Here is a 54,949-nt window from a genome sequence, read left to right as displayed (position 1 = left end):
CGGTGTTGCAGTTGGATTTGCAGGCCTCGGGCGTGCAAATCCCCAGCCAGTTCCTGAGCATGCTGCCCTACGTCGTCACCATCGTGGTGCTGGTGCTGATCTCGCGCAACCCCACCTGGATTCGCACCAACATGCCCGCCTCGCTGGGCAAAAGCTTTTCGCCGCGTTGAGCAGGCCCTTTCTTTTTCGCTGTTTGTTTTTGTCTTGATCTTGGAGAACCCCATGAGCACCAACTCCGCCACCCGTCTGGCCCTGCATGGCGCCACCGCGCTGCTGGCCGCTGCCGCCCTCGCCGCATGCGGCAAGCAGGAAGCGCCCAGCGCGCCCGCCGCCACACCGCAGCCGCCCGCCTCCAACGCCGCGCCTGCATCCGCACCCGCCACTCCTGCCGCGCCCGCCAGCAACGCTGCGCCAGCGGACAAGCAGGCCGAAGCCAAGCCCGCCACGCAGCCCGTCAAAGTCGCCTTTGCATACATTGGCCCGGTCGGTGACGGCGGCTGGACGTTTGCCCACGACAACAGCCGCCAGGCCATGGTCGCCAAACTGGGCGACAAGGTGCAGACCAAATTCGTCGAAAGCGTGCCCGAGTCCGCCGATGCCGAGCGCATCCTGCGCGGCTTTGCCGCCGAGGGCAACACCATCATCTTCGGCACCACCTTCGGCTACATGGATTACATGGCCCGCCTGGCGCAAGACTTCCCCAACATCAAATTCGAGCACGCCACCGGCTACAAAACCGCCGCCAACCTCAGCGCCTACGACAGCCGCACTTACGAGGGCGCTTACATGGCCGGCATCGTGGCAGGCGCCATGACGCAATCGAATGTGCTGGGCGTGGTCGGCTCCGTGCCCATCCCCGAAGTCATCCGCAACATCAACAGCTTCACGCTGGGCGCGCAGTCGGTCAATCCCAAGATCACCACCAAAGTCGTCTGGGTCAACGAATGGTTTAACCCGCCCAAAGAGACCGAAGCGGCTACATCGCTCATCAACAATGGCGCGGACATCCTGTTCCAGAACACCGACTCCGCCGCCGTGCTCAAAACCGCGCAGGAAAAAGGCAAGCGTGCCTTCGGCTGGGATTCGGACATGACCGCCTACGGCCCACAGGCGCACCTGGCCTCGGCCATCATCAACTGGGAGCCGTACTACACCTATAGCGTGCAATCGGTCATCGATGGCACCTGGAAAAGCGGCAAATACTGGTGGGGCGTGAAGGAAGGCGCAATCGATTTGGTAAGCCTGGCCGACGATATTCCGCAAGAAGTGAAAGACAAGGTTGCCGCCGTCAAGCAAGGCCTCAAGGACGGCAGCTTCCATATCTGGAAAGGCCCCATCCTCGGCCAGGACGGTCAAGAAGTGCTGGCCGCCGATCGCGTAGCCGACGACGACTTCCTCACCAGCATCCGCTTCTACGTGCAAGGCGTGGAAGGCAAAGTGCCAGGTCAATAAGGCCAAGCGCCTGTTCAAAGGCTTTGGGACGGTGGCAGCTGACCCCGCCGCCCCGCTGCATAAAAAATCGCTTTCCGGCCGACACGTTTGCCAGAAAGCGATTTTTGTTTTGTGGCGGCCTTTCGGCCCCATGAATCCGATGCAATCGAGAGGCTGCACTGCAAAGTTGCAAAGCCAGCCCCTCAACGGCCGCAGCCACAGCCGCCCGCGCCCCCACAGCCTCCGCCTGCCGGACTGGGCGACTCTGCCTGGTAGGGCATTTGCGGCGCATCGCGGCTCGCGCCTGCGGCGGCCAGGCGGGCTTCGTAATCGGCCCACCACGCGGCCTGCTGCTGGCCCATTTCATACAGATAGGCCCAAGTGTAAATGCCGCTATCGTGCCCATCGCTGAAACGGGGCTGGATGGCGTAATGCCCCACAGGCTCAATGCCCACGATATCCACCAGGCGCTTGCCGGTTTGCAGCACGCTTTGCCCCGGGCCATGCCCTTGCACCTGCGCGGAAGGCGAATACACACGCAGCAACTCAAAAGGCAGGCGGAAAACTTCGCCCGTGGCAAAGCCGATTTCCAATGCACGGGACTGGCCGTGCAGCGTGATGTGGGTAGGCGCGGGGGGTTGCGCGTCAAGGCCAGCCATCGTGTTCGTCCTTTTCCATTCTTTTGCTACCAAACGGCTTATCCAACGGCTTGTTCGCCAGTTGGAAGCGCTCACTCCTTCGCCTCAGATGCCCCGCTTTGCGGCGCACGCGGCTCCACATCGGTCACATCGGCCTGGATGCGCTGCTGCTGTGCACGGGCGCGGGCGTAACGGTTCATCGATTGGTAACCGTATTGAAAGCCGTTGCGCGGATCAAAACGCCCCGCCGTCCACGCCCCCACGGGTTTGCCCGTCAGGCGCGCCCAAATCCGCCGCACTTGAAACACCAGCCAAAACCCGGCCACCGCAAACAGAAAAACAAAAAACAAGGCCGCCCCGGCCATCAAGCCCAAAGCCAACAGCAAGGCGCTGGCCACCATTGCGATCACATTGTTCAAACGACAACCCTTTCCATCATGGCGGCGGAAAAGCTCCCCCGCATGGCGCATGCATGTAGCGGCATTTGCTGCGACTTCAAGAGGTCACACGATTTACACATGTGAGATTGGCATACTGAGTGCACTGCAATGCAGCCGTCCCATGCATGGAATAGCCATAGTATGATGCCCACGATATGTTGCAAATCAGGAGATTTGCAGATTTTTGACACAGTTTTGTGACACTTTGGCCGTAGGCATCGTGTATGGCATTGGCTCCAGACACCGAGAGTATTTTTGGTCCGGATTCGGTTTTCGGTCGTGCGGTGGCGAAGATTTCCCGCCGCGGGCCGCGCACGCCCCAAAAGGACAAGGCCCCCCTTGCGGTGGAGACGGAACAGCAGTTTCGCAGCGAGCTTGATGCCATCGCCTCACAGACCGCATCGCAAACTGCCGATGCTTACAAAGGCCACCACATCGTCCATGGCGTTTCCGGCGCGGGCAAGACCGTGAGGCTGCTGCACCATGTGCAGCGTCTGGCGGCCAAACGCACGGAGCAGAACACCGCCCCCATCCTCGTGCTTTGCTACAACGAGCCGCTGGCCGTCTGGTTGCAAAGCCAGTTTGCGCGCCGCGGGCTGGCGCGCCACGTCATTGCCCGGCATTTTCACCGCTGGTGCCGCGAGCAGTTGATGGCCTTTCACCTGCCGCCGCCGCCCAAGGAAATGCCGCCTTCGGCCCAGATCAAGGATTTGGTGCAGCGCGTCATCCATGCGCTCTCCACCGGCGCGATTCCTGCCGGGCAATACGCAGCCGTTCTGGTGGATGAGGCGCACGATTTCGAAGCCCCCTGGCTGAGCATGCTGGCCCAATTGCCCGCCAGCCCGGACAACCATCTGGTGCTGTATTACGACGATGCCCAAAGCCTGCTCAAACGCAAACGCACCGAGCGCATCCGCTTCGACCAGCATGGCATTCGCACAGACAGCATCCAACGCTTGACGGTCAACCGGCGCAATACGGAGCCAGCTTTCAACGCCATCATGCGCATGGCGGGCGCCTTGGTTGAGCCGATTGAGGCGGATGCCAACGGCATCCCGCGCCTGCAACCGCAAAGCAGCGGGCGGGCAGGCCCGGCGGTGTTGTTCTTCCCCATGAGCAACTTGCGCGAGCAGGGCCGCAAGGCGGTGGAGCTGTTGCAGCAGGCGCACAGCCTGGAAGGCATCCCTTGGCGCAAGATGGCCGTGCTGTGCGACAACCGCTTTCAAATGGACGTGTGCGATGGCGCCCTGCGCTACCAGCGCGTGCCGCGCCAACTGCGCCGGGGCGCGGGCGATTACGACCCGTATTCGGACACCGTCAAAATCATGAGCCTGCAAGCCTGCGCGGGGCTGGAGTTCGAGGTCGTCGTCATCGTTGATTCGGGCGAGCCGCCCTCCTCGGAGCTGGAGATCGAAGAAAAACAGCGCCAGCTCTACATCGCCGCAACGCGCGCGCGCAACAAGCTCTACGTCATTGGCATCGGCAAGCCCTGCGTGGAGCCTGCCCCACAGCCAGATGAGGCCGATTAGAGCGTGTTATGCACTTTGCGCCCCCCCGCGCTGGCCCCAAAACCGTGTAATCGCAAGGCGGCGCGCGCCGCCAAGGCTGGCTGCCTTGGCAAGCGAGCGGGCGCGGCGAGTGCCGACCCTCACTCCAGCAATGCAGGCGCCTCGGCGCAAGCGCTGCGCATGCGTTCTTCAAGCTGGGGGCGTTGGTCTTTCAGCCATTGCAGGCCTTGCAGGCGCTCGGTGGGCGCATCCTCGGCCCGGGTGTGCGGCGCGGCCCATATGGGGGCGGGGTAATAGGCATCCCAGGTGTAGCGGGCGATTACGTGCCAGTGCAGGTGCGGCACCATGTTGCCCAAGCTGGCGAGGTTGATCTTGTCGGGCGCGATGGTGGCGCGCATGGCGCGCTCCAGCGCGGTGAGGATGCGCATGCAATGGATTTGCGCGCCCTCGTCCAGATCGCTCCATTCGCGCACGTGGCGTTGCCAAATCACACGGTAAAACGCGGGCAGGGCAGGATCTTCGTCCACATGCACCACGCGCACATGTGCATCTTGAAAAACCACGCGCCCGCCCGCGCCTGCACACAATGGGCACGGCTGGGCTTGTACGGGCGTTGGCTGGGGTGCGCTTTGGCTGGCAGGCTGGGGCATGGGCGGTTTTCCCTTGATTTTTCCTGGGGGGCAGGGGCTGCTTGAGGTCCGCTTGGGCGCTTATTTCGTGCCAAAGATGCGGTCGCCCGCGTCGCCCAGGCCGGGGAGGATGTAGCCGTGCGCGTTCAGCTCGCGATCGACGGCGGCGGTGTAGATGTGCACGTCGGGGTGCTCTTGTTGCAGCAGGCGCACGCCTTCGGGCGCGGCCAGCAGGCACATGAATTTGATGGAGCGCGGCTTCAACTCCTTGATGCGGCGCACGGCGGCCACGACGGAGTTGCCCGTCGCCAGCATGGGATCGACGACGATGACATCGCGCTCGGCCACTTCCGAGGGCATCTTGAAGTAGTACTCCACCGCTTGCAGCGTGTCCGGGTCGCGGTACAGGCCGATGTGGCCCACGCGCGCGCCGGGCACGACGTTGAGCACGCCATCGAGAATGCCCCCGCCTGCGCGCAGGATGGAGACGAGCACCAGCTTTTTGCCGTCGATCATGGGGGCCATCATGGTCTCCAGCGGCGTTTCGATCTCCACCTCTTGCACGGGCATGTCGCGCGTGACTTCATAGGCCATCAAGGTGCTCAACTCATTGAGCAAGCGGCGAAAGCCGTTGGTGCTGGTGGTTTTCACGCGCATCAGCGTGAGCTTGTGCTGCACCAGGGGGTGCTGGATGACGTGCAGGGTTTGGGGGTTCAAGTTCATGGCTGAAGGGGCTGAAACAGGTTATTTTTACAAATCAAAAAGAAATAAAATAACGACATTTCGGCAATATGGGCAATAATTCAAATTTCTCTTGAATTGTATAAAAGGAAACAGTGCCTGCGCGGCGATCACCGCCCCGCAGGCTTGCCGGGAGTTTGCTCAGGCGCTTACTGCGCTACCCAGCCGCCATCCATGTTCCAGGCCACGCCGCGGATGTTCTCGCCCGCGGGCGAGCAGAAAAATGCCGCCAGCTCGCCCAGCTCCTCGGGCGTGGTAAAGCGCTGCGAAGGCTCCTTGGCACCCAGCAACTGGCGTGTGGCTTCGTCGTTGCTGATGCCGTTTTTGGCCGCCAGCGCGTCAATCTGCTTTTGCACCAGCGGCGTGAGCACCCAGCCCGGGCAAATGGCGTTGACCGTCACGCCCGTGGTCGCTGTCTCCAGCGCCGCCACCTTGGTCAGGCCCACCACGCCGTGCTTGGCGGCCACGTAGGCGGATTTTTCTGCCGAAGCCACCAACCCGTGCACCGAGGCGATGTTGATGATGCGCCCCCAGTTAGCCTTGCGCATCGCCGGCAGCGCCAGGCGCGTGGTGTGGAACACGCTGCTGAGGTTGATGGCGATGATGGCGTCCCAGCGCTCGGGCGGGAAGTTCTCGATCGTGGCCGTGTGCTGAATGCCGGCGTTGTTCACCAGCACATCCACCTGGCCGAATTCGCGCTGGGCGAATGCCATCAGCTCCTCGATCTGTGCTGGCTGGCTCAAATCCGCGCCGTGATAAGCCGTGCGGATGCCGTGGGCCGCGCCTGCGCGCTCAATCTCCTGTTGTGGCTGCGTCGCATCGCCAAAACCATTGACGACGATGTTGGCGCCATGTGCAGCCAGCACTTTGGCAATGCCCAGCCCGATGCCGCTGGTAGAGCCTGTGACCAGCGCTGTTTTGCCTTTGAGATTCATGAAAGTGGCCTCCGTGAGTCAGAAAATGGGGATGCACAGCCAAGCGCCAGCGCGGCCAAAGTGCGCCGCGCCCGCCAGCGTATGCGGTAAATTGGCGGGCCGCATTTTCGCAGCTTTGCCCTGCCCCGAAAGCGCCGCGCCAGGCCGCCAAGGCCGCTCAAGCCCTCGGCAACAGCGCGCACCACGCCCACCCCTTGCCCGTGAGAAACGCCATGACAGCCACATCCCCCGCCCTGCCCCGCCTGCGCTACGTTCACTGCCCCGGCGCCAGCAAAAACAACCCCAACGGCATCGGCCATGCCCAAACCCACCGCATGGCCTATTGGGATTGGACGGATTGGGCCGCCGCCCAGGCCGCGGGCAGCGCCGACGCGCCCGATCTGGGCCACCTCATCGTCTGCGTGCACGGCCTCACCCGCAACGGCCGCGACTTCGACGCCCTGGCCGCGCGGCTGGCGCGGCGCGCGCGCGTGGTTTGCCCCGACGTTGCCGGGCGCGGCCAAAGCGACTGGCTGGCCGATCCCGCCCAATACCAGGTGCCGCAGTACGTCAACGACATGCTCGCCCTGCTGGGCCAATTGGTGCAAGAAGCCGCCAGCGCAGGCCAGCCCATCACCCGACTGGACTGGATCGGCACCAGCATGGGCGGGCTGATCGGCATGGGCTTTATCACCCTGCCCGGCTTGCCCCTGCCCATCAGCCGCCTGGTGCTCAACGACGTGGGCCCCGCCCTGGAGTGGAGCGCCATTGAGCGCATCGGCCAATATCTGGGCAAGCCGCTGGAATTTGCCAGCGAGCAAGAAGGCGCGGCCTATCTGCGCCAAATCGCCGCCGCCTTCGGCCCCCACACCGATGCACAGTGGCAGGCCCTCTCGCGCCCGCAATTTCGGGCGCTGGACAACGGCCGCCTGACCCTGCATTACGACCCGGCCATCGCCCACATCTTCCAAACCGCCACCGCCCCCAGCCCGGCCGCGCAAGAGCTGATGTGGAGCCTCTACGACGCCATCACCGCCCCTACACTGCTGCTGCGCGGGCAAGACTCCGACCTGCTCAGCCCCGCCACCGCCCAGGCCATGACCGCGCGCGGCCCAAAAGCCCAGCTGATCGAATTTCCCGGCGTCGGCCATGCCCCCACCTTGGTGCAGGACGAGCAAATCCGGGCGGTGGAGGAGTTTCTCTTTCGGCCCCAAAACTGATTTCACATCAAAGTAAAATCAAATTTACGCATATCAAGCCATAAACAGGATATTTTTTTGCCTTTTGATTTACAATAAAAACCCATCAAAAAGCAAAAGAATCGCCCCGTTATGGCTTGATACGCCACAACCTTGAATCACCATTGATCTGGAAAACAATCCAGCCCAGCCCATGCACCTCGACGTCAAAATCCTCGACGAACGCCTGCGCGCGCAAATGCCCACCTACGCCACCCCCGGCAGCGCCGGGCTGGATTTGCGCGCCTGTCTGCCAGCGCCCCTAACGCTGGAGCCTGGCCCCAACGCCACCCTCATCCCCACCGGCCTGGCCATCCACCTGCGCGATGCCGGCTACGCCGCCCTCATCCTGCCGCGCTCCGGCCTGGGCCACAAACATGGCCTGGTGCTAGGCAACCTCGTCGGCCTCATCGACAGCGACTACCAGGGCGAGCTGATGGTCAGCGCCTGGAACCGCGGCAGCCAGCCCATCACCATCGCCCCGCTGGACCGCATCGCCCAGCTCATCATCGTCCCCGTCGTGCAAGCGACGTGGAACATCGTCGAAAACTTCGACCAATCCAGCCGCGGCAGCGGCGGCTACGGCTCCACCGGCACCGATTAAAACGTGGTTAAAGCGCGCTCAAAGCCGCACCGCCCCGCAACCGTCCCACACATTCGCGCCCCCTTTATTTACGAGCTTTTACACAAGCCCTATCCCGCCTCAAGCCCCCAGGCGCTAGGATGGCGCCCGTTATGTGATTCCTGTTCTTGATGAAGGAGAAGCCCATGTCCACCATCCGCACCACCTTGCTCACCAGCGCCTGCGCAGCCGCCTTGACCTTGGCCGGTTGCCAAAGCACCCCGCTCTACCCCCAGCAAGGCGGCTACCAGCAGCCCGCTTACCAACAACCCGGCTATCAACAGCCCGGCTACGGCGCTCCCGCCCCCACCCGCGCGCCCGTGAACGTGCTGGAGTACGGCTACGTCACCAACATCGAGGCGCTGCAAAACGCCCACCGTGGCAGCACCGGCGCAGGCGTTGTGCTGGGTGCAGTGGTGGGCGGCCTGCTGGGCAACCAGGTCGGCGGCGGGCGCGGCCGCACCGCTGCCACCATCGCTGGCGCCGTTGGCGGCGCCATGGCCGGCAACACCATTGAGCAACGCATGGATGGGCAAAACGGCCAAATCTACGGCTACCGCATCACCATCCGCGTGGACAATGGCCAATACCGCGTCTATGACGTAACCGACACCGGCGGCCTGCGCATCAACGACCGCGTGCAAGTGCGCAACGGCGAAATCGCCCGCCTGAACTAAACCGCACCCAATTGCCGCGCAAGTGCTGAAATTGCAGGTACAATGCGCGGTTTCCGGAGAGATGGATGAGTGGTTTAAGTCGCACGCCTGGAAAGCGTGTGTAGGTTAATAGCCTACCGCGGGTTCGAATCCCGCTCTCTCCGCCAGGTTAGAAAGCCAAGTGATTGATTTCACTTGGCTTTTTCTTTACCTTCCGGCCTACTCGCTCGCCACCTGTCCCGCCAATGCGGCTCCGGACATGATGAGAAATAGATACGAAGTGGCTCAGCTTCATCGCAACAGGTTTTCCGCACCGCAAAGCGCGCCATGACGACCGCCATCCCCCAGCCCCAAGACACGCGCCAACTCCTCTCCGGCCTGGCTTTGGCGGCGCTGGGTTCCATCGCCTTCAGCGGCAAGGCCATCATCGTCAAGCTGGCTTACCGCCATGGGGTGGATGCCGTCACGCTCATCATGTACCGCATGCTGTTTGCGCTGCCGTTGTTTGTGCTCATGGCTTGGCTGGCCGGTCGCGGCAAGCCGCCGCTGTCGGCCAGGGATCAATGGGGCATCGTGGGGCTGGGCATTTCGGGTTATTACCTGGCCAGCATGCTCGATTTTGCGGGGCTGCAATACATCAGCGCCAGCCTGGAGCGGCTCATCCTCTACCTCTGCCCCACGCTGGTGATGCTGCTGGGCTGGCTGCTGCGCGGGCGGCGCGTCAGCCGGGCGCAAATGGTGGCCGTCGGCGTCAGTTATGCGGGGGCTTTGCTGGTGTTTGGGCTGGAATTGCGCGTGGCGCCCACTGCGGCCACGGCTTGGGGCGCTTCGCTGGTGTTTGCGTCCACATGCAGCTATGCCCTGTACCTGTTTTTCAGCGGCGAGTATGTGCAGCGCATCGGCTCGCTGCGCCTGGTGGGTTGGGCCACCTCGTTTGCCTGCCTGTGTTGCATCGGGCAATTCCTGCTGCTGCGGCCTTTGAGCGCGGCCATCGTGGCGCCCGAAGTGCTGTGGCTGTCGCTGCTCAATGCCACGCTTTGCACGGCGGCGCCCGTGCTGTTGGTGATGCTGGCCATTGAGCGCCTGGGCGCTGCGCTGGCCGCGCAGGTAGGGATGGTCGGCCCGCTCTCTACCATCGCCTTGGGCATTCTGATCTTGCAAGAGCCTTTCACACCCTGGCTGGCGGTGGGCACGGTGCTGGTGATTGCGGGGATTGGGCTGTTCAGCCGCGCTCGGGGCGCATAGCGCGCAAGAACACGCCCCAACTGGGGTTTTCGGGAGGCAAGACGCTCTAATATTCGCCGTTGCCCGGCACACGACGGCCAGGCTTGGTTTTTTCAACTCCATGAGGAACACTCGCCATGAAACTTCACAAAACCCTTCTTGCCCTCTGTGCAGCCGTTGGCCTGGGCCTGGCCGCTCAATCGCCTGCGCTGGCGCAAACGAAGAATTACAAGAGCGAATACAAAATGTCGCTGGTGCTGGGTACCGCCTTCCCCTGGGGCAAGGGCGGTGAAATCTGGGCCGATCTGGTGCGCGAGCGCACGCAGGGGCGCATCAATATCAAGCTCTACCCTGGCGCATCGCTGGTGGGCGGCGACCAGACGCGCGAATTCACCGCGCTGCGCCAAGGCGTGATCGATCTGGCGGTGGGCTCGACGATCAACTGGTCGCCCCAGGTCAAGGAGTTGAACCTGTTTTCCATGCCTTTTCTGATGCCCGATTACAAGGCCATCGATGCCCTCACCCAAGGCCAGGTGGGGCAGGATTTGTTTGGTGTGCTCTCCAAGCGCGGCGTGGTGCCGCTGGCCTGGGGCGAAAACGGCTTCCGGGAAGTCTCCAACTCCAAGCACCCCATTCGCACGCCTGAGGACATGAAGGGGCTGAAGCTGCGCGTGGTCGGCTCGCCGCTGTATCTGGACACCATGACGGCCCTGGGCGCCAACCCCGTGCAAATGAGCTGGGCCGATGCGCAGCCGGCGATGGCCTCGGGCGCGGTGGATGGGCAGGAAAACCCCATCTCCGTCTTCGCCGCCGCCAAGCTGGAGAGCGTGGGTCAAAAGCATTTGACGGCCTGGGGCTATGTGGCCGATCCGCTGATCTTCGTTGTGGCGGAAAACGTCTGGAAATCCTGGAGCGCCGAAGACCAGGCCATCGTGCGCCAGGCTGCCGTCGATGCCGCCAAGCAGCAGGTGGAGATCGCCCGCAAAGGGATGACGGGCAGCGACCAAAGCCAGTGGCAAGACCTGCAAGCCAAGGGCGTGCAAGTGCACCACCTCAGCGATGCCGAGCGCCAGCAGTTCGTCAACGCCACGCGCGAGGTGTACGCCAAGTGGAAAAAGCACATCGGCGAAGCGCTGGTGGAAAAAGCCGAGCAGGCCGTTGCTGGCCGTTAAACAGCCTTGCCCAGGCCGCGCCCCAAGCGCTGGCCATTGTGGCCATTGCATAGAGGGCCTTGCCACGCAAAGCGGAGCTTGCATGGCAAGCGCCTACCCGCCAGGGCCAAGGCTTGACCCTGAAAATACCCATCATCAAGCAAAAAAATCACCCCTCCATGGCAAATCCATCAAGCCATGGAGTTTTTTTTGATCTGGAAATTCAAGCAACCCATCAACCAGCGGACTGGGCGCGCCAGAGCGTGGCGAAATGGTGGATGGGGCCGTGGCCCTGGCCCACGTTCAGCGTATCGGCGTGGGCGATGCTATCGGTCAGCCAGAGCTTGGCGCGGGCCACCGCCTCGGCCCATGAGGGCAGTTGCGGGCGCAACGTGGCCAGCGCGGCGGAATAGGAGCAGCCCGTGCCATGTGTGTTGCGCGTGGGCACGCGTGCGGCGGGGTAGTCGCTTTGCTGGCCGTCGGGCGTCAGCAGCGCGTCGGGCGCGTGCGCGCCGCCCAGGTGGCCGCCCTTGGCCAGCACGTGCACCTGGTATTGCCGGGCGACTTGGCGGGCCTGGGCCAGCGCCTCGTCCCAGCTTTGGGCCAGGGGGGCATCGGCGAGCACGGCCAGCTCGGGCATGTTGGGGGTGATGAGGTCGGCCAGGGGCAGCAGTTGGCGCAGGGCCGCTTCGGCCTCGGCATCGAGCAGGCGATGGCCGCTGGTGGCCACCATCACCGGATCGAGCACCAGCACGGGCGGGCGGTGTGCGGCCAGCCAGTCGGAGACGGTGGCGATGATGTCGGTGTTGCCCAGCATGCCGAGTTTGATGGCGTCGATCTCCACATCGTCGCTCACGGCGTCGAGCTGCTCGCGCAGAAACGACATGGGCGGCACGTGGATGGAGCGCACGCCCTGGGTGTTCTGGGCCACCAGGGCGGTGACCACCGCCATGCCATAGCCGCCGTTGGCAGCAATGCTTTTGAGATCGGCATGGATGCCAGCGCCGCCGGTGGGGTCGGTGCCAGCGATGCTGAGAACGCGTGGAATCATGGCGCAATCGCTTTCACATGAGGGGTTCGGAGGGCAATGGCTGCGTCCCAGGCGGCACGCAGGGTTTGTGCCGCCGCGCAGGCATCGGGCGCGGCGCAAATGGCGCTGACCACGGCTGCGCCATCGAAACCGGCTGCGCGCAGGGCGGGGACATCGGCCGCCGTCACCCCGCCAATGGCCACGGCGGGCAGCGTGGCGCGCGCGCGCAAGGCGGTCAGCGCGGGCAAGCCTTTGCCTGCATCGGCATCGGGTTTGGTGGCGGTGGGGTGCAGTGGGCCGATGCCCACGTAATCGACCACGCCCGCCGCCCCCAGCGCCTGGGCTTCGTCCAGCGTGACGGGGGCGTTGGCGCTCAAGCCCACAATGGCCTCGGGGCCGATGATCTGGCGCGCCAGCGCGGCGGGGATTTCCGATTGGCCGATGTGCACGCCCGCCACCCGCGCCCCAGCGGCGCGCGCGGCCAGAAACACATCGATGCGGTCGTTGACCAGCAAGGCGACATGCGCGGGCAGCGCGCGGGCGACGGCTTCGACCAAGGCCAGAAAAGCGCGGCCCGAGGCGTGTTTTTCCCGGATTTGCACCACGCGCACCCCGCCTTCCACGGCTTGTTGCACGGTGTGCAAGACGCTGCGCCCGGCGCGCTCGCACAAGGCGGCGTCGGTCACGAGGTAGAGGGAAAGATCCAGCGGGTGCGGGGCGTCTGACGGAGTGTGCGGCAAAGGGCGCATGGGGCAAGACTGCAAGGGAAATGGGCGGTAGGCGGTGATGGGTGGACGGCGGTGGGGCGCGGTGCGGGGAGGCAGGGCGCGGCACGCAAAGCCACGGCCCGCCCCGCTTCGCGCAAACGCGTTGGGCTGGGCGATGGGCGGTTTACTTCAACTGCGCCAGCCAGGCGTCGATATCGGCGGCGACTTGGCGGGCGGCCTGGGCCATGGCTTGGGCACCGCCGCTGGCGTCGGCGCTGGCGGCGTTGGCGCTGCGTTCAAAAACGCGCTGGCCCAGCACCTGATCGCCCTGAGCGCTGCTGCGCACGACGGTGGCGCGCACGCGCACGATGGCCCCGCTGGCGCTGTCGCTGGGGAAGACTTGCTCGAAACGCTCCACATCGGCGCGCAGCACCGGCGGGGCGATGCCGTCCTCACGCAGGCGCGCCGGGCTGAAATCGGCATCGAGCACCACCCGCGTGCGTTCGAGCTGCTGGCGCAGTTGCTGCTCGAACAGGCGCTGCACGGGCTGGCTCCAGCGGGCGTTTTGGTAGCCGCGCAGTTGCAAATCGTCGGCATAAGCCAGGCGGTAGAGCATGACTTGGCTGTCGGTGGGCAAGCCGCTGGCGCTGACGCTGGCCAACAGCAGGCTGGGCGGCTGGTTGGGTGCCTGGCTGGATGTCTGGCTGGCCGGTTGCGCGGCAGGCTGCGCCGGGGCTGCGGCGCCAAAGTCGTACAACACGGTGGGCGATGGCGGCTCGGGCAGCGTGGCGCAGCCAGCCAGGGCAAGAGCGGCGCTGGCCGCAACCAGCAGGGAGGAGAGGCGATGCATCATGGTGTGGCTTTCGACAGCAAACAGGGTTTTAAATCAAAGGAAAATTCACTTCATACCCATCATGCCGAAACAGGCATATTTTTATTCCCTTGATTTACAATTGGAAACGTGTTCAGCATTCAGGGCTTGGCAAAACCTTTTTCGCCAGGGCCTGGGCGGCTGGTGTTGGGGCCGTAGAGCAGCGATTGCGGGTTGCTGTTGAGGCTGCGCACGAATTGGCCCACTTCTTTGACCGCTGCGCCCACCTCATCCAGCGTGCGTTGCAGCCTGGGCAGGGTGGCGGCGTTGATGGTTTCGGCCGCGCCTGCAAAGGCCTGGGCGGTGTGGCCGAGTTGGTCCACCGTGCCGCCTTGCTGGCCCAGCAGGTGGGCGACCTTGCCGATTTCACGGCTCATGGCGTCGATGCTTTTGGCCGTTTGCTCCAGCGTCTTCATGCTGCGGCCCATGTCGCCGCCCAGTTGGGCGATGGCAGGGGCGATATCCTGGCCCCAGCTTTGATCGACTTTTTGCGTCAGCGCGGCGACGCTTTGCGTCAGCGTCGTCATATTTTGCGCCACAGTGCCAAAGCGCTCCACCGTGCCGATCAGGGTTTGCTGGTTGTCGTCGCTGAGCAATTGGTTGATGCGCGCCATGGTTTCGCGCACGTCGGCGATGACTTCCGGCCCCATGGCAGCCAGTTGGCTGAGGCTGGATTGGCGCATGTGCAGACGTTTGTAGCCGCCTGGGGAGGTGCCCAGATCGGCCAGCGACACGCCCGCTTCGTCCAAATCGATATAGGCCAGGCCCGTCACGCCCTGGTAGCCCAGCGAGGCGTAGGTGGTGGGGCGAATGGGCGTGCTGTCGTCCACCGTGATGCGGATGAGCACGTTGCCCGCGGCCTGGCGGTCAAAGCCGATGTGGGTCACCTTGCCCACGTTCACGCCCTTGTAACGCACGGCCGCCTGGGGCTGCAAGCCGGTGACGGCTTGGGCCGTGGACATTTCATAGGTGTGGTAGCTGCCTTGGTCGCGCGTGAGCCAGATGGCCAGCCCAGCCAGGGCGGCCAGCAGCGCCAGCACGAAAATGCCAGCGGCCATCGCATGTGATTTGTTTTCCATGTGCAAGGTCTCGGTAAGGGTAAGTGGCTGCCGGAAATGGGGAAAACCGGCTTACAGCGGCGTGGGCGCCAGGGCGCGACGACCGCGCTCGCCCTGGAAGAATTGTTCGATGAACGGATGCGCAAAGCGCGCCACTTCGCGCGGCGGCGCGGCGATGATGACTTTCTTCTCTGCCAGCACGGCCACGCGCGTGCTCAGGGCGTAGAGCGTATCCAGATCGTGCGTGACCATGATGACCGTCAGCCCCAATTGGGCATGCAGCTCGCGCAACAGTTCACAAAATTCGTCCGAGCCATGCGGATCCAGCCCGGCCGTTGGCTCGTCCAGCAGCAACAAGGGCGGATCCATGATGAGCGCACGCGCCAGCGCCACGCGCTTGATCATGCCGCCTGAGAGGTCCGATGGCATGCGCTGCGCGTGCTCGGGCTTGAGGCCCACCATTTGCAGCTTGACCATTGCGGCTTGCTGCACCACGGCCTCGGGCAGGCTGTCTTGCTCGCGCAGGGGGAAGGCGATGTTCTCCAGCACCGAAAAGGCCGAAAACAAGGCCCCGTGCTGGAACAGCATGCCAATGCGCGCCGATGCGCCCGGCCCGGGCAGATCGGCCGCATCCACGCCATTGATCTTGACCGTGCCTTGGCTGGGGCGTGTCAGCCCCAGAATGTGGCGCAGCAGCACGGTTTTGCCCGTGCCCGAGCCGCCCACGATGGTGAGGATTTCGCCGCGGCGCACCTGCAAATCCAAATCCTGGTGCACGGAAAACGCGGCTTCACCCTGGCCGAACGTCGTCCAGAGCTTGTCGATGCGCACGATGGCCTCGCTCTCGCGAGCGCCCTGCTCGCGATCTGGCTGCATGGGCTGCGCTTGGGTTTGCTCTTGGGTTTGGCGTTCCATCAAAACCCCACGTTTCTGAAAATGATGGCAAACACCGCATCAATGACGATGACCGCCGTGATCGAAGTCACCACCGATGCCGTCGTGCCGCTGCCCAGGCTCTCGGTATTGGGCTTGACCCACAGACCCCAGTAGCAGCCGATCAAGGCAATGGCCAGACCGAAGGCCACCGATTTGCCCATGCCCAACCACAGATTGGCGATATCGACGGCCTGGGGCAAGGTTTGCAAAAAGTAGGCGGGCGAGACATCCAGCGCGAAATTCGACGCGCCAATGCCGCCGAGCAAGGCGGCCATCGTCGTCCACAAACTCACCAGCGGCATGGCCAGCGCCAGCGCCATTGCGCGCGGCAACACCAGCCGAAAGCCCTGGGAGATGCCCATCACGCGCATGGCATCCAGCTCCTCATTGACGCGCATCACGCCAATCTGCGCCGTAATGGCCGAGCCGGAGCGCCCCGCCACCAAAATCGCCGCCAGCAGCGGCCCCAACTCGCGCGTGAGGGAAATGCCCAGGATGTTGACGATGAAAGCATCCGCGCCGAACTGGCGCAATTGCAGCGCCAGCAAATACGCAATCACCACCCCGATCAAAAAGCCCACCAGGGCCGTGATGGGCAGCGCCTGCGCGCCCATGCGAAACACATGGGCGGAAAAATCGTGCCAGGGCGCACGCGCCGGGTTGCGCAAGGCGCGCAGCACATCCAGGAATAACTGGCCCACCAGCCGCAACACCGCCGCCGCGTGTTTGAAACCGTTGAGATAAGCCTGACCCAGCCATTCGATATTGCGCAACCAGCCGCCCTCGGGTTGGGGCAAGGGCGCGCCGCTGAGCTGCTGCACGCGCGCCAGAATCGCCCGTTGGCTGTCATTGGCCTGCACCTGGGCGGGCATGCGGCCGCCCCAGTAGTGCCACAGCGTCTGCGCCGCGACGTGATCGAAACCCTGCGCCTGGCGCAAATCCCAACTGGCCTGCGCGCCGCCTGACGCCCCGACGCGCACGCGCTCCAATTGTTTTTGCAGGCCGCGCCAGACGCGACGGTCGCTCAATGCCACCGCATCCCAGGCGCCCTGGAGCACGATCTGTGGGCCGCCCTCGCCTGCGCGGCTTTCCAATTGTGGTGTGTGGTTCAACACTGCCTCTCGCCTGCCAAAAAATCAGCGCGCCATTGTGCACGCGCGGCGCACACGTCAAGCCAAAGCGCCAAAAACCGGCCTGCCCTGCCTGCGTGCGTGTAGCGGCTGGGCGACAAGCAGGCATGTACCCAAACATCCTCCAGCTGCTGCATGGGCGCAGAGTTACGCACTGAAACCAAACCGTCATAAAATTGCAAACCATTTTCATTCTTCGAAACATCTTCTTCCCCTCATGCAACACACACACCAATCCGAACCTCGCCAGTGGCCCCACCCCATTGCCCTGGCCTGCCTGTGCGCTTTGAGCCTGGGCGCAGCCGCTGCACACGCCCAAAACGCCCCGGCAACGGGCGAGGCCTCGGCCGCCAACGAATTGCCCGCTGTGCTCGTCACCGGCAGCCGCAGCGAGCGCGCCCTGCGTGAAGTGCCCGCCAGCGCCCAGGTGGTGGAAGCGCAGCAGCTCGAAGAAGCGCAAATCGACGACATCCGCGAGCTGGCCGAAACCCTGCCCGGCGTGACGGTGGAGCGCCGCTCCAACCGCATGACCATCAACAGCCGCGATGGCCGTAGCGGCAACGCGGGCTTCAACATCCGCGGGCTGGACGGCAACCGCGTGCTGATGCTGGTCGATGGCGTGCGCATGCCGCGCAATTACAGCTTTGGCGCCTCCAGCCGCGACAACGTCGATTTCGGCCTGCTGGAGCGAGTGGAAATCATCAAAGGCCCCTCCTCCTCGCTGTACGGCTCCGACGGCATTGGCGGCGTGGTGCAGTTCTTCACGCGCCAACCCGGCAGCTACCTCAAGAACGGCAAGCCCCTGGGCGGCCAGGCGGGCCTGGCGTATGAAGGCCAAAGCCGCTCCGTACGCGCCGGCGCCACCGTGGCCGGGCAGGCCAGCGAATCCGTGCAATGGCTGCTCTCGGCCAGCGCTCTCAAGGGCCACGCCCTGGATACGCGCGGCGACAACGACAGCGCCAGCGAGCTGCGCACCAAACCCAACCCTGAGGACACCCGCGACGCCGCTTTGCTGGGCAAGCTCGTCTGGTCGCCCAGCGCGCGCCAAAGCCACAGCTTCAGCGCCGAATACGTCAGCAAGCGCGACGAGTTGGAACTGCTCTCGCAATACGGCTCCGTCTCGCGCGGCGTGACCACGCTCACCGCCAAAGGCGACACCGACAACCGCCGCAAGCGCCTGAGCTGGCAAGGCCGCTTTGAGCTCGATGCCCCAATCGCCGACACCCTGCGCACCACCGTGGCGCACCAGCGCCTGCGCTCGCTGGAGCACTTTGAAAACACCCGCAAAAACCGCCCCGGCCAGGTGCGCGACGTGCTCGACCATGAAAACCTCTGGCAAGTCAGCGCCCAGGCCGAGAAAACCCTGCGCAGCGGCGATCTGGCGCACAAACTTGCTTACGGCGTCGATTACGCCCGCACCAAGGCCGATAACCTGCAAACCGGCGTCACCCCCCCGGCGGGCGAAACCTTCCCGCTCAAGCGCTTTCCCAACACCACGGAAAGCGCCGTGGGCCTGTTCGTGCAAAACGAAATCATCGGCAATGGCTGGAGCCTGATTCCCGGCCTGCGCTGGGACAAATACCGCATCAGCGTCGATCCCACCGGCTTTGCCGGCCAAGCCAGCGGCAAAAGCGGCTCGGCCCTCTCGCCGCGCCTGGGCGCCACGCTGGACTTGAGCCAGGACTGGACGCTCTATGGCCAATGGGCCACCGGCTTTCGCACCCCCAGCGCCGACCAGCTCAACCGCTTCTTTGAAAACCCCATCGGCCACTACCGCACCGAGGCCAACCCCGACCTCAAGCCCGAAAAAGCCCAGCACGTGGAGCTGGGCCTCAAAGGCCAGGGGCAGAACTGGCGTCTGGAAGCGGCCGTCTTCCACGGTCGCTACCGCGACTTCATCCTCGACAACCAAACCGTTCGCGGCACCGGCCGCCCGGGCGATCCGCTGGTCTTTCGCGCCGTCAACATCGGCCGCGCCAACATCAGCGGCTTCGAGATCGCGGGCGAATACCGCCTGGGCGACATGGCCGGCGGCAGCCTGTCGATGCCCGCCGCGTTCAGCATGGCGCGCGGGCGCGACAAGAGCACCGGCAAGCCCATCAACAGCGTGCAGCCCCCGCGCCTGAACCTGGGCCTGCGCTATGCCACGGCGGATTGGTCGCTGCGGCTGGACATGGTGCATCGCCAAGGCAAGAAAGCCAAAGACGTGGCCAGCACCTCCGATCCCCGCGCCGGCGCGGTGGAGTACTTCCGCCCCGCCACCTCCACCGTCTTTGACCTGGGCGGCCAATGGCGCCTGCTGCGCCACGCCAGCGGCGACGTGCGCCTCAACGCCACCGTGCACAACCTCACCAACCGCAAATACTGGCGCTGGGGTGATGTGCAAGGCCTGAGCGCCAAGCTGCCCACGCTGGATGCCTACAGCCAGCCAGGGCGAAAATTCAGCCTGTCGCTGGTCGCCAGCTTCTGATTTTTTCAATCAAAAAGAAAAAATACATGCATTTTTAGGCATGATGAACATCAAATTGATTTTACTTTGATGTATAATTTTCTTGATGCACGACAAAACGGCCGCTGCCCCATCCCAAAAGGGCAGCGGCCGTTTTTTTGCTGTTGTTTTCCGCCAAGGCCAAGCGGGTTAGAGGCGGCCCCCACACCCAGCAAGCGCAGGGTACATCACACCTCCTAATCCAGCGCATCGGAAATCGGCCGCGTGGGCACATTGCTGACGTCGAACTGGATAAAGGCAATGAGCAATTGCACGCCGATCATCACGCTCATGCCCGCCAGCATCACCGTGCCGCTGGTTGCGGGCACATCGGTGGCTGCACTCAGCATCCATTTCCACGCGCCGTACACGCTGCCAAACAGCGCCAGCAACACGCCAAACAGGCTGTAGATCGAGCCCAGGTTGAAGTCGCGCACCCAATAGTTGTAGATGTAGCGCTTGAACGTGCGGTTGAGGCTGCTGGCCAGAAAGCTCGGCAGCAGGCGGCTGGCGTTGAAGGTGGAGACTTCATCGCCATAAACCGCGTCCATCGGCACGTCGTACACCACCGCGCGCAGCGTGCCCAGGCGAAACAGCATGTCGGTTTCAAAAAAGTAGCGGCGGGCGATTTTCTCCAGCGGCAGCGCCGCCAGCGCCTGCGCCGAAATGGCCGTGTAGCCATTGGCCGGATCCATGTTGGGCCAATAACCGCTGCTGATTTTGGTGAAGAACGACAGGCACAAATTGCCCAGCAAGCGCCCTTTGGGCATGACATGCAGGGTTTGGGGGCGGTAAAAGCGGTTGCCCTTGGTGTAATCGGCCCGCCCCGTCAGGATGGGTTTGACAAAGCGCGGAATCAGCGCCGGAGGCATTTGGCCGTCGCCATCGACCTTGACCACCACCTCCATGCCCTCCTCCAGCGCGCGGCGGTAGCCCGTCATCACCGCGCCGCCCACGCCCTGGTTTTGCTCGTGGAAGATCACCTGCACGCGCGGATCCTGGCATTGCTGCTGCACCAACTGGCCGCTGCCCTCGGGGCAAGCGTCGTCCACCACATACACGCGCCGCACGCAAGCCGGCATCTGGGCCAGCACGCCCATGATGTGGCGCGTGACTTTGTAGCTGGGGATGACGACCGCAATGGCGGCATCAGCGGCAAGGCGCTCGGCGCTGGGGACGTGGGAATGCATGACAAAACGTAAACAGTGAGCGAGGGCGCCGATTATGTGGGATGCGGGACAAGGGATGCGCAGCCCACATCCCTCAGCAACGCAGCAACGCTGCAACGCTGCAAACTGCCGCGCAGTGCTGCAACGTGCTACACCAGAGCGCCTCACGCCCGGCGCATGTGCGCCACCACCGCCTGCCACAGCAGGCTGAACACAAACGCGGCGCTCATCACCAGCACGATGGTGGCCGCGGGCGCGCTGTCGAGCATGAAGCTGACATACACCCCCAGCACGGCGCACGTCACCGCCAGCGCGCTGGCCAGCAGCAGCATGGGGCCAAAGCGGCGCACCCAGAGCAAAGCCGTGGCCCCTGGCGCAATCAGCAGCGCCACGGCCAACACCACGCCCACGGCCTTCAGCGCCGCCACCACCGCCAGCGACACCGCCGCCAGCAGGCCGTAGTGCAGCAGCCGCACACGCAGCCCCACGGCGCGCGCCTGGGTGGCATCGAAAGCGTGCAGCATGAGGTCGCGCCATTGCAGCGCCATCCACAGGGTAATCACCCCGGCCAGCAGGGCCACTTCGGCCACCTCGCCCCAGCCTGCGCCCAGCAAATCGCCAAACAGCAAATGGTCCAGATGCACGCTGGCGCGCACCCAACTGTGCAGTAGCAGGCCCAGGGCGAACATGCCGGAGAACACCACACCCATCAGCGTGTCCTGCCGGATGCGGCTGTTGGCCTGCAAATAGCCGCTGAGCAGCGCACACGCCATGCCAGCGGCAAAAGCGCCGGGCAACACCGGCCAGCCCAGCAAATACGCCAGCACCACGCCGGGGAACACCCCGTGCGCAATCGCATCGCCCAGCAAGGCCCAGCCCTTGAGCACCAATAGGCAAGAGAGCAAGGCCATCGGCAGGGCCACCAAGGCCGCCATCACCATGCCCTGCTGCACAAAATCGAATTGCAGCGGCACCCATAAAGACGAGAGCCAGGTCATCGCTTCCCCCCTCATGGCGCACGCTCAGGCGCGCTGCCGCTTGCCGGCCCGCCAGCCACCGCCACCGCTTCTTGCTCTTGCCGCGCCCGCGCCGCCCGCAACAAGCCGTGCTTGGGGGCAAACAAGAAGGCCAGCGCGAACACCAGCGTTTGCAGCAGCGCAATCACCGCGCCGGTGTTGCCATCGATGAAGTAGCTCACATACACGCCCAGCAGCCCGCAACTGCCGCCAATGGCAGCAGCCCACAGCAGCACGTGCCCGAAGCGATCGCTGAGCAAACTGGCCGCCGCGCCCGGCGTGACGATCAGGCACACCACCAAAAACGCCCCCACGGCCTGCATGGCCGCCACCGTGCAAGCGGCCAGCAAAGCAAAGAAAACCAGTTTCAGGCTGGCAACGGCCAGGCCTGCGCTGCGAGCGTGGATTTCGTCGAAAAAAATCAGCATCCAATCCTTCCACTTCAGCAGCAGGGCCAGCAGCGTGACGGCGGCAACGCCAAGCAACTGCCGCGCATCCTCGGGCGAGACGGCCAGCACATTGCCCATGATGATGGTTTGCACGCTGATCGAGCGCGGCCAGAGCGAGACGAGAAACAAGCCCAGCGCGAAAAACGCCGTGAACACCAGGCCAATGGCCGCATCCTGCTTGAGCCTGCCGCGCTGCCCCAGCCACAGCATGGCGCCAGCCGCCATGCCGCCCGAGAGAAAGGCCCCGGCCGCCAGGGGCAAGCCCAGAATGGCCGCGCCCGCCACACCTGGCACGATGGCATGCGAGAGCGCATCGCCCACCAGCGACCAACCGCGCAGCATCAAAAAGCACGAGAGCAGCGCACACACCGCCCCCACCAGCATGCACACCCACATGGCCGTGCGCATGTAGCTGTAATGCAGCGGCTGCGCCAATGTGGCAAGCCATCCTGCATCCATGAAGACCTCGTTCATCGCCCTCCCCAAGATCACCTTTTCTACAAATCAAAGGAATGAAAATATACCTATTACGGCTTGATATAAAACAAGAAAGTTTTCCTTTGATTGAATAAAAAAGACTCAAACATCATTCCCCGGCGTTTTCTGGCCATGCCCTTCCGTTTGGGGCGCGGCCACCGCGCCAGCGCCGCGCAGCGGATCGGCAGGCACGCCCCGCACCGAGGAACGGCCATCGAGCAACACCAGCGGGCGCTCGTCATCGCTCATGATGCCCACCACCGCACCCTGGGCCATCGGCTCGGCGGGCAGATCGAAGTGGCGCAACACGCCGCCAAAGGCCTGGGCCAGGTTGTCGTGCGTGAACACCTCCGCCGTCGGCCCGTAGGCCAACACGGTGTTGCGCACCAGCACCGTGCGATCGCAAAACTCGGGCACGCTGCCCAGGTTGTGGGTGGAAACCAGCATCACCCGCCCCTCGCGCCTCAGGGCGCACAGCAAGTCGATGATGCCGTCCTCCGTTTTCACGTCCACGCCGGTGAAAGGCTCATCGAGCAAGATCACGCGCGCTTCCTGCGCCAGGGCGCGGGCGAGAAAAACGCGCTTTTTCTGCCCGCCAGAGAGTTCGCCAATCTGGCGCTTGCGCAGCTCGGCCATGTCCACGCGCGCCAGCGCCTGCGCCACCGCCTCGCGGTCGACCGGGCGCGGGCGGCGCAGCAAACCCATGTGGCCGTAGCGACCCATCATCACCACGTCTTCGACGAGAACGGGGAAATTCCAATCCACCTCCTCGCTCTGCGGCACATAGGCGATAAGGCGGCGGCGCAGGGCTTCGCGTACGGACAAATCCATCACCCGCACTTCGCCTTCGTCGAGCTGCACCAGCCCCATGATGGCTTTGAACAGGGTGGATTTGCCGCTGCCATTGACGCCCACCAGCGCCGTGATGCTGCCCAGGGGCGTGGAAAAGCTCGCCTGCCGCAAGGCGGTATGGCCGTTGCGATAGACCACGCTGACGTTTTGCACGCTCAGCCCCAACACCTGCGTGCCAGCGGCTGCGGCGCGCAAATCCGCCTCGGGCAAGCGCTCCATCATGGCTTGGCCTGCTCGCCGCCAGCGGCGGCGCCACTCAAGCCCTGGGCAATGGTTTGCGTCGTCACGCGCAGCAAATCCAGGTATGTCGGCACAGGGCCATCGGATGCAGAGAGCGAATCCACATACAACACCCCGCCATAGCGCGCACCACTTTCGCGCGCCACTTGCTGCGCTGGCTCGGGCGAAATCGTGCTCTCGCTGAACACCACGGGAATCTGGTGCTTGCGCACTTCATCGATCACCCGGCGCACCTGCTGGGGCGTGCCTTGCTGATCGGCATTGATGGGCCAGAGGTACAGCTCGCGCAGGCCGAAATCGCGCGCCAGATAGCTGAACGCCCCCTCGCTGGATACCAGCCAGCGCTTGGCCTCGGGCACATCGGCCAGCGTTTGGCGGATCGGCTCCACCAGCGCCTGGATTTGCGCCTTGTAGCGCTCGGCGTTGTCGCGGTAGGTCTGCGCGTGGGCGGGGTTGTGCTTGACCAGCGCATCGCGGATGTTGTCCACATACTGCATCGCCGCCGTAGGCGACATCCACGCATGCGGATTGGGCTTGCCCTCATACGGCCCTTCCCCGATGGCAATGGGCTGCACCCCTTGCGTGACCAGCACCGCTGGCACGCCCTTGAGGCGGCGGAAAAACGGCTCGAACCATGTCTCCAGATTCATGCCGTTGAACAACACCAAATCCGCCCCTTGCACGCGCACCAAATCGCCCGGCGTAGGCTGGTAGCCATGCACCTCCGCGCCCGGTTTGAGGATGGACTCCACCACCGCCGCATCGCCCGCCACATTGCGCGCCATATCCGCAATGATGGTGAACGTCGTGGCCACTTTGAACGGCTTTTGCCCCGCATCGCCCGGCGCTTGCGCCCACAGCGGCTGCCCCACACCCAGCGCAGCCACACCAGCCAGCGCCACCAACCATTTGCGCGCCCAATGGCGCCGATTCATGCGTTGATTCACAAAATTCCCCTTGCGGTAGTTGCAATGGCCCCCGGAGAACTCTTGCTTCACCCCGGGAGCGGCTGCGCGATTATAGATAAGGCTATGTTCAAAATATAGCCACTGCTTCAATAAATTGAATTTCAAAACAAAAGAAAATTTATTTCAATACAGATATGCCTAAATAGCATTTAATTTTTTCTTTTGATATGCAAAAATGACTAAGCCGGAGAAAATCGCGCGCGGCAACACCGCGAAAGCGCCAAACCGCCATCGCAATCAGTGAAACGGAAATATCAAATAGGGCTGCTGCGCAAGAGGCGCACAGCAACCCGCACCCCTGCGCCACGGCAAGGGCAAAGACGGACCACGCAGGGACGCTTCAGGCCAGCAAATCGCGCATGCGCGCAATGGCCTGTTGCAGGTTGTCCATTGAATTGGCGACGGAAAAGCGCACGTAGTTTTCCATGCCCTGATCGCCAAAATCGCGCCCTGGCGCCACGGCAATGCGCGCGCGCTCAAGCAAGGCGAACGCAAAATCCCAACTGCCCTGCACGCCCAGGCGGCGCGCCGCCTCGCGGCAATCGGCCCAGACGTAAAAAGCTCCATCGGGCTGCACCGGCACGTGCAGGCCCAGCTCGCCCAGCGGCGCGGCAAAGCGCGTCAGACGCTCGCCAAACGCCTGGCGGCGGCGCTCGTACTCGGCAATGCTTTCGGGGTGAAAGCACTCCAGCGCCGCATGCTGGGCAATCGTGCTGGGGCAGATAAAGAGGTTTTGGCCCAGGCGCTCCACCGGCGCCACCAAAGCTGGCGGCAGCACCAACCAGCCCAGGCGCCAGCCCGTCATATTGAAATATTTGCTGAAGCTGTTGATACTGACCACGTCCTCGCCCAGCGCCAGGGCGCTTTGGCCATAGGCCGCGTCATAAGACAAGCCCAGGTAAATCTCATCAACCAGCAACACCCCGCCGCGCGCGCGCACCACCTCGGCAATCGCGGCCAGCTCCTCCTTGGGCAACGAAGTGCCCGTCGGGTTGGAAGGCGAAGCCAACAGCACGGCGCGCGTGCGCGGCCCCCAATGCTCGGCCACCTGCTGCGCCGTCAACTGAAAGCGGCTTGACGCCCCTACGGCAATGGACACCGCCCGCGCGCCTGCCACCTGCACAAACTGCTTGTTGCAGGGATAGCTCGGATCGGGCATCAGCACCTCGTCGCCCTCTTGCAGCAAGGCCAGGCAGGCCAGATGCAAAGCCGCCGATGCTCCGGCCGTCACCACAATGCGCTGCGGCGCCACATCCAGCCCAAAGCGCCCGCCATACCAATCGCTGATGGCTTGGCGCAAAGCATCCAGCCCCAGCGCCGGGGTGTATTGCGTCTGCCCCTTCTGGATGGCTGCCACTGCCGCCTGCTGCACCCGCTCTGGCGCGGTGAAATCGGGCTCGCCGATGTTCAGATAAATCATCGGCGGCTGATCCCCCTGCTCCGCAATCCAGCGCTGCGCGGCCTTGGCGACTTCCATCACATAAAAAGGCCGGGTTTGCTCGGCGCGGGAAGAAAGGCGAAACGTCATGGTATTGGTGCTCAGTTGGAGGGAAAGGGGGGAAATTTTAAGAGGCTGTGCATGGCAAAACGGCCCGGCTCCATTTATGGAGCCGGGCCGTTCTCGGTGGTAGGGGCCTTGTCTGCCAAGGCTGCATAGGCCCCTGGCATTTTTTATGCAGGAGCCATTACAAGAGCATCAAAACTCGTAACTGGCTTTGAAAGTCACCGCGCGGGGAGAACCGGGCATGGCGCTGGAGCGCCAATATTGTTTGTCGAACACGTTTTGCACGGCCAGGGTAAAAGTCCAGGGGGCGGCGTTGTAGCCGACCATGGCATCCACGCGGGTAAAGGCAGGCAAGCCATGCTCAACATTGCTGACGTAGTAATAACGCTTGCCCAAATGGGTGACGCCGACTTCGGCATACCAAGGGTTGGGGGCATAGCGCACGAAAGCGTTGCTGCTGATGCGGCTGGTGTTGGTCAGGTAGCGGCCTTCTTCGGCGCGGTTCTGGCGGTTTTCCACCACTTTGGCCGACATCAGGCCCAACGAACCGCGCACGTACCAGTCGGTGCTGACACGGCCCAGGACGTTCAGCTCAATCCCGCGTGAGCGCTCCTTGCCGCGCACGGCCCAGACGGTGGGTTCGTTCACCGCATCGGGGCGATAGCGGATATTGGTGTGCTCCAGGTTGTAGATCGCCAGCGTGGTGCTGAGGTTGCGATCCAGCCAATCGCTCTTGAGGCCCAGCTCGAACTGGGTCGATTGCTCGGGATCGGCGTTAAAAGTCACGGGATCGGCAGCGGCATCAACCCCCAGATAGCCATTGCCGCCGTAAGGGGCGAAGCTGCGGCTCCAGGAGGCGTAAGCCGTGTGCTCGGGGGTGACATCCCAAACCAAACCCGCGTTGGGGTTGAAGCTGCTGCCGCTGTAGCGACTGCTTTTGCTGGCGATGTTGGTGGACTGGAATGTGTAGCGGTCGTAGCGCCCGCCCAGCAACACCTTCACATCCGGGCGCAAAGCGATAAGGTCTTGCACAAACAGCGCCGTGGAGCGGGCTTCGTGCTGGTTATTGGCCGTCAAAGCCGGGCGCTGGCCAACGCGACCCCAGCTTGATGGCGAGGCATAGGGATCGATGTCCCGCACGCAGGCAGTGATGGCGCTGGGGCCGGTGCAGGTGGCCAGCTTGGGCAAGCGCTCCTCCTTGGCCCAATCCAGGCCCACGGTGAGCTTGTGTGCCAGCGGCCCGGTGCTGAAACGTCCATTGGCCGTCAGGCCGCTGCTGAGGGTTTTGTTGGCGGTTTCCTGCCAGTAATAGTTTTGGCGCAGCAGGCGGGTTTTGGCGTTGTAGCTGCCTGCGTAGTAGTGGTCGAAGTTTTGCTCGGCTTTGCGGCCGGCCAGTTGCCAGCGCAGATTCCACTGATCGTTGAGGTCGTAACGCAGGTCGGAGCGCAGCACGGAAAGATCGTCGCGCACAAAGTCGCCATCACGGGCGAAGCCGGTGCGGTAGTCGATGCCCATGGCGTTGTAAACGTCGCGGCTGGGAGTGCGATCAGGCACGCGGCGGGCGCTGTCGTGAGTGTATTGCCCCGTCCAAACCAGGTTGCCTGCGCGCACGGTGACGCTGGGCGAAATCATATGCCCCTTGCTGTGCACGGTGGAGCGCCAGGAGTTGGCCTTGCTGACCTCTCCCGTCAAGCGCACGGCGACGTTTTCACTCACGAGCTGGTTCAAATCCACAGTGGCGCTGCGGGCCGCCCAGGAGCCGTAGCTCAAACCCAAGCTACGGCGCGGGGTGAAGTTGGCGTATTTACTGACCATGTTGATCACGCCGCCACCGCTGCTGCGGCCGTAAAGCACGGAGGATGGGCCTTTGAGGATTTCCACACGCTCGATATTGGCGGTGGAGCGGCGCACTTGACCGCTTTCGCGCACGCCGTCGCGGTAAATGTCGCTGGCGTCGGCCGAAAAGCCGCGAATCTTGATGCTCTCGCCGCGCATGTCGTAAGTGGCGTCAATACCGGCGTTGCCCTCCAGGATGGAGCTGAGGTCGTTGGTGCCGTAGTTTTTGTTCTTCTGGATGTCCAGCACATCCACGGCTTGCGGCGTTTCCTTGACCGTCAAATCCGTGCGGGTGACATCGGCCTGGTCGTAGCCGATATAGCCCTTGGTGGTGCTGTTTTCGGAAGTGCCCGTCACAAACACCGTGGGCATGACGGCAGCGTAATCGTCTTCAGCGATCTCGCTGCCAGGCGCAGCAGTCGCCGACACCTGCTGCGCCTGAGCAGACAGGCTTAACAGCGTTAAAACAGCCAGAGAAATATGGGAAAACAGCTTGGGAGAGGGTTGCATTTCAAAACCAATAAGAACAATTCGTTTTATTAGATCACGAAAAATTACCCTGTATTTATCCGGGGGCATGCCTGGAATACAACGCCAATTACCAATCAAAGGAAAAAGAAAAAAGCTTTTCGGCATGACCACCATGCCGAAAGGCTTTTTCTTTCAACACATTGATTTGGAATACCTCAGAAAGGCCGATCCCCGTTCTGGGCGCGGTGGCGCAGGGCGTGATCCATCAGCACCAAGGCCAGCAGGGCCTCGGCAATCGGGGCGGCGCGGATGCCTACGCAGGGGTCGTGGCGGCCTTTGGTGACGACTTGCACGGGGTTGCCGTCCACATCAATGGAGGGCCGGGGGGTGAGGATGGAGCTGGTGGGTTTGATGGCGATCTTCACGTCAATATCCTGCCCCGTGCTGATGCCGCCCAGGATGCCGCCAGCGTGGTTGGTGAGAAAGCCATCGGGCGTGATGGCGTCGCCGTGCTCGCTGCCCAACTGGCGCACGCTGGCAAAGCCCGCGCCGATTTCCACGCCCTTGACGGCATTCAGCCCCATCATGGCGTAGGCGATATCGGCGTCGAGCCGGTCGTAAATGGGCTCGCCCAGGCCCACGGGCACATTGCGCGCCACCACGCGCACCAGCGCGCCGCAGGAGTCGTGGCTTTTGCGCAGCGCGTCCATGTATTGCTCCAGCGCCTCGGTATTGGCCGCGGGGGCGAAAAAGGGGTTTTGCCCCACGTAGTCCAGCGATTCAAAGGGGATGTCGATGCTGCCCAGTTGCGCCATGAAGGCGTGCAGCTCAGTGCCGTAGCGCTCGTTCAGCCATTTGCGCGCCACGGCCCCGGCGGCCACGGTGGGCGCGGTCAGCCGCGCCGAGGAGCGCCCGCCGCCGCGCGGATCGCGGATGCCGTATTTGTGCCAGTAGGTGTAATCGGCATGGCCGGGGCGGAACTGGCGGGCGATTTCGCCGTAATCCTTGCTGCGCTGGTCCACATTGCGAATCAGCAGCGCAATCGGCGTGCCCGTGGTGCGCCCCTCGTACACGCCCGAGAGGATTTCCACCTGGTCGGGTTCGTTGCGCTGGGTGACGAAGCGGCTGGTGCCAGGGCGGCGCCGATCCAGCTCGCGCTGAATGTCCTGCTCGCACAAGGCCATGCCCGGCGGGCAGCCGTCGATTACGCAGCCAATGGCCGGGCCGTGGGATTCACCAAAGTTGGTGACGCGAAATAGGGTTCCAAAGGTATTGCCGCTCATGGGGGCACGATTATCCCCGCATCATTGCCGCCCGGCAGCCGCAGCCGCCTGTCGGCCGCCCAGTGCAAAGCCCAACGCGCGAAATGCCCAAAAACGCTGCACCCTCTTTTTATTACAAATCAATAGACAAAAATATTTTCTTGTTTAGGCAATAGGGTATTCAAATCAATTTTACATTTGAATTGTAACAAAACACATTGAACCCATTTCCCGCCTGCCGCATGAGGGACGACTGCGCCCAACCAGCCCCTCCACCCAAGGGATAGCCCTCTATAGGGTTTACCCAAAAATGTCGTCGACTGGACACTAAAGCGTCAAAGTTGCCGATACCATGCGCGCCATCTCATCAAGCGCGGTCTGTCATGCAAATGCAAACAGGCCGACAAGGCAGGAATGGCGGCAATGCTCGGCAGCCATTCCGTGGAGCACAAGGGCACGGAGATCAAGCATGGAGACGACATTCCCCAGGCTGTTGCAGCAACATGCGCAGCAACGCCCGCAGGATGCGGCAATCCGCGAAAAGGAGTACGGCATCTGGCAGACCTGGAGCTGGGCCGATGTGGCGCGCGATGTGCGCCACCTGGCCTGCGGCTTCGCCTCGCTAGGGCTAAGCCAGGGCGAGAACCTGGCGCTGGTGTCGGGCAACCGCCCGTATGCCTACATGAGCTTTCTGGCCGCGCAATCGCTGCGCGCCGTGCCAGTGCCCATGTACCAGGACGCCGTGGCAGCCGAAATGGCCTATGTGGTGGCCGATGCAAACGCGCGCATCGTGTTCGCCGAAGACCAGGAGCAGGTGGACAAGCTGCTGGAAATCCGCGAGGGTTATCCGATCAACTGGATTGTTTACGACGACCCGCGCGGCATGCGCTCCTACACCCATGAGGGGCTGATCAGCGTGGAGAAACTGATGGAGCTGGGCCGCCAGTGGGATGCCAAGAATCCTGGCGCCTACGAGGCCATGGTCAAGGCCGGCCAGCCCGATGACGTCTCGGTCATCCTCTACACCTCGGGCACGACGGGCAAACCCAAGGGCGTGTGCCAGACGCACCGCTCTTTCGCCAGCTCCGCCGCTGGCGGCGTGAAGGTCGATGGCCTGAACAAGGACGACAACGTGATCTCCTACCTGCCTCCGGCCTGGGTGGGGGATCACCTCTTCTCCGTCGCGCAATGGCTGGTGGCGGGCTTTACCATCAACTGCCCTGAGTCCTCGGCCACGGTGCAAATCGACTTGCAGGAAATCGGGCCAACGTACTACTTCGCCCCTCCGCGCGTGTTCGAAGGCTTGCTGACTTCCGTCTCCATCCGCATGGAGGACGCCTCGCCCTTCAAGCGCAAGATGTACGCTCGCGCCATGGAGCTGGCCCAGCGCGTGGGTTCGGACATCCTGGACGGCAAACCCGTCAGCACGGCAGACCGCTTCAAATACGCCCTGGGCAACTTCTTCGTCTATGGGCCGTTGCGTAACGTGATGGGCTTTTCGCGCATCCGCGTGGCCTATACCGCTGGCGCGGCCATCGGGCCGGAGCTGTTCAAGTTCTACCGCTCCATCGGCATCAACCTCAAACAGCTCTACGGCCAGACGGAAACCTGCGCCTACGTCTGCTTGCAGCAAAACGGCCGCGTCAAGATCAACACCGTGGGCGAAGCCGCCCCCGGCATTGAGCTGAAGATCGCCGACAACGGCGAAGTGCTGGTCAAAGGCGTTTCCGTGCTCAAGGAGTACTACAAGCGCCCCGACGCCACCGCCGAAGTCATCAATGCCGATGGCTACTTCCTCACCGGCGACGCGGGCGTGATCGACCACGACGGCCAACTGCGCATCATCGACCGCGCCAAGGACGTGGGCCGCCTCAACGGTGGCGCCATGTTCGCGCCCAACTACATCGAGAACAAGCTCAAGTTCTTCCCCCAAATCAAGGAAGCCGTGTGCTTTGGGCACAACCGCGACGAGGTCTGCGCCTTCATCAACATCGACTTCGAAGCCGTGGGCAACTGGGCCGAAAAGCGTAACCTGCCTTATGCGGGCTACGTCGATCTGGCGGGCAAGCAACCCGTGCTGGAGATGATTGCCGAGTGCATTGCCAAAGTGAACCAGGAGCTGGCCAGCGAGCAAGGCATGGAAGCGACCCAGGTCAAGCGCTTTTTGGTGCTGCACAAGGAGTTGGATCCGGACGACGACGAACTCACGCGCACACGCAAGATTCGCCGCAACTTCGTAGCCGAAAAGTACGCCGTGCTGATCGACGCGCTGTATGGCGGCAAGAAGGAACAGTTCATTGAAACCCAGGTGAAGTTCGAGGACGGGCGCACCGGCAGCGTCAGCGCCACCTTGCAAATCCTCGACGCGAAAACCTATCCCGCGGCAAGAAAGGCAGCCTGAGCATGAGCAGCAGAAAAATCGGCGATGTCATCCTGGACATCAAGAACATCAGCCTGCGCTTTGGCGGCGTCAAGGCGCTCACCGACATTTCCTTCAACGTCAAGGAGCACGAAATCCGCTCCATCATCGGCCCCAACGGCGCGGGCAAGTCGTCGATGCTCAACTGCATCAACGGCGTGTACACGCCCAGCGAAGGCTCCATCACCTTCCGTGGCAAGACCTTCAGCCACATGAATAGCCGTCAGGTGGCGGAAATGGGCGTGGCGCGCACCTTCCAGAACCTGGCGTTGTTCAAGGGCATGAGCGTGATCGACAACATCATGACCGGGCGCAACCTCAAGATCAAAAGCAACATCCTCATGCAGGCGTTGCGCGTTGGCCCGGCAGAGAAGGAGGAGATCGCGCACCGCGAATTCGTCGAGCACATCATCGATTTCCTGGAAATCCAGGCCTACCGCAAAACCCCGGTGGGCACCCTGCCCTACGGCTTGCAAAAGCGCGTGGACCTGGGCCGCGCCCTGGCCATGGAGCCGCAAGTGCTGCTGCTCGACGAGCCGATGGCCGGCATGAACGTGGAAGAAAAGCAGGACATGTGCCGCTTCATCCTCGACGTGAATGACGAATTCGGCACCACCATCGTGCTGATCGAGCACGACATGGGCGTGGTGATGGATATTTCCGACCGCGTTGTGGTGCTGGACTACGGCAAGAAGATTGGCGATGGCTCGCCCGACGAAGTCATCCACAACGAAGACGTGATCCGCGCCTACCTGGGATCCGGGCACTGAGAACAACAGGAGACAACAATGGCCTTCTTTCTTGAAGCGATTCTCGGCGGCTTGATGACCGGGATGCTGTATTCGCTGGTGGCGTTGGGCTTTGTGCTCATCTTCAAGGCCAGCGGCGTGTTCAACTTTGCCCAAGGCGCCATGGTGCTGTTCGCCGCGCTGACCATGGCCCGCTTTGCCGAGTGGCTGCCTGGCTGGTTTGGCCTGGAACAGCAAACCTGGTGGACGCTGGTGCTGGCCATGGTCATCAGCATGGCGGCCATGGTGATCGTTGCCATGCTGATTGAAAAGCTGGCGCTGCGCCATCTCGTTGGGCAAGAGCCGATTGCGCTGCTCATGGCCACGCTGGGCATTGCCTATTTCCTGGATGGCTTGGGCCCGCTCTTTTACGGCAGTGGCGTCTATGGCATTGATGTCGGCATGCCCAAGGATCCCGTCTTTGTGCTCGAAAACCTGTTTGACGGCGGTGTAATGGTGAACAAGGAGGACTTCTATGCCGCCCTCATCGCTACCGTGCTGGTGGCTGGTCTGTCGCTGTTCTTCCAGAAAACCCGCACAGGCCGCGCCCTGCGCGCCGTGGCCGACGACCACCAGGCAGCCCAGTCCATCGGCATTGCGCTCTCGCGCATCTGGGTCATCGTCTGGGCCGTCGCAGGCGGCGTGGCGCTGGTCACCGGCATCATCTGGGGCTCCAAAGCCGGGGTGCAGTTCTCGCTCTCGCTGGTGGCGCTCAAGGCTTTGCCAGTGGTGATTCTGGGCGGACTGACTTCCGTGCCCGGCGCCATCATCGGCGGCCTCATCATCGGTCTGGGCGAAAAGCTCTCCGAAATTTACCTGGGCCCCTATCTGGGCGGCGGTATTGAAAACTGGTTTGCCTACGTGCTGGCACTGGGCTTCTTGCTGGTGCGCCCGCAAGGCTTGTTCGGCGACAAGATCATCGACCGCGTTTGAGCGTCGAAGGCAGCTTTAAGACGCACAGACAACAGGAGATACATAGATGTTCTACAGAGAAAACGGCCAGTTCAAGAGCAGCTACCGGGCCGATCAGCAAATCTTCCCCGTGACGCAGGATCGCTGGGCCATTCTGCTCATCGTGGCAGCGGCCTTCATCCTGGTGCCCATGGTGGCCAGCGACTATTTCTACAAAGCCGTGCTCATCCCCTTCGTCATCATGGCGCTGGCCGCCGTGGGGCTGAATATCCTGGTGGGCTATTGCGGGCAGATCTCGCTGGGCACAGGCGCTTTCATGGCCGCTGGCGCCTACGCTGCTTTCAACCTGCAAGCGCGCATCGATGGCATGCCTCTGATCCTGGCCCTGCTGGGCGGCGGGGTGGTTTCCATGCTGTTTGGCATGTTGGTGGGCATTCCCAGCCTGCGCATCCGCGGCCTGTATCTGGCGGTGGCAACCCTGGCCGCACAGTTCTTCATGGACTGGCTCTCCAGCCGCGCCGCCTGGATCACCAACCATTCCTCTTCCGGCTCGGTCAGCGCAGGCGATCTGCACATCCTGGGCTGGGCCATCGACACCCCGATGGAGAAATATCTGCTGTGCCTGGGTTTTCTGTGCGTGCTCGGTCTGCTGGCGAAAAACCTGGTGCGCAGCGCCGTAGGCCGCGAGTGGATGGCCATCCGCGACATGGACGTGGCCGCTTCCGTGATCGGTATTCGCCCCACCTACGCCAAGCTCAGCGCCTTTGCCGTCAGCTCCTTCATCGTCGGTGTGGCGGGCGCACTTTGGGGCTTTGTCCACCTGGGAGCCTGGGAGCCTTCGGCCTTCAACCTGGATATGTCCTTCCGCCTGCTGTTCATGATCATCATCGGCGGTCTGGGCTCCATCGTCGGTGGCCTGTTCGGCGCGGCCTTCTTCGTGATGCTGCCGCTGCTGCTCAACTACCTGCCGCATTGGCTGGGCATCCCCCTGTCCACCGCTGCCGCGACTTATCTGGAGCACATGATTTTCGGCGCGCTGATCGTGTTCTTCCTCATTGTCGAGCCGCATGGGCTGGCCCGTCTGTGGTCCACCGCCCGCCAGAAATTGCGCGTATGGCCCTTCCCCCACTGATGGCCGCCACGCATACACCCCCTTTCTTCACCACCACGCAAAGGAGACAACCATGAAGAAAACCCTCGTCACCCTTTCCGCCTTGGCTCTGCTGGGCGCGGGCGCCGCCGTTCAGGCGCAAGAGCAGTACGTGCCTGCTCTGGTGTACCGCACCGGCCAGTTCGCTCCGCTGGGCGTGCCATGGGCTGATGGCAAGCTCGATTACTACAAGCTGGTCAACGCCCGCGGCGGTATCAACGGCGTCAAACTCAAATACGAAGAATGCGAGACGGGCTACGACACGGCCAAGGGCGTGGAGTGCTATGAGCGCATGAAAGGGCAAAACGGCGGCGCGCCCGGCTTTGACACCATGTCCACAGGCATCACCTTTGCAGTCAGCGACCGAGCGCCCAACGACAAGATGCCCGTCATCACCCCCGGCTACGGCCTGTCGCAATCGGCAGATGGCGGCGTGTTCGAGTGGAACTTCCCCCTGCTGGGCACCTACTGGACGGCTGCTGACGCCATGCTGCAAGACATCGCCAAGCGCGAAAAAGGCAGCCTCAAGGGCAAGAAAATCGCCCTTGTCTACCACGACTCGCCCTATGGCAAAGAGCCTATCGTGCTGCTGCAAAAACGCGCCGAAATGGACGGCTTTGAGCTGATGCTGTTGCCCGTGACCGCCCCCGGCGTGGAGCAAAAAGCCACTTGGCTGCAAATCCGTCAAAAACGCCCCGATTACGTGCTGCTGTGGAGCGCAGGCGTGATGACCCCCACCGCCGTGCGCGAGGCCCAGGCCACAGGTTACGCCCGCGACAAGATCTACGCCATCTGGTGGGCTGGCTCTGACCACGACGTCAAGGAACTGGGCGCTGGCGCCAAGGGCTACAACGCCGTGACCATCCACAACACCGCCGAGAAAGGCCCCATCCACGACGCCCTCAAGGCCGAGCTGTACGACAAGGGCCAAGGCAGCTCCTCCTCTGCCGATGTGCTGGGTCAAGCTGCGCACACCCGCGGCATGGTCATCGCCATGTTGCAAGTGGAAGCCATCCGCACAGCTCAGGAAAAGTTCGGCAAAGGCAAACCCGTCACCCCCGAGCAAGTGCGCTGGGGCCTGGAGAACCTGGACCTGACCGAAGAGCGCCTGAAAGAGCTGGGCTTTAACGGCGTCGTACGTCCCTTCAAGACCAGCTGCTCCAACCACGTTGGCGCCGACTGGGCGCGTATTGCACAGTGGGACGGCAGCAAGTTCAAGGTCGTCTCCGACTGGTACCAGGCTGACCAGAAAGTCGTAGGCCCCTTGGTCAAGGAATACGCCGACAAATACGCTGCGGACAAGAAAGTGACCCGCCGCAGCGACTGCAACTAAAGGGCTTGGCGGGGGCGGCCAGGCATCGTGCCTGAGCTGTCCACGCGCCCGGTTTGACGGGCGGGCGGCACATCTGCAAGCCCGCCCCTCACCCTCAGCATTTCAGACCTCCATCCCCCAGGAGCTCGCACCATGAGCCAAGAATCCAACACCATCCTCAGCGTCAACGGCATTGAAGTCATCTACAACCACGTCATTCTGGTGCTCAAAGGTGTGTCGCTGACCCTGCCCGAAGGCAGCATCGTCGCGCTCATGGGCGGCAACGGCGCGGGAAAAACCACCACCCTGCGCGCCATCTCCAACCTGCTCAAGGCCGAGCGTGGCGAAGTCACCAAAGGCAGTATTGAGCTGCGCGGCGAACGCATCGAAAACCTCTCGCCCGCCGACCTGGTCAATCGCGGCGTGGTGCAAGTCATGGAAGGGCGTCACTGCTTTGCCCACTTGACGATTGAGGAAAACCTGCTTACCGGCGCTTACACCCGCACCGACAAGGCCGAAATCGCCCGCAATCTGGAGAAGGTTTACAACTACTTCCCCCGCCTGAAAACGCGCCGCACCAGCCAGGCCGCCTACACCTCCGGCGGCGAGCAGCAAATGTGCGCGATCGGCCGTGCGCTGATGACCAACCCCTCCATCGTCTTGCTCGATGAGCCTTCCATGGGCCTGGCGCCGCAAATCGTGGAAGAAGTCTTTCACATCGTCAAAGACCTCAACACCAAGGAAAAAGTCACCTTCCTGCTGGCCGAGCAAAACACCAACATGGCCCTGAAATACGCCGACTACGGCTACATCATGGAATCGGGCCGTATCGTGATGGACGGCCCCGCACGCGAATTGGCCGACAACTCCGACGTGAAAGAGTTCTACCTTGGCGTTGGCGGCGAAGGCCGCAAGAGCTTTCGCGAAATCAAGAGCTACAAACGCCGCAAGCGCTGGCTGGCCTAATGCCGGCCAGATGTCCGGTTCCCGCCAGTCAAACCAGCGGCCCCGTGGCCATTGCGTGCGCTCTGGCCGCCAGGGTTTGCGTGCGCACAGCCTTGGGCCGTTTTGCACCACAGAGAAAAATCACAAGAGTGTCCCCAAAACCGCCGCTGCACTTGCTGCGACCGAGTTTGGACACCCCTACAGGAGACAACCATGAGCACCACCCTTGACGCGCTGGAAACGCGCAGTCCCGATGCGCGCGAAGCCGCCTTGCTGGCCGCCCTGCCCGCGCAAATCGCCCACGCCCAGACCAACGCCAGCGCCTTTGCCGAAATTCTCCAGGGCGTGGATGCCGCATCCATTACCAGCCGCGCCGCGCTTGCCAGCCTGCCCGTCACGCGCAAATACGAGCTGCTGGAGCGCCAGAAAGCCCGCCGCGCCGCCGCGCCGCAAGATTCCAGCCAAGTCTTTGGCGGTTTTGCCGCCATCGGCTTTGGCGCGGCCATGCCCCGCATCTTCTCCAGCCCCGGCCCCATTTACGAACCCGAAGGCGCGCGCGCCGACTACTGGCGCATGGCCCGCGCCTTGCGTGCGGCGGGCTTTACCGCGGGCGAACTCATCCACAACGGCTTCAGCTACCACTTCACCCCCGCTGGCTCCATGATGGAAACCGGCGCCCACGCCCTGGGCTGCACCGTATTTCCTGGCGGCACCGGCCAGACTGAGCAGCAAGCCCAAGCCATCGCCGAGCTGCGCCCCGCAGGCTATGCAGGCACGCCCAGTTTCCTCAAGCTCATCATTGAAAAAGCGCAAGAGCTCAAGCTCGATGTCTCCAGCCTGCGCAAAGCCCTGGTCTCGGGCGAAGCCTTCCCGCCTTCGCTACGCGACTGGTTCGCCCAGCGCGGCATCGCCGCCTACCAGTGCTACGCCACCGCCGATCTGGGCTTGATCGCCTACGAAACCAGCGCCCGCGAAGGCCTGGTGCTGGACGAAAACGTGCTGGTGGAAATCGTGCGCCCGGGCACGGGCGAGCCGGTGGCTGAGGGCGAAGTGGGCGAACTCGTCGTCACCACCTTCAATACGGACTACCCCCTTATCCGCTTTGGCACGGGCGATCTCTCCGCCGTGCTGCCCGGCCAGTGCCCCACGGGCCGCACCAACACCCGCATCAAAGGCTGGATGGGCCGCGCCGATCAAACCACCAAAGTGCGCGGCATGTTCGTCCACCCCGCCCAAGTGGCGGAAATCATCAAACGTTTCCCGCAAGTGGGCAAGGCGCGCCTGGTTGTCAGCGGCGAAATGGCCAACGACCACATGGTGCTCCAGGTCGAAAGCACGGAAGTGGCTGCGGGCCTGGCCAATCAAATCGCCGATGCCATCCGCGAAGTCACCAAACTGCGCGGCGAGGTGGAATTGCTCCCCCCCGGTAGCCTGCCCAACGACGGCAAAGTCATTGAAGACGCGCGCAGCTATCAATAAACAAACCAAAAAAACACGCAGCAAAGGCCTGGAAAGAAGGCTTCAGCGTCTATTCCAGCCGCATTCAGCGCCTTTGCCAAACAGCGTGCCGCCCTGCTCGTTTAGACTGGGCGGCACGCTTTTTTTCTTGAAAATTACCATTCAATAGGAAAATAAATCACCCTATTTCGGCAATATACGCATAAAGCAAAAAATCTTTTGATTTGGAAACAACCAAAATCCAGAACAGCCGCACCAAAACTTTGGAGCCAGGCTCGGAATCAGGCATTTCAGGGTGCGCCTCAACGCCTGCGCAGCACGAAATGGTGCGTCCCTTCGGCATCCGTGTGCTGCTCCACCAAGGCATTGCCCGTTTGCTTGGCAAAGGCAGCAAAGTCTTGCAAAGAGCCGGCATCGGTCGCCAACACGCGCAGCAACTGGCCGCTTTGCAGCCCAGCCAGAGCCTTCTTGGCGCGCAAGATCGGTTGCGGACAGCGCAGGCCCTTGGCATCCACTTCTTGCGCCACGGCGGCCACGTCATCGCCCATATCACGCCTATCACTCATACCGCCCTCCCCGCTTGGCAGCGCCGCCGTGCCTTGCACTCCGGACGGGCCAGACGGGGGCGCGGGCGGCTGCACGGTGATTGCACCATGCTCGCCCGCTGCCTCTGCCTCGGCCACCAGGCGCGCGTAGCGATCGAACACCACCGGCTCATAGCCTTGCGCGCGCAGCCATTTCTGAAACGCTTTACCCGTGCCCGTATTCCACGCCTGCGCCTGCGCAGGCTCCACCAGTTGGTATTCCGACAGCTCGGGCGAGAGCCGCACCTGACCGCGCGCCAGCACGTGGTAAGCAATGAGCACTTGGTTTTTGCGCTGGAAATCGGACACATCCACCAGCGTGGCGCTCAACACCTCCAGGCCCGTTTCCTCCAGCACCTCGCGGGCAATGCCTTCTTCGGGCGTTTCGCCCGCCTCCATGAAGCCGGTAATCAAGCCGAAAAAGCGATCCTTCCAGAGTGCGTTGCGCGCCAGCAGGATTTTTCCGTCCAGCTCCACAATCGCTGCCAGCACCGGCGTGGGGTTGTTCCAGTGCGTCCAGCCGCAGGTGGGGCAGCGCAGGCGTTGCTTCGCGCCACCATCCTCTTGCAGTTCAATCCAGGCCAGGGCGCTGGCGCAATGGGTGCAATAGCGAACTTCGTAATGTTGCATGGTTGAGTGAGAAATCAGGCGGGGAACACCCCGGTGGAGAGATAACGATCACCGCGATCGCACACGACAAACGCGATGACGGCATTGCGCACCTGGGCATTGACCTGCAAGGCCACCCACAACGCGCCGCCAGAGGAGATACCGCCAAAAATGCCCTCCTCGCACGCCAGGCGTCGGCATGCCTGCTCGGCGTCCTCTTGATCGACGGGCACCAGCTCATCCACACGCTCAGGCTCGTAAATGGCTGGCTGATAGGCTTCGGGCCACTTGCGAATACCCGGAATGCGCGAGTTTGGCCCCGGCTGCGCGCCGATGACACGCACTGCCGCATTTTTTTCCTTCAAAAAACGCGACACGCCCATGATGGTGCCCGTGGTGCCCATCGCGCTGACGAAATGCGTGATGCGCCCGTGGGTTTGCTCCCAAAGCTCCGGCCCGGTTGTTTCGTAATGGATGCGCGGGTTATCCGCGTTGGCGAACTGGTTGAGCATCACCCCTTTGCCTTGCGCCACCATCGCCTGCGCCACATCGCGCGCAGCCTCAATGCCGCCGCTCTTGGGCGTGAGAATCAACTGGGCACCATAGGCCTTCATCGTCTGCGCACGCTCAATCGACAAATCCTCCGGCATCACCAGCACCATGCGATAGCCTTTGATGGCCGCCGCCATCGCCAAGGCAATCCCCGTGTTGCCGGAAGTCGGCTCAATCAAGGTATCCCCCGGGCGAATCAAACCGCGCTCCTGCGCGCGGGCAATCATCGATAACGCGGGCCGATCCTTGACCGAGCCTGCCGGGTTATGCCCTTCCAGCTTCGCCAGCAATACATTGCCACGCTGCTGGCACACATCGGCGTCGATACGCTGCAAAGCTACCAAGGGCGTTCGACCCACAATATTTTCAATAGTTTGGAATTTCATGCGCTGTAATGTGCCATAATCACGGCTTCGCATTCCTGCCGGAGTGGTGAAATTGGTAGACGCAGCGGACTCAAAATCCGCCGCCGCGAGGCGTGCCGGTTCGATTCCGGCCTCCGGCACCATCCATTGAATTTCTACGCAAAATGGAAATTCCTCTTAGAAAGCCGCCTTCGGGCGGCTTCTTTTTTGCGCGCTTTTTATGCGCTTCTTGAGCGCAGCAGGCCAAGGCAAAGCCCCACACATGGCTGGCTTGCCCTCACTCCCGGGATGGGGCTGATGGCGGCGGTTGCGGCTGTTGCAATTGGCTTTTGTACGCGTCCAGGATGGCATCCAATGCCGCATCGTTTTGGGTGAAGTCGCGGCATGGGCGGCACACCAGGCGGTGCAAGGCCGCTTCCATGCGTTCGCTGGCGCTGGCCTGCTCCAGCTGGCCGGAGGTGAGCTTGAAAATGTATTGGGCGCACTTCATGGTTGGCGGCCTTTCTGCTGCGGTGGGGGTTGTTCAAACCAATGCTGGCTCAGGCAAAGTTGCAGCTGCTTGCGCGCGCGGCTCATGCACTGCCAGTAATCGGCGCGACTCAGGCCCAGGGTTTCGCAAACTTCGGCAGCGTCGCATTCGAGCAGTTCTTTCATGCTGAAAACACGCGCGATTTTGGCTGGCAGGCGGTGCACGCAGGCATCGACCACGGCCAGAAACTGCTGGCTTTGCAATTGGCCTTCGGGGTTGTTCCACAAGGCTGGCGCCACGCCTTCATGCCAATGGGCGCGGTCATCGAACAGCACATTGTCCAGCTCGTCTTCAAAGGCTTCCTGGTAGAGCACCTCTGGGCGGTATTTGCTGCGCAGGCGGTCGGTGATTTTGTGTTTGAGGATGCCAAACAGGTAGCGGCGCGGATCGCCCTGCGTGAGCGCTGTGGGCTGGGCGCCCAACAGAGCGAGCAAGGCGTCTTGCACGGCGTCTTCGGCTTCTTCCGGCGGTTGCAGGTGCAACAAGGCAAAGCGCAACATGGGCTGGCGCCAGGCATCGGCCAGGGCTTGCACATCCAGCGCCGCAGGCTGGGAAGGGGGATGGGCTGTCATAGGGCGGCGATGATAGTGCGCGCGATCCGGGCGGCGGGTCGCTGTGGCGGCACTGGTCATACCAACCCGGCCTTTGTCTGCAGGGCTTGCCCCTGATGCGCACATGCTTGGTGGAGATCGGGAGTGGAGGCCATCGTTTATTTACACATCAAAGAAAAAATCATTTCATAACCATCATGCCAAAACAAGGCATAATTTTTTCCATTTGAATTAAAAAACAAAAACCCCTTCACCCGAAATCCATCTTCACGCCCGTTTAGCGCCGCAGCGGTCGCGCCGCAGCAGCCGATCCAGCGCCCAGCGCCCGCCGCCCTGGGTGAGCACGGCAAACAGCATCAGGCCCAGCATCAGCGGCACCTTGAAGCCTTGGCCCGCGTCGGTGTCGATCTGGTTCCAGCCGGCCCAGCCCAGGTCGAAGTGAACGGTGTAGACGGCCACCCAGGTGATGTAGAGCAGGCCCAGCGCGGCCAGGCGGCTGCCCAGGCCCAGCGCCAGGGCCGCGCCCAGCAGCAGCTCGCCCCAGCCGGCGGCCAGCCAGTTGAAGTCGGCGCTCAGCAGGCTGTTGGGAAAGGGAAAGTCCAGCCCGGCAAACCATTCGGGCGCGCCGCCGCTGCCTTGCAGCTTGGTCAGCCCGGCTCGGATGAATTCCTGCCCGGCCCACAGGCGCAGGCCCAGCAGGCCGGCGTCTTGCAGCAGGAGGCGCAGGCCGCCGAGCACGGCGCAGCCTTGGCAGGCCAAGGTATTACTGGCTGGCGCGGGCGAGAAAGTCGGTGAATGCATCGTTGAGGTCTTCATAGAAATTCGATTGCCATTGCGAGTCGCGCACGAAGGCTTCGATCAGGGTGCGCCAGTCGTCCTCGCCCAATTGCGCGCGCAGCGCAGGGTGGTGGGCTTCGATCATCTGGCTGGCGCCTAGGTACACGAGGTAGCGGTACACGCGCAGGCCCGCTTCGGTGTAGCCGGGCGGCACGGTGTCCGTGCGGCCGCGCACGTAGTCGTAGAAGGCAGCGGTGCTGGCTTCGGTCTGGTTTTGTTGGGCCTGGGGCGGCAGCGGCAAGGTGGCGGCGGCGTTCATGCCAGCTCCTTGGCGCGGCGGCGGGCGGGGGCGTTGCGGGCCGTGCTGGGCGCAACGGCGGGGGCAGAAGCCACAGGATCTGCAGGGGCCACAGGGGTCGCAGGCAGCGGCTGACGCAGGCTGGCCAGCTCGCGGTTGAGCGTGGCGGCGTCGGGGATGTCGTTGTCCCACTCCAGCAGGATGGGCAGGCCGTGGGCGGCGTGCAGCGCGCGCGCCTTGCGCGCGGTGTGCGGCTCCACGGGCTGGCTGTGGGTGTCCACATGCATGCCAAAGCGTTCGTCGAACTCGTGTCCGGCCACGTGCATGTAGCTCACGCGCGAGAGGTCCACCTGCGCCACGTAGGCGTCCAGGTCGGGGCCGCCGTGGTTCTTGCGGTTGACGTCGATGTTGTTCAGATCGAGCAGGATGCGGCAGTCGGCGCGGCGCACCACTTCCATCAGAAATTCCGGCTCGCTCATCTCGCCCACGTTGGTGTACCAACTGCTGTTTTCGATGGCCATGCGCTGGCCCAGCAGGTCTTGCACGCGGCTGATGCGCTCGGCCACGCGGCGCGCCTCGCCCAGCGTGAAGGGGATGGGAAACAGGTCGTAGAGCTGGTGCGCGTCGCCGCTGGCGGCCAGGTGGTCGGAATAGCGGTCGGTGCCCAGCTCGGCCAGCAAGTCGCGCACGCCACGCACGAAGTCGGCAGAAATCTCCGAAGTGCCACCCAGGTTGAGCGACACGCCATGCAGGAACACGGGCCGGCCCAGCGCCAGCAATTGGTGCAGCGGCTCGCGCGAGCGGCGCAGCCAGTTCTCCGGCGCCACTTCAAAGAAGTCGGCGTCCAGGGCGGCGATGTCCCAATCGCGCATTTCGCGCCGGTAGCCCAGTCCAATCATGGTGATTCCTGCCTTGTGACAAAGTAAGAGAGAAAAAATGCGCCGCATCTGCGCGGTGGGGGCGCTCACGCTCCCGGCACGCGCGATGCGGCCAGTGGCATCGCTGTGGCGCTTACTTTTTGGCGCAAGCGGCTTCTTTTTTGGAGCAAGCAGCCTCTTTCTTTGCGCAAGCGGCTTCCTTGGCCTCTTTCTTGCTGCAAGCGGCTTCCTTCTTGGAGCAAGCGGCCTCCTTGCCCTCGTCTTTCTTGGCGCAGGCGGCGTCTTTCTTGCTGCAAGCTGCGTCTTTACCCGCCGCAGGCGCGCTGCTCTCCTTCTTGCCGCAGGTGCCCGCACCGCACTTTTGCTCGCCCGCGTGGGCCGTGGCGAAGGCGGAAGCAGCAATCAGCGAAGCAGCCAGGGCTGCGATGTTTTTGATTTGGCTCATGGGATGTTCTCCAATCGTTAAAAAAAGCATGCGCCGCATTGCGCACAGCCCCTATGTCGCTGCGTTTTCCAAAACCTGACAGCGCGGATGAAAAAAATTTTTCTCCCATCACGGCCTCCCCCTTCGGCGCACGCACCATCTGGCCCCAGGGCCTGTCATGCGCCGCTACACTGCCGCGCTGGATTGTTCCCCCCTCGGTTGCCATGCCCGTCATCACCGATCACCGCATCGCCCTCTCCCTCCCTCACGCCCCCACGCCTGCCGAGCTGCACGCGCAAATGTGGTCGCCCGACACGCCCGCGCCCCAGCCCTTGGCCCCCATCGTCTTGCTGCACGAATCGTTGGGCTGCGCGGCCATGTGGCGCGGCTTTCCCGCCGCCTTGTGCGCGGCCACCGGGCGCGCCGTGGTGGCTTACGACCGTTGGGGCTTTGGGCAATCGAGTGAACGCACCGGGGCGATGGAGCTGGACTTCGTCGCGCGGGAGGCCGCGCACGCCTTTGCCGCCGTGCGCGCCCATCTGGGCATCGGGCCGTTTGTGGCGCTGGGCCACAGCGTTGGCGGCGGCATGGCGGTGCACTGCGCGGCGCAATACCCCGAGGCCTGCGTGGCGCTGATTACCGAGGCGGCGCAAACCTTCGTCGAGCCGCGCACCTTGACCGGCATTCGCGCCGCCCAGGCCGTTTTCAGCCGCCCCGAATCCTTTGCCCGCCTGGCCAAATACCACGGCGAGAAAACCCGCTGGGTGTTTGACACCTGGGTCAACACCTGGCTGTCGCCCGCATTCGCCGATTGGCGGCTGGACCCCGCCCTGCCCCAGGTGCGCTGCCCCACGCTGGCGCTGCACGGCGAGCTGGACGAATACGGCAGCCTGGAGCACCCCCAGCGCATCGCCCGCCTGGTGCAAGGCCCGGCGCGCTACATGCTGCTGCCCGGCCTGCGCCACATCCCGCACCTGGAGGCGATGCAGCCCGTCACCGCCGCCATCGCCGAATTTTTGCAGCCCCTGCCTTGAAAAACCCCATTCAATTACATATCAAAAAGAAATAAAAACACCATATTACGGCAACTTACGTATAAAAACAATTTTCTTTTGATTGAAATACTAAAACCCGCCCCCCGCGATCCCCATGTCTGACGCCCCAACAACCCCAACTGCGGCTCCCACTGCAATCGAAACCGCCGCCCAACTGCGCCAACAGCTCCAACAGTGGGAGCACGCCTATTACGTACTCGATGCGCCGCTGGTGCCCGATGCCGAATTCGACCGCGTGTTTCGGCAATTGCAGGCGCTGGAGGCGGCGTACCCCGAGCTGCGCACGCCCGATTCGCCCACCCAGCGCGTGGGCGGCCAGGCGCTGGAAGGCTTCACGCCCGTGCGCCACCGCATTCCCATGCTCAGCATCCGCACCGAAACCGACATCAGCGCCGAGGGCGCGCGCGCCTTCGACGCCCGCGTGCGCAAAGAGCTGGGCCTGGGGCCGGAGGATCCGCCCATCGAATACCAGGCCGAGCTGAAATTCGACGGCCTGGCCATCAACCTGCGCTACGAAAACGGCCTGCTGGTGCAGGCGGCCACGCGCGGCGATGGCGAAACGGGCGAGGAGGTGACGCACAACGTGCGCACCATCGGCCAAATCCCCATGCGCCTGGCCACCGATGCGCCGCCCGCCGTAGTCGAGGTGCGCGGCGAGGTCTATATGCGCCGCGACGATTTCGAGGCCCTCAACAATCGCCAGCGCCAGAAGATGGCCGAAGGCGACAAAGGGGCCAAAACCTTCGTCAACCCGCGCAATGCGGCGGCAGGCGCCATCCGCCAGCTTGACCCGGCCATCGCCCGCCAGCGGCCGCTATCGTTTTACGCCTACGGCTGGGGCGAGATCACCGGCTGGGCCGATCAGCCCGCCACGCAGGCGGCCACGCTGGACGCCTTTGCCGCCTGGGGCCTGCCCGTCAGCGCCGAGCGCCGCACCGTGCAGGGGGCCGAAGCGCTCATCGCCTTTCACCAGGACATCGGCGCGCGCCGCGACGCCCTGCCCTTCGACATCGACGGCGTGGTCTACAAAGTCAACCGCCTGCTGCTCCAGCGCGATCTGGGCTTTGTCTCGCGCGAGCCGCGCTGGGCCGTGGCGCACAAATACCCCGCGCAAGAAGAACTGACCACGGTGCAGGAGATCGACGTGCAAGTGGGCCGCACCGGCAAGCTCACCCCGGTGGCCAAGCTCGCGCCCGTGTTCGTCGGCGGCGTGACGGTGACCAACGCCACGCTGCACAACGAGCTGGAGGCGCAGCGCAAAGACGTGCGCGTGGGCGACACCGTCATCGTGCGCCGCGCCGGCGATGTCATCCCCGAAGTCGTCGCCAGCCTGCCGGAAAAACGCACCGGCGACGCGCCCGTGTTCACCATGCCCGCCACCTGCCCCGTGTGCGACAGCGCCGTGGTGCGCGAGGAAGGCGAGGCCGACCACCGCTGCACCGGCGGCCTGTTCTGCCCCGCCCAGCGCAAGCAAGCCGTGCTGCACTTTGCCAGCCGCCGCGCCATGGATGTGGAGGGGCTGGGCGAGAAAATCGTCGATCAACTCATCGCCGGCAACCGCATCCGCACCCTGGCCGATCTGTACCGCCTGAGCGTGGACGACTGGGCCGCGCTGGAGCGCATGGGCCAGCGCTCGGCGCACAACCTCGTCGCGGCGCTGGCGCAATCCAAAACCACCACGCTGGCGCGCTTTCTGTTCGCCCTGGGCATTCGCCACGTGGGAGAGCGCACCGCCAAGGATGTGGCCGCGCACTTCGGCAACCTGGCCGCGCTGATGGGCCAAACGCCCGAGCAGGCCGCCAGCGAAGAACAACTGCTCACCATCCGCGACGTCGGCCCCGTCGTCGCCCGCAGCATCCACACCTTTTTCCAGCAGCCGCACAACCGCGAAGTCATCGCCGAGCTGCAAGCGCTGGGCGTGCATTGGAGCGAGAGCGAAGGCAAAGCCGCCGCCAGCGCCAACGCTGAGGCAGGCAGCGCCGCCGCCCTGCCCCTGGCGGGCAAAACCATCGTGCTCACCGGCACCCTCACCGCCATGGGCCGCGATGCCGCGCGCGACCGGCTCGAAGCCCTGGGCGCCAAAGTCTCCGGCTCCGTCAGCAAGAAAACCACCTGCGTCATCGCCGGGGCTGAAGCGGGCAGCAAACTCGCCAAGGCCGAGGAGCTGGGCGTGCCCGTGCTGGACGAATCGGCGCTGCTGCACCTGCTGCAAGCGCCCGATGCACTGCCTGCCTTGCTGCCCGCCTTGCCGGATGGCCAATAATCCATCAATCCAATCAAAAGAAATTCGATTTGAATACTAACTTGCCAAAACAAGGTGATTTTATTTCCTTTTGATTTGCAATAAAAGACAGCAAACCGAGCAAGCCTTGCCCCGCCGCCCCATGAAAACCCCGCTTCCCCCCTGGCGGCATTTGCGCCACCATCGCCCCCTTTGGCGTGCGCTGCGTCCGCCCCTCTCCGGGCTTTTTCTCCAGGCTTTTTCAACCGCTCATCACCCCATGCGACAACTCTGGCGCGATCTCAGCGCCTCCACCGTCATCGCAGGCTTTGTCGCCGTGCTGGTGGCCTTTACCAGCTCCACCGCCATCATCTACCAGGCCGCGCAGGCGCTGGGCGCCACGCCCGAGCACATCACCTCCTGGATCTGGGCTATCAGCCTGGGCTGCGGCCTGGTGGCGCTCGTGCCCTCGCTGCTGCTGAAAAAGCCCGTCATGTCCGGCTGGTCCGTGCCCGGCGCCGTCGTCATCGCCACCACGGCCGCCAGCGGCAACGGCTTTACGCTGGCCCAAGGCGTGGGCGCTTTCATGATGAGCGCGGCGCTGATCGTGCTCGTGGGCGCCACCGGCTGGTTCGAGCGCGCCATGGGCCGCATCCCCCTGGCGCTGGCCAACGCACTGCTGGCGGGCGTGCTCGGGCGCTTCGCGCTCGACGGCTTTGCCACCGCCCAAACCGCCCCCGTCATGCTGGCGCTGATGCTGCTGGCCTACCTGGCCGCGCGCCGTTGGCTGCCGCGCTACGCCGTCATCGTCACCCTGCTGGCGGGCCTGGCCCATGCCAGCCTCAGCGGGCGCATGCAATGGGCGGCCATCGGCGCTCTGGAACTGGCCTCGCCCGTGTTCACCTGGCCCGAGTTCACCTTCAGCGCCTTCGTCAGCATCACGCTGCCGCTGTTCATCGTCACCATGGCCTCGCAAAACCTGCCCGGCGTGGCCGTGATGCGCGCCACCGGCTATTTCATGCCCGTCTCCGGGCTGATTACGCTGACCGGGCTGGTGACGTTCGCTCTCGCGCCCTTCGGGTGCTTTTCCGTCAACCTCTCCTCCATCACCGCCGCCATCTGCATGGGCCCCGGCGCACACGAAGACCCCGCGCGCCGCTACACCGGCGCAGTGGTTTGCGGCCTGCTGTATTTGCTGGTGGCCTGCTTTGCGGGCGTGCTCACCGGCCTGCTGCTGGCCTTCCCCAAAGAGCTGGTGCTGGCCATCGCCGGTATCGCCTTGCTGGGCAGCATCGGCAGCGGCCTGGCGCAGGCCATGGCCGACGAAAGCCAGCGCGAAGCAGCGCTGATTTCGTTTCTCGTCACCCTCTCGGGCGTCAGCCTCGCGGGCATCGGCTCGGCCTTCTGGGGCGTGGTGGCCGGCGTGGCGGCGCTGTTCGTGCAGCAATACCGGGCCAAGCCCTCCCACACCAATCATTGATTTAGAGCCTGCCTGCCCTCGGCCGAGCACACTCCAGTGAAATATCAGCCTCATGAGTCAAACGCTTCGGATGCGTTGTTATGCAAGGCGCGTTGCACGCCGTAGATGGCGCACAGCACCAGCCCGAAGCCCAGCAGCGCGGGCCTGCCATGTTGGGTTTTCGCTGCGCCTCAAGCTGCGCTTGCCGCCCTTCACGCATTTTCCAGGTCTGAATTGACATCCCCGCTCCAGCCCAATAGCCACTCTTTCACCGTTTGCGTGGCGGGGCCGATGGGGCGTTTGGCAGGGGTGCAGACGTGATAGAGCTCTCCCGGCAGATACGGCTCGCGCACCACTTCCAGCAGGTTCAGGCGCAGTTCCTCGCGCAGCAGCGGCAAGCCCAGCAGGGCGACGCCTTGCCCGGCCAGGGCGGCTTGCAGGGCGTGGGTGCCGTCGGAATAGTGCGCGCCGGTTTGCATGGCCTGCGGCGGCAGGCTGGCGGCGCGCGCCCAGGCGGCCCAGTCCAGCGCCTGTTGCGCAGGCCCGCGCCAGTTCAGGTGAATCAGCGGCCATTGCGTGGCATCGGCCGGCAGGCGTTGCTTGAGCCAGGGCGCGGCCACGGGGGCGAAGCATTCTTGAAACAGCGCCTCGGCCTGTACGCCGGGCCACGGCCCTTGACCATAGCGCACGGCCAAATCGGCGGCGCCCGCGTTCAAATCCACCGGTTGGTAACTGGCGTGTACGTGCAAGTCCACCGCCGGGCAGGCGGCCTGAAATGCCGCCAGCTTGGGCACCAGCCATTGTCCGGCGAAATCGGGCGTGACCGATAGCGTTACCCGCGCCCGCCCGGGGCTGCGCATGCGCGCCACGGCGGCGGCGATGCCGTCCAGCCCATCGCTGACCGCCGCCCACAGCAGCCGCCCTTCCGCCGTCAAAGCCACGGCGCGCACCTGCCGCACAAACAGCGCACAGCCCAGCGCTTCCTCCAGCGCGCGGATGCGGTGGCTGACCGCCGTGGCGCTGACGGAAAGCTCCACTGCCGCCGCCTTGAAACTGCCCAGACGCGCCGCCGCCTCAAACACGGCCAAGGCATCGAGCGAAGGCAATAAACGGGACATATATAGATGAGCAAAAGTTATTCATTGACTGAAAATATACCGTTTGTCGTCAATACAGCTCAAGCTCAAAATGGGTTTTCACATTCATTTGATTCATCCGTCAAAAGGAAAACCCATGACCACTTTGCTTCATTTGGACGCCAGCGCCCGCCCCGGCCTTTCCGGCCAGGATGCCTACGGCTCGCACACCCGCCGCCTGTCGGCCCGCTTCATCGCGCAATGGCGACAGCACCAGCCCGACGCGCGCGTGATTTACCGCGACGTCGGCCAGCATCCGCCCACGCCTGTGAGCGGCCAATGGATACACGCCGCCTTCACCCCCGAAGCGCAGCGCGAGGACTGGATGCACGAGGCGCTGCGCGAAAGCGATGCCTTGATTGACGAGCTGCTGGCGGCCGATGTCATCGTGGCCGGCGTGCCCATGTACAACTTTGGCCCGCCCGCCCAGTGCAAGGCCTGGGTGGACAACATCGTGCGCGTGGGGCGCACCTTCGGCTTTGACCGCAGCCGCGCAGGCGATCCGTACTGGCCGCTCTTGGCCGGGTTGGGTAAGCGCGCCGTGGTGCTCACCTCGCGCGGCGATTACGGCTACGACGGCGGCAAGATGCAGGGCAAAAACCACGTCGAAGCCAGCCTGTTCACTGCGCTGTCCTATCTGGGCATTACCGAACATCACAGTATCGTCGTGGAATACGACGAATACGCCGACGAACGGCTGGCGCAATCGCTGCGCGATGCCGAAGCTGCGGTGGATGCGCTGGCGGCGCGGCTGACGGCTGCGATGGCATAAGTGTGGCCGGTCTGCGGACATGAGCGCCGCTGGCGCCACAGCCGGGCAGCCGCAGGCCATGAAGCGCTTGATGAAAAACAGTTGCGAAGGACCTGCATGGATTCATTAACCCAAATCGCTCTTGGCAGCAGCGCGGCAGCCTTGGCCGTCCCTGCCGCGCACCGCCGCGCCGCATTGCTTGCCGGTGCGGCGCTGGGCACCTTGCCTGATCTGGATGTGCTCTGGTTCAAGCTGGCGGGCAGCGATGCCGTCACGGAAGTCACCTGGCATCGCGGGCCATCGCATTCGCTGTTGGTATTGGCCGCGCTGGGCTGGCTGCTGTGGCGGCTGGCGAAAAAGCGCAGCCAGCTTGTGCGCCAAGCGCCACGGCCGTGGCTATGGGCCATTTGGCTGGCGCTGCTGACCCATCCCCTGCTGGATGCGTTCACGGTGTACGGCACGCAACTTTTATGGCCGCTGCCCATGCCGCCAGTGATGTGGTCGAGCATATTCATCATTGACCCGCTGTACACCCTGCCACTGCTGGCGGGCGTCATCGCCGCGTGGCGGTTGTCGCCGCGCGCCACGCAGCCGGCATTGCATGACGATTCTCGAACCATCGCAGCGCGCCGCTGGCTGCTGGCCGGATTGCTGGCCAGTTCGGCCTATCTTGGCTGGAGCGTCGCCGCCAAACTCTGGGTGGATCGCTCGGCCTCGCAAAGCCTGGCGGCTATGGGCTTGCAAAATGCCCCGCGCCTTTCCATGCCGCTGCCGCTCAATACGATGCTCTGGCGCGTGATCGCGATGACGCCGGATGGTTACTGGATCGGCGATCGTTCCTTGCTTGATGGCGGAGCGATGACCTTCACATTCCACGCCAGCGACAACCGGGCGCTGTCACAACTCGCCTCCGAACCGAAGGTGCAGCGCCTGTTGTGGTTCACGAACGGATTTGTCGGCGCACAGCCGCAACAACGCGACGGCCAACAACGGCTGATCCTCTCCGACCTGCGCATGGGGCTGGAGCCGGATTACTTCTTCCGCTACGACATTGCCGGCATGGATGCGCAAGGCCAATGGACGCCAGCGCCTGAAATCACGCGAGTGAGCAGCCCCCACAGCCGCACCATACCGCTGGGCTGGGTGTGGCGGCGCATTTTTGATAGCCGGGCGGCGGCGCCCTTGCCGTGACCTGCGGCATCCGCATCAGCACTGTACAAGCTGCTTTCAACCGGGGCAGAGCGCGGATGTATCCATGCCAACAGGCTGTCAGCCAGATCCCGCATGCCCCTGCGAACTGGTCGGCGCGGCCTTGTTTGCACCCGGCGTCTGCCTGCTGCACCTCAATCGCGCCGCTGTTGCCGCCTTCAGCAGGCGCTGGAATGTGGGGCACTGGGCGTGGCTGGGCGCTGGGCACACGGCTGTGTGCCGCAAACATTCGCTCATGGCTTTCAGGCGTTTGATGGTTGCATCGATTTCGTCCGCTTTGGCCAGCAGCAGCTTTCTGTCCACTTGCGGCGCACCCTGGGCAGAGAGCATGGCGCGAATCTCGTCCAATGACAGACCACCCTCCTGCCCAAGCCAGCGCGACTGAAAGAGCCAAGGCTGCCTGAAACCGCTTTGATTGGAAAATCAGCGTTCAGCCTGCTTGATTCAGGGGGCATTTGCCAAAAGGCGTCGCTCAAAAAACACCTGCGGCGGTCCGCCCTCGGGGTGTGACAATCGGATGCTGCGGATTGGCTCAGGCCGTAACCCAACAATTATTGAAATCATCCAGCTTGGCCATGCCGGGTTTTCGCTGCGCTTCAAGCTGCGCTGGCTGCCGCAAGATTGATCGCCGCCCCCCGAGTCATGCCCCGGATGCATCAGGTACGAACGGGGTGCCCTGATGAAAGCGCATGACCCAGCCATGGGCCGTGCGTGTCCATAGGGACGAGCGGTGCGTGTACTCCAGCGCTCCCGTTTCTCGCGTCACGATGCTGTCATACAGCAACTGTGCGGTATCGGCATCCAAAAGACGCACATGCAGATTGGGCAATGGCAAGCGGCAAGCGATTGGCTGTGGTGCTGCGGCCAGACACTGTTCCCGGGTATAGCTACGCCCGGAGCGACCCAGTTCGATGAAGTCGGCAGCCAAGTGCCGCGCCATGAATACCGGATCAAACCGGGTTTCTGCTCGCCACATGGCCTGTTCCAGCGATACCAATATCGCGACATCTGCTGGATTTAGTTCACTCTGCCGCATGGGCTTGTCCGTGCCTTTCAATGCCCACCTCCTTCAGCCTGATCTCCTTCAGCCCACCATGCCGTGCTGCATCGCCCACGCCTGCGGCGTGACGATCCAACCAGCGGGAAAATCCTCGCGCAAGGCCAGCAAATCGGCATCGCCAGTAATCAGCGCCTGCGCCTGACCCACATGCGCCAGCGCCAGAAATACCTGGTCTTTTTCATCCCGGCAGGCGGGCAGTTCGGGCCAAGCTTCGGGAAGCTGAACCACTTGCGCATAGGGCAGAAAGTCGGCCAGCAAATCCTGTTGCTGCTGCGCGGTCAACTTGAATTTTGGATAGGCCAGCACGCGCAGCAACTCGCTGGCCGTGGGCTTGCAGACCAGGGGGCGCAGCTGCCCGCGTTGCCAGGCGTGGCGTAGCCAAGCCAGCCGCCCGTTGCTGAACAACAGGGCGGAAAGCACCACATTGGTATCGAGTACGACGCGGGGCGCAGCGTTTGTCATCCGCGCCGCGCCCAGGCGATGGCGTCTGCCACGTCTTGCTCGCTGATGCCCAGCTGCTGCAATTGGTCGCGCACGACCTGAGCCTGATGGATGCGCACCGGCGTCAGCACGATGCGGCCGTTTTCAACCTGCACATCGAAATATTCGGCGGCATCGACTGCCGAAATGGCTGCCTTGGGCAAGGTGATCTGGTTTTTGACCGTCAGTTTGGCGAGCATGGCTTGTTCCCTCAAAAGATGAAGTAAGGAAATCTTACTCCCTTCAATGGCAATTACAAGCAATCAGCGACGCTATTTCCAACCCCTCAAATCCGCCGCCATAGCTGCTCGACCGGCGCCCGCACTTTCTGCGCCTGGGTCGCCGCCGCTTTGCCCACGGCCACCAGCAGCACGGGCAAGTGGCTTTCCGGCAGGCCTGCCAGCTGGCGCACGGCGGCGGGCTCGAAGCCGCTCATGGGGCAGCTGGCCCAGCCTGCCTCGGTAGCGGCCAGCATCAGCGCCATGGCCGCCAGTGAGGCGCTGCGCATGGCCTCGTCGCGCTGGGCCTGGGGTTGTTCGTGGAAGGCCGACTGGGCGAACGCCACCCAGCCGTCGGCGGTGGCCTGATCCATTTGTCCGGCCGCGACCACCGGCTGCAGCCTGGCTGCCAGGGCTTGGTAACCCAGCAGATCGCCGCTGATGATGAAAACAGCGGCGGCCTGCAAGATCTTGGGCTGCCTGAAAGCCGCTTCGTACAAAGCCTGCTTGGCCTCGGGCGAGCACACGGCGGTGAAGCGCCAGTTTTGCAGATGGAAGGCCGAGGGCGCGAGGCTGGCGGCCTGCGCCAGATGCCGCAGCTCGGCATCGCTGATGGCGCTTTCGGCAAAGGCATGGGCGGAGCTGCGCTGGCGCAGCAGTTCAATCAGATTCATGAAGACTCCTTGGACGCATTTTGGAAAGCCTTGCCCTGCAAGGCGCGTTGCACGCCGTAGATGGCGCACAGCACCAGCCCGAAGCCCAGCAGCGCGGGCAGGCTCAGGCGCTGGTCGAGAAACACCCAGCCCAGCGCGAAGGCGCACACCGGGCTGAGCAAGCCCAGCGAGGACACCACCGCAGGCGGCAGCAGGCGGATGCCGCGGAAAAACAGCGCATAGGCCAGCACCGCGCCCACCAGGCACAAATACAGGTAGCCGCCCCAGTGGCGCAGGGTCAGCGCCGGCAGCGGCGCTTCCAGCCACAGCGCCAGCGGCAGCAGGAACAGGCCGCCGGCCACCAGCTGCCAGCCGGTAAAAGCCAGCAGCGGCATGGACGACTGCCAGCGCTTGGAAAACCACAGCCCCAGCGCCATCGAGGCCGCCCCGGCCAGCGCCGCGACCATGCCCAAGACATCGAACCGCGCCTGCGGCGAATA

General features: G+C 63.5%; 55 protein-coding genes, 2 tRNA genes and 1 pseudogene (2 of these 58 only partly in view). 23 read left to right on the top strand and 35 right to left on the bottom strand.

Annotated features, from left to right (window positions below; all coding sequences use genetic code 11):
• Both EBQ26_RS03465 and EBQ26_RS03460 read left to right on the top strand, forming a co-directional pair.
• On the top strand, positions 1–170 hold the final stretch of the coding sequence (locus EBQ26_RS03465) for an ABC transporter permease (protein ID WP_122237635.1). 751 nt of this gene lie to the left of the window's left edge; the window shows 170 of its 921 coding nt (coding positions 752–921); its start codon lies off the left edge, out of view; its stop codon occupies positions 168–170.
• Between the two features lie 52 nt (positions 171–222).
• Complete coding sequence (locus EBQ26_RS03460) at positions 223–1,452, top strand: BMP family ABC transporter substrate-binding protein (protein ID WP_122237634.1); 1,230 nt, start codon at positions 223–225, stop codon at positions 1,450–1,452.
• A gap of 182 nt (positions 1,453–1,634) precedes the next feature.
• Here the strand turns inward: EBQ26_RS03460 and EBQ26_RS03455 are convergent, their stop codons facing one another.
• Both EBQ26_RS03455 and EBQ26_RS03450 read right to left on the bottom strand, forming a co-directional pair.
• A complete protein-coding gene (locus tag EBQ26_RS03455; RefSeq protein ID WP_122237633.1) occupies positions 1,635–2,090 on the bottom strand; it encodes a gamma-butyrobetaine hydroxylase-like domain-containing protein in 456 nt (151 codons plus the stop codon).
• A 71-nt stretch (positions 2,091–2,161) separates the two neighbouring features.
• A complete protein-coding gene (locus tag EBQ26_RS03450; RefSeq protein ID WP_122237632.1) occupies positions 2,162–2,488 on the bottom strand; it encodes a hypothetical protein in 327 nt (108 codons plus the stop codon).
• 245 nt (positions 2,489–2,733) lie between these two features.
• Here EBQ26_RS03450 and EBQ26_RS03445 point away from each other — a divergent pair, with 245 nt between their 5' ends.
• Entirely contained in the window at positions 2,734–4,038 is a 1,305-nt protein-coding gene (locus tag EBQ26_RS03445; protein WP_122237631.1) for a 3'-5' exonuclease, read from the top strand.
• A 119-nt stretch (positions 4,039–4,157) separates the two neighbouring features.
• Here EBQ26_RS03445 and EBQ26_RS03440 read toward each other — a convergent pair whose 3' ends face one another.
• The 3 genes from EBQ26_RS03440 to EBQ26_RS03430 all read right to left on the bottom strand — a co-directional run bounded on the left by EBQ26_RS03440 (position 4,158) and on the right by EBQ26_RS03430 (position 6,322).
• Entirely contained in the window at positions 4,158–4,667 is a 510-nt protein-coding gene (locus tag EBQ26_RS03440; protein ID WP_122237630.1) for an HIT family protein, read from the bottom strand.
• A 60-nt stretch (positions 4,668–4,727) separates the two neighbouring features.
• A complete protein-coding gene (upp, locus tag EBQ26_RS03435) occupies positions 4,728–5,369 on the bottom strand; it encodes a uracil phosphoribosyltransferase (RefSeq protein WP_122237629.1) in 642 nt (213 codons plus the stop codon).
• Positions 5,370–5,536: 167 nt separating this feature from the next.
• A complete protein-coding gene (locus EBQ26_RS03430; protein ID WP_122237628.1) occupies positions 5,537–6,322 on the bottom strand; it encodes a 3-hydroxybutyrate dehydrogenase in 786 nt (261 codons plus the stop codon).
• Between the two features lie 212 nt (positions 6,323–6,534).
• Here EBQ26_RS03430 and EBQ26_RS03425 point away from each other — a divergent pair, with 212 nt between their 5' ends.
• The 6 genes from EBQ26_RS03425 (at position 6,535) to EBQ26_RS03400 (ending at position 11,213) form a co-directional block, all read left to right on the top strand.
• Positions 6,535–7,521, top strand: a complete 987-nt coding sequence (locus EBQ26_RS03425; RefSeq protein ID WP_122237627.1) for an alpha/beta fold hydrolase — start codon at positions 6,535–6,537, stop codon at positions 7,519–7,521.
• A 172-nt stretch (positions 7,522–7,693) separates the two neighbouring features.
• Positions 7,694–8,143 (top strand): dUTP diphosphatase, encoded by a 450-nt coding sequence (gene dut / locus EBQ26_RS03420; RefSeq protein ID WP_122237626.1) that lies wholly within the window; start codon positions 7,694–7,696, stop codon positions 8,141–8,143.
• Positions 8,144–8,307: 164 nt separating this feature from the next.
• Positions 8,308–8,838 carry a glycine zipper 2TM domain-containing protein gene (locus tag EBQ26_RS03415; protein WP_122237625.1) on the top strand — a complete coding sequence of 177 codons (531 nt, stop codon included), beginning with the start codon at positions 8,308–8,310 and terminating at the stop codon, positions 8,836–8,838.
• 55 nt (positions 8,839–8,893) lie between these two features.
• A tRNA-Ser gene (locus EBQ26_RS03410) sits at positions 8,894–8,984 on the top strand.
• A 160-nt stretch (positions 8,985–9,144) separates the two neighbouring features.
• Positions 9,145–10,062 (top strand): DMT family transporter, encoded by a 918-nt coding sequence (locus EBQ26_RS03405; RefSeq protein WP_122237624.1) that lies wholly within the window; start codon positions 9,145–9,147, stop codon positions 10,060–10,062.
• 116 nt (positions 10,063–10,178) lie between these two features.
• The gene (locus tag EBQ26_RS03400) at positions 10,179–11,213 is read left to right on the top strand and encodes a DctP family TRAP transporter solute-binding subunit (protein ID WP_122237623.1); all 1,035 of its coding nucleotides are present in this window, start codon (positions 10,179–10,181) and stop codon (positions 11,211–11,213) included.
• Between the two features lie 214 nt (positions 11,214–11,427).
• Here EBQ26_RS03400 and thiD read toward each other — a convergent pair whose 3' ends face one another.
• The 6 genes from thiD to EBQ26_RS03370 form a co-directional block, all read right to left on the bottom strand.
• The gene (gene thiD, locus EBQ26_RS03395; protein WP_275265341.1) at positions 11,428–12,243 is read right to left on the bottom strand and encodes a bifunctional hydroxymethylpyrimidine kinase/phosphomethylpyrimidine kinase; all 816 of its coding nucleotides are present in this window, start codon (positions 12,241–12,243) and stop codon (positions 11,428–11,430) included.
• The gene (thiE, locus tag EBQ26_RS03390; protein WP_122237622.1) at positions 12,240–12,971 is read right to left on the bottom strand and encodes a thiamine phosphate synthase; all 732 of its coding nucleotides are present in this window, start codon (positions 12,969–12,971) and stop codon (positions 12,240–12,242) included. Before thiE ends, thiD begins: the two co-directional genes overlap by 4 nt.
• Positions 12,972–13,113: 142 nt before the next feature.
• Complete coding sequence (locus tag EBQ26_RS03385) at positions 13,114–13,782, bottom strand: ABC-type transport auxiliary lipoprotein family protein (RefSeq protein WP_122237621.1); 669 nt, start codon at positions 13,780–13,782, stop codon at positions 13,114–13,116.
• Between the two features lie 119 nt (positions 13,783–13,901).
• Positions 13,902–14,879, bottom strand: coding sequence for an MlaD family protein (locus EBQ26_RS03380; protein ID WP_122237620.1), 978 nt, complete (start codon positions 14,877–14,879; stop codon positions 13,902–13,904).
• 51 nt (positions 14,880–14,930) lie between these two features.
• The gene (locus EBQ26_RS03375) at positions 14,931–15,734 is read right to left on the bottom strand and encodes an ABC transporter ATP-binding protein (protein WP_238944123.1); all 804 of its coding nucleotides are present in this window, start codon (positions 15,732–15,734) and stop codon (positions 14,931–14,933) included.
• Positions 15,735–15,772: 38 nt separating this feature from the next.
• Positions 15,773–16,909 (bottom strand): MlaE family ABC transporter permease, encoded by a 1,137-nt coding sequence (locus EBQ26_RS03370; protein ID WP_122237618.1) that lies wholly within the window; start codon positions 16,907–16,909, stop codon positions 15,773–15,775.
• Positions 16,910–17,141: 232 nt separating this feature from the next.
• Here EBQ26_RS03370 and EBQ26_RS03365 point away from each other — a divergent pair, with 232 nt between their 5' ends.
• The gene (locus tag EBQ26_RS03365; RefSeq protein ID WP_122237617.1) at positions 17,142–19,394 is read left to right on the top strand and encodes a TonB-dependent hemoglobin/transferrin/lactoferrin family receptor; all 2,253 of its coding nucleotides are present in this window, start codon (positions 17,142–17,144) and stop codon (positions 19,392–19,394) included.
• 215 nt (positions 19,395–19,609) lie between these two features.
• Here EBQ26_RS03365 and EBQ26_RS03360 read toward each other — a convergent pair whose 3' ends face one another.
• The 8 genes from EBQ26_RS03360 to aroC all read right to left on the bottom strand — a co-directional run bounded on the left by EBQ26_RS03360 (position 19,610) and on the right by aroC (position 29,677).
• Complete coding sequence (locus tag EBQ26_RS03360; RefSeq protein ID WP_122237616.1) at positions 19,610–20,602, bottom strand: glycosyltransferase; 993 nt, start codon at positions 20,600–20,602, stop codon at positions 19,610–19,612.
• Positions 20,603–20,745: 143 nt separating this feature from the next.
• Positions 20,746–21,594, bottom strand: a complete 849-nt coding sequence (locus tag EBQ26_RS03355; RefSeq protein ID WP_238944110.1) for a metal ABC transporter permease — start codon at positions 21,592–21,594, stop codon at positions 20,746–20,748.
• Positions 21,591–22,505, bottom strand: a complete 915-nt coding sequence (locus EBQ26_RS03350) for a metal ABC transporter permease (RefSeq protein WP_122237693.1) — start codon at positions 22,503–22,505, stop codon at positions 21,591–21,593. The genes EBQ26_RS03355 and EBQ26_RS03350 overlap by 4 nt, the downstream gene beginning before the upstream one ends.
• 120 nt (positions 22,506–22,625) lie before the next feature.
• Positions 22,626–23,597, bottom strand: a complete 972-nt coding sequence (locus EBQ26_RS03345; protein WP_275265340.1) for a manganese/iron ABC transporter ATP-binding protein — start codon at positions 23,595–23,597, stop codon at positions 22,626–22,628.
• Positions 23,594–24,550 (bottom strand): metal ABC transporter substrate-binding protein, encoded by a 957-nt coding sequence (locus EBQ26_RS03340; protein ID WP_122237614.1) that lies wholly within the window; start codon positions 24,548–24,550, stop codon positions 23,594–23,596. The genes EBQ26_RS03345 and EBQ26_RS03340 overlap by 4 nt, the downstream gene beginning before the upstream one ends.
• Before the next feature lie 373 nt (positions 24,551–24,923).
• The gene (locus tag EBQ26_RS03335; RefSeq protein WP_122237613.1) at positions 24,924–26,111 is read right to left on the bottom strand and encodes a pyridoxal phosphate-dependent aminotransferase; all 1,188 of its coding nucleotides are present in this window, start codon (positions 26,109–26,111) and stop codon (positions 24,924–24,926) included.
• Positions 26,112–26,279: 168 nt separating this feature from the next.
• The gene (locus EBQ26_RS03330) at positions 26,280–28,433 is read right to left on the bottom strand and encodes a TonB-dependent receptor (protein WP_238944109.1); all 2,154 of its coding nucleotides are present in this window, start codon (positions 28,431–28,433) and stop codon (positions 26,280–26,282) included.
• A 176-nt stretch (positions 28,434–28,609) separates the two neighbouring features.
• On the bottom strand, positions 28,610–29,677 hold the full coding sequence (aroC, locus tag EBQ26_RS03325) for a chorismate synthase (RefSeq protein ID WP_122237611.1): 1,068 nt from the start codon (positions 29,675–29,677) through the stop codon (positions 28,610–28,612).
• Between the two features lie 448 nt (positions 29,678–30,125).
• Between aroC and EBQ26_RS03320 the strand changes: the two genes are divergently transcribed.
• The 7 genes from EBQ26_RS03320 (at position 30,126) to EBQ26_RS03290 (ending at position 38,661) form a co-directional block, all read left to right on the top strand.
• The gene (locus EBQ26_RS03320; RefSeq protein WP_122237610.1) at positions 30,126–32,057 is read left to right on the top strand and encodes an AMP-dependent synthetase/ligase; all 1,932 of its coding nucleotides are present in this window, start codon (positions 30,126–30,128) and stop codon (positions 32,055–32,057) included.
• Positions 32,058–32,059: 2 nt separating this feature from the next.
• Positions 32,060–32,845, top strand: coding sequence for an ABC transporter ATP-binding protein (locus EBQ26_RS03315; RefSeq protein ID WP_122237609.1), 786 nt, complete (start codon positions 32,060–32,062; stop codon positions 32,843–32,845).
• An 18-nt stretch (positions 32,846–32,863) separates the two neighbouring features.
• Complete coding sequence (locus tag EBQ26_RS03310; protein WP_122237608.1) at positions 32,864–33,796, top strand: branched-chain amino acid ABC transporter permease; 933 nt, start codon at positions 32,864–32,866, stop codon at positions 33,794–33,796.
• Positions 33,797–33,842: 46 nt separating this feature from the next.
• Positions 33,843–34,907, top strand: a complete 1,065-nt coding sequence (locus EBQ26_RS03305; RefSeq protein WP_122237607.1) for a branched-chain amino acid ABC transporter permease — start codon at positions 33,843–33,845, stop codon at positions 34,905–34,907.
• A 52-nt stretch (positions 34,908–34,959) separates the two neighbouring features.
• The gene (locus EBQ26_RS03300; protein ID WP_122237606.1) at positions 34,960–36,258 is read left to right on the top strand and encodes an ABC transporter substrate-binding protein; all 1,299 of its coding nucleotides are present in this window, start codon (positions 34,960–34,962) and stop codon (positions 36,256–36,258) included.
• Positions 36,259–36,390: 132 nt separating this feature from the next.
• Entirely contained in the window at positions 36,391–37,203 is an 813-nt protein-coding gene (locus EBQ26_RS03295) for an ABC transporter ATP-binding protein (protein WP_122237605.1), read from the top strand.
• 192 nt (positions 37,204–37,395) lie between these two features.
• On the top strand, positions 37,396–38,661 hold the full coding sequence (locus EBQ26_RS03290) for a phenylacetate--CoA ligase family protein (protein WP_122237604.1): 1,266 nt from the start codon (positions 37,396–37,398) through the stop codon (positions 38,659–38,661).
• Positions 38,662–38,942: 281 nt separating this feature from the next.
• Here the strand turns inward: EBQ26_RS03290 and EBQ26_RS12835 are convergent, their stop codons facing one another.
• The 3 genes and pseudogenes from EBQ26_RS12835 to cysM all read right to left on the bottom strand — a co-directional run bounded on the left by EBQ26_RS12835 (position 38,943) and on the right by cysM (position 40,771).
• Complete coding sequence (locus EBQ26_RS12835; protein WP_238944122.1) at positions 38,943–39,188, bottom strand: sulfurtransferase TusA family protein; 246 nt, start codon at positions 39,186–39,188, stop codon at positions 38,943–38,945.
• A gap of 114 nt (positions 39,189–39,302) precedes the next feature.
• Positions 39,303–39,854: pseudogene (locus tag EBQ26_RS12830) on the bottom strand (NUDIX domain-containing protein); the annotation flags it as partial.
• A 14-nt stretch (positions 39,855–39,868) separates the two neighbouring features.
• The gene (gene cysM / locus EBQ26_RS03280) at positions 39,869–40,771 is read right to left on the bottom strand and encodes a cysteine synthase CysM (RefSeq protein WP_122237602.1); all 903 of its coding nucleotides are present in this window, start codon (positions 40,769–40,771) and stop codon (positions 39,869–39,871) included.
• 37 nt (positions 40,772–40,808) lie between these two features.
• On the opposite strand from cysM, the gene EBQ26_RS03275 reads away from it, so the two are divergent.
• Positions 40,809–40,893, top strand: a tRNA-Leu gene (locus EBQ26_RS03275).
• Between the two features lie 134 nt (positions 40,894–41,027).
• On the opposite strand, the gene EBQ26_RS03270 is transcribed toward EBQ26_RS03275, so the two are convergent.
• From EBQ26_RS03270 to EBQ26_RS03245, 6 genes are all read right to left on the bottom strand, one after another.
• A complete protein-coding gene (locus tag EBQ26_RS03270; protein ID WP_122237601.1) occupies positions 41,028–41,240 on the bottom strand; it encodes a hypothetical protein in 213 nt (70 codons plus the stop codon).
• Positions 41,237–41,851 (bottom strand): sigma-70 family RNA polymerase sigma factor, encoded by a 615-nt coding sequence (locus tag EBQ26_RS03265; protein ID WP_238944108.1) that lies wholly within the window; start codon positions 41,849–41,851, stop codon positions 41,237–41,239. The genes EBQ26_RS03270 and EBQ26_RS03265 overlap by 4 nt, the downstream gene beginning before the upstream one ends.
• A gap of 246 nt (positions 41,852–42,097) precedes the next feature.
• The gene (locus tag EBQ26_RS03260) at positions 42,098–42,631 is read right to left on the bottom strand and encodes a DoxX family protein (RefSeq protein WP_122237599.1); all 534 of its coding nucleotides are present in this window, start codon (positions 42,629–42,631) and stop codon (positions 42,098–42,100) included.
• Positions 42,594–42,926 (bottom strand): HvfC/BufC family peptide modification chaperone, encoded by a 333-nt coding sequence (locus EBQ26_RS03255; RefSeq protein ID WP_122237598.1) that lies wholly within the window; start codon positions 42,924–42,926, stop codon positions 42,594–42,596. The genes EBQ26_RS03260 and EBQ26_RS03255 overlap by 38 nt, the downstream gene beginning before the upstream one ends.
• Positions 42,923–43,804, bottom strand: a complete 882-nt coding sequence (locus EBQ26_RS03250; RefSeq protein WP_122237597.1) for a DUF692 domain-containing protein — start codon at positions 43,802–43,804, stop codon at positions 42,923–42,925. Before EBQ26_RS03250 ends, EBQ26_RS03255 begins: the two co-directional genes overlap by 4 nt.
• Positions 43,805–43,916: 112 nt before the next feature.
• Complete coding sequence (locus EBQ26_RS03245; protein ID WP_122237596.1) at positions 43,917–44,228, bottom strand: hypothetical protein; 312 nt, start codon at positions 44,226–44,228, stop codon at positions 43,917–43,919.
• 203 nt (positions 44,229–44,431) lie between these two features.
• On the opposite strand from EBQ26_RS03245, the gene EBQ26_RS03240 reads away from it, so the two are divergent.
• The 3 genes from EBQ26_RS03240 (at position 44,432) to EBQ26_RS03230 (ending at position 48,963) form a co-directional block, all read left to right on the top strand.
• Positions 44,432–45,241, top strand: coding sequence for an alpha/beta fold hydrolase (locus EBQ26_RS03240; protein ID WP_238944107.1), 810 nt, complete (start codon positions 44,432–44,434; stop codon positions 45,239–45,241).
• Between the two features lie 115 nt (positions 45,242–45,356).
• Positions 45,357–47,525, top strand: a complete 2,169-nt coding sequence (gene ligA / locus EBQ26_RS03235) for an NAD-dependent DNA ligase LigA (protein ID WP_122237595.1) — start codon at positions 45,357–45,359, stop codon at positions 47,523–47,525.
• Positions 47,526–47,763: 238 nt separating this feature from the next.
• On the top strand, positions 47,764–48,963 hold the full coding sequence (locus EBQ26_RS03230; RefSeq protein ID WP_122237594.1) for a benzoate/H(+) symporter BenE family transporter: 1,200 nt from the start codon (positions 47,764–47,766) through the stop codon (positions 48,961–48,963).
• Between the two features lie 191 nt (positions 48,964–49,154).
• On the opposite strand, the gene EBQ26_RS03225 is transcribed toward EBQ26_RS03230, so the two are convergent.
• Complete coding sequence (locus EBQ26_RS03225; protein ID WP_122237593.1) at positions 49,155–50,060, bottom strand: LysR substrate-binding domain-containing protein; 906 nt, start codon at positions 50,058–50,060, stop codon at positions 49,155–49,157.
• 115 nt (positions 50,061–50,175) lie between these two features.
• Here EBQ26_RS03225 and EBQ26_RS03220 point away from each other — a divergent pair, with 115 nt between their 5' ends.
• On the top strand, positions 50,176–50,850 hold the full coding sequence (locus EBQ26_RS03220) for an FMN-dependent NADH-azoreductase (protein WP_122237592.1): 675 nt from the start codon (positions 50,176–50,178) through the stop codon (positions 50,848–50,850).
• A gap of 96 nt (positions 50,851–50,946) precedes the next feature.
• The gene (locus EBQ26_RS03215; RefSeq protein ID WP_122237591.1) at positions 50,947–52,020 is read left to right on the top strand and encodes a metal-dependent hydrolase; all 1,074 of its coding nucleotides are present in this window, start codon (positions 50,947–50,949) and stop codon (positions 52,018–52,020) included.
• A 78-nt stretch (positions 52,021–52,098) separates the two neighbouring features.
• Here EBQ26_RS03215 and EBQ26_RS03210 read toward each other — a convergent pair whose 3' ends face one another.
• The 6 genes from EBQ26_RS03210 to EBQ26_RS03185 all read right to left on the bottom strand — a co-directional run.
• Positions 52,099–52,368, bottom strand: coding sequence for a MerR family transcriptional regulator (locus EBQ26_RS03210; RefSeq protein ID WP_390614161.1), 270 nt, complete (start codon positions 52,366–52,368; stop codon positions 52,099–52,101).
• Positions 52,369–52,678: 310 nt separating this feature from the next.
• A complete protein-coding gene (locus EBQ26_RS03205; protein ID WP_124864101.1) occupies positions 52,679–53,095 on the bottom strand; it encodes a nuclear transport factor 2 family protein in 417 nt (138 codons plus the stop codon).
• A gap of 27 nt (positions 53,096–53,122) precedes the next feature.
• Positions 53,123–53,560: a putative toxin-antitoxin system toxin component, PIN family gene (locus EBQ26_RS03200; RefSeq protein ID WP_122237588.1), complete on the bottom strand. Its 438-nt coding sequence runs from the start codon at positions 53,558–53,560 to the stop codon at positions 53,123–53,125.
• Positions 53,557–53,778: an AbrB/MazE/SpoVT family DNA-binding domain-containing protein gene (locus EBQ26_RS03195; protein ID WP_122237587.1), complete on the bottom strand. Its 222-nt coding sequence runs from the start codon at positions 53,776–53,778 to the stop codon at positions 53,557–53,559. Before EBQ26_RS03195 ends, EBQ26_RS03200 begins: the two co-directional genes overlap by 4 nt.
• Positions 53,779–53,864: 86 nt before the next feature.
• A complete protein-coding gene (locus tag EBQ26_RS03190) occupies positions 53,865–54,470 on the bottom strand; it encodes a nitroreductase family protein (RefSeq protein ID WP_122237586.1) in 606 nt (201 codons plus the stop codon).
• Positions 54,467–54,949 carry the 3' portion of an EamA family transporter gene (locus EBQ26_RS03185; RefSeq protein ID WP_122237585.1) on the bottom strand. Its footprint extends 414 nt past the window's final position, so 483 of the gene's 897 nt are visible here — the last part of the coding sequence; its start codon lies beyond the right edge, outside the window — the gene reads right to left on this strand; it ends in the stop codon at positions 54,467–54,469. The genes EBQ26_RS03190 and EBQ26_RS03185 overlap by 4 nt, the downstream gene beginning before the upstream one ends.

It is taken from the genome of Allofranklinella schreckenbergeri (assembly GCF_003703475.1).
Taxonomy (GTDB): Bacteria; Pseudomonadota; Gammaproteobacteria; order Burkholderiales; family Burkholderiaceae_C; genus Lampropedia; species Lampropedia schreckenbergeri.
This window is presented reverse-complemented; position numbering and strand designations above follow the sequence as displayed.

Bases quoted from the DNA above. Each gene is read 5' to 3' on its own strand.
- EBQ26_RS03460 (WP_122237634.1), top strand. From the start codon at position 223: ATGAGCACCAACTCCGCCACCCGTCTGGCCCTGCATGGCGCCACCGCG.
- EBQ26_RS03455 (WP_122237633.1), bottom strand. From the start codon at position 2,090: ATGGCTGGCCTTGACGCGCAACCCCCCGCGCCTACCCACATCACGCTG.
- EBQ26_RS03445 (WP_122237631.1), top strand. From the start codon at position 2,734: ATGGCATTGGCTCCAGACACCGAGAGTATTTTTGGTCCGGATTCGGTT.
- EBQ26_RS03440 (WP_122237630.1), bottom strand. From the start codon at position 4,667: ATGCCCCAGCCTGCCAGCCAAAGCGCACCCCAGCCAACGCCCGTACAA.
- upp (WP_122237629.1), bottom strand. From the start codon at position 5,369: ATGAACTTGAACCCCCAAACCCTGCACGTCATCCAGCACCCCCTGGTG.
- EBQ26_RS03430 (WP_122237628.1), bottom strand. From the start codon at position 6,322: ATGAATCTCAAAGGCAAAACAGCGCTGGTCACAGGCTCTACCAGCGGC.
- EBQ26_RS03425 (WP_122237627.1), top strand. From the start codon at position 6,535: ATGACAGCCACATCCCCCGCCCTGCCCCGCCTGCGCTACGTTCACTGC.
- dut (WP_122237626.1), top strand. From the start codon at position 7,694: ATGCACCTCGACGTCAAAATCCTCGACGAACGCCTGCGCGCGCAAATG.
- EBQ26_RS03415 (WP_122237625.1), top strand. From the start codon at position 8,308: ATGTCCACCATCCGCACCACCTTGCTCACCAGCGCCTGCGCAGCCGCC.
- EBQ26_RS03405 (WP_122237624.1), top strand. From the start codon at position 9,145: ATGACGACCGCCATCCCCCAGCCCCAAGACACGCGCCAACTCCTCTCC.
- EBQ26_RS03400 (WP_122237623.1), top strand. From the start codon at position 10,179: ATGAAACTTCACAAAACCCTTCTTGCCCTCTGTGCAGCCGTTGGCCTG.
- thiD (WP_275265341.1), bottom strand. From the start codon at position 12,243: ATGATTCCACGCGTTCTCAGCATCGCTGGCACCGACCCCACCGGCGGC.
- thiE (WP_122237622.1), bottom strand. From the start codon at position 12,971: ATGCGCCCTTTGCCGCACACTCCGTCAGACGCCCCGCACCCGCTGGAT.
- EBQ26_RS03385 (WP_122237621.1), bottom strand. From the start codon at position 13,782: ATGATGCATCGCCTCTCCTCCCTGCTGGTTGCGGCCAGCGCCGCTCTT.
- EBQ26_RS03380 (WP_122237620.1), bottom strand. From the start codon at position 14,879: ATGGAAAACAAATCACATGCGATGGCCGCTGGCATTTTCGTGCTGGCG.
- EBQ26_RS03375 (WP_238944123.1), bottom strand. From the start codon at position 15,734: ATGCAGCCAGATCGCGAGCAGGGCGCTCGCGAGAGCGAGGCCATCGTG.
- EBQ26_RS03365 (WP_122237617.1), top strand. From the start codon at position 17,142: ATGCAACACACACACCAATCCGAACCTCGCCAGTGGCCCCACCCCATT.
- EBQ26_RS03360 (WP_122237616.1), bottom strand. From the start codon at position 20,602: ATGCATTCCCACGTCCCCAGCGCCGAGCGCCTTGCCGCTGATGCCGCC.
- EBQ26_RS03355 (WP_238944110.1), bottom strand. From the start codon at position 21,594: ATGAGGGGGGAAGCGATGACCTGGCTCTCGTCTTTATGGGTGCCGCTG.
- EBQ26_RS03350 (WP_122237693.1), bottom strand. From the start codon at position 22,505: ATGGATGCAGGATGGCTTGCCACATTGGCGCAGCCGCTGCATTACAGC.
- EBQ26_RS03345 (WP_275265340.1), bottom strand. From the start codon at position 23,597: ATGATGGAGCGCTTGCCCGAGGCGGATTTGCGCGCCGCAGCCGCTGGC.
- EBQ26_RS03340 (WP_122237614.1), bottom strand. From the start codon at position 24,550: ATGAATCGGCGCCATTGGGCGCGCAAATGGTTGGTGGCGCTGGCTGGT.
- EBQ26_RS03335 (WP_122237613.1), bottom strand. From the start codon at position 26,111: ATGACGTTTCGCCTTTCTTCCCGCGCCGAGCAAACCCGGCCTTTTTAT.
- EBQ26_RS03330 (WP_238944109.1), bottom strand. From the start codon at position 28,433: ATGCAACCCTCTCCCAAGCTGTTTTCCCATATTTCTCTGGCTGTTTTA.
- aroC (WP_122237611.1), bottom strand. From the start codon at position 29,677: ATGAGCGGCAATACCTTTGGAACCCTATTTCGCGTCACCAACTTTGGT.
- EBQ26_RS03320 (WP_122237610.1), top strand. From the start codon at position 30,126: ATGGAGACGACATTCCCCAGGCTGTTGCAGCAACATGCGCAGCAACGC.
- EBQ26_RS03315 (WP_122237609.1), top strand. From the start codon at position 32,060: ATGAGCAGCAGAAAAATCGGCGATGTCATCCTGGACATCAAGAACATC.
- EBQ26_RS03310 (WP_122237608.1), top strand. From the start codon at position 32,864: ATGGCCTTCTTTCTTGAAGCGATTCTCGGCGGCTTGATGACCGGGATG.
- EBQ26_RS03305 (WP_122237607.1), top strand. From the start codon at position 33,843: ATGTTCTACAGAGAAAACGGCCAGTTCAAGAGCAGCTACCGGGCCGAT.
- EBQ26_RS03300 (WP_122237606.1), top strand. From the start codon at position 34,960: ATGAAGAAAACCCTCGTCACCCTTTCCGCCTTGGCTCTGCTGGGCGCG.
- EBQ26_RS03295 (WP_122237605.1), top strand. From the start codon at position 36,391: ATGAGCCAAGAATCCAACACCATCCTCAGCGTCAACGGCATTGAAGTC.
- EBQ26_RS03290 (WP_122237604.1), top strand. From the start codon at position 37,396: ATGAGCACCACCCTTGACGCGCTGGAAACGCGCAGTCCCGATGCGCGC.
- EBQ26_RS12835 (WP_238944122.1), bottom strand. From the start codon at position 39,188: ATGGGCGATGACGTGGCCGCCGTGGCGCAAGAAGTGGATGCCAAGGGC.
- cysM (WP_122237602.1), bottom strand. From the start codon at position 40,771: ATGAAATTCCAAACTATTGAAAATATTGTGGGTCGAACGCCCTTGGTA.
- EBQ26_RS03270 (WP_122237601.1), bottom strand. From the start codon at position 41,240: ATGAAGTGCGCCCAATACATTTTCAAGCTCACCTCCGGCCAGCTGGAG.
- EBQ26_RS03265 (WP_238944108.1), bottom strand. From the start codon at position 41,851: ATGACAGCCCATCCCCCTTCCCAGCCTGCGGCGCTGGATGTGCAAGCC.
- EBQ26_RS03260 (WP_122237599.1), bottom strand. From the start codon at position 42,631: ATGCATTCACCGACTTTCTCGCCCGCGCCAGCCAGTAATACCTTGGCC.
- EBQ26_RS03255 (WP_122237598.1), bottom strand. From the start codon at position 42,926: ATGAACGCCGCCGCCACCTTGCCGCTGCCGCCCCAGGCCCAACAAAAC.
- EBQ26_RS03250 (WP_122237597.1), bottom strand. From the start codon at position 43,804: ATGATTGGACTGGGCTACCGGCGCGAAATGCGCGATTGGGACATCGCC.
- EBQ26_RS03245 (WP_122237596.1), bottom strand. From the start codon at position 44,228: ATGAGCCAAATCAAAAACATCGCAGCCCTGGCTGCTTCGCTGATTGCT.
- EBQ26_RS03240 (WP_238944107.1), top strand. From the start codon at position 44,432: ATGCCCGTCATCACCGATCACCGCATCGCCCTCTCCCTCCCTCACGCC.
- ligA (WP_122237595.1), top strand. From the start codon at position 45,357: ATGTCTGACGCCCCAACAACCCCAACTGCGGCTCCCACTGCAATCGAA.
- EBQ26_RS03230 (WP_122237594.1), top strand. From the start codon at position 47,764: ATGCGACAACTCTGGCGCGATCTCAGCGCCTCCACCGTCATCGCAGGC.
- EBQ26_RS03225 (WP_122237593.1), bottom strand. From the start codon at position 50,060: ATGTCCCGTTTATTGCCTTCGCTCGATGCCTTGGCCGTGTTTGAGGCG.
- EBQ26_RS03220 (WP_122237592.1), top strand. From the start codon at position 50,176: ATGACCACTTTGCTTCATTTGGACGCCAGCGCCCGCCCCGGCCTTTCC.
- EBQ26_RS03215 (WP_122237591.1), top strand. From the start codon at position 50,947: ATGGATTCATTAACCCAAATCGCTCTTGGCAGCAGCGCGGCAGCCTTG.
- EBQ26_RS03210 (WP_390614161.1), bottom strand. From the start codon at position 52,368: ATGCTCTCTGCCCAGGGTGCGCCGCAAGTGGACAGAAAGCTGCTGCTG.
- EBQ26_RS03200 (WP_122237588.1), bottom strand. From the start codon at position 53,560: ATGACAAACGCTGCGCCCCGCGTCGTACTCGATACCAATGTGGTGCTT.
- EBQ26_RS03195 (WP_122237587.1), bottom strand. From the start codon at position 53,778: ATGCTCGCCAAACTGACGGTCAAAAACCAGATCACCTTGCCCAAGGCA.
- EBQ26_RS03190 (WP_122237586.1), bottom strand. From the start codon at position 54,470: ATGAATCTGATTGAACTGCTGCGCCAGCGCAGCTCCGCCCATGCCTTT.